This is a genomic window from Polaribacter sp. Hel_I_88, assembly GCF_000687935.1.
In the GTDB taxonomy this organism is placed as follows: domain Bacteria; phylum Bacteroidota; class Bacteroidia; order Flavobacteriales; family Flavobacteriaceae; genus Polaribacter.
Map to the genome: position 1 here is coordinate 1903155 of NZ_JHZZ01000001.1, position 57671 is coordinate 1960825.

55 protein-coding genes (2 of these 55 cut by a window edge) are annotated in these 57671 nt (G+C 29.4%); 21 read left to right on the forward strand and 34 right to left on the reverse strand.

Features of this window, described 5'->3' with window-relative positions; all coding sequences use genetic code 11:
* From P161_RS0108520 to msrB, 10 genes are all read right to left on the reverse strand, one after another.
* Positions 1-95: the start of a hypothetical protein gene (locus tag P161_RS0108520; RefSeq protein ID WP_026776591.1), read on the reverse strand. It extends 520 nt beyond the left edge of the window; the window shows 95 of its 615 coding nt (coding positions 1-95); the start codon lies at positions 93-95; the stop codon falls past the left edge of the window.
* Between the two features lie 119 nt (positions 96-214).
* Complete coding sequence (locus P161_RS0108525; RefSeq protein WP_026776592.1) at positions 215-1435, reverse strand: bifunctional alpha/beta hydrolase/OsmC family protein; 1221 nt, start codon at positions 1433-1435, stop codon at positions 215-217.
* Positions 1436-1447: 12 nt separating this feature from the next.
* Positions 1448-1966, reverse strand: coding sequence for a peptide-methionine (S)-S-oxide reductase (locus P161_RS0108530; RefSeq protein WP_026776593.1), 519 nt, complete (start codon positions 1964-1966; stop codon positions 1448-1450).
* Complete coding sequence (locus tag P161_RS0108535) at positions 1957-2901, reverse strand: aldo/keto reductase (protein ID WP_026776594.1); 945 nt, start codon at positions 2899-2901, stop codon at positions 1957-1959. Before P161_RS0108535 ends, P161_RS0108530 begins: the two co-directional genes overlap by 10 nt.
* 172 nt (positions 2902-3073) lie before the next feature.
* Positions 3074-3355, reverse strand: a complete 282-nt coding sequence (locus P161_RS0108540; protein ID WP_026776595.1) for a DUF427 domain-containing protein — start codon at positions 3353-3355, stop codon at positions 3074-3076.
* An 88-nt stretch (positions 3356-3443) separates the two neighbouring features.
* A complete protein-coding gene (locus tag P161_RS0108545; protein ID WP_026776596.1) occupies positions 3444-5000 on the reverse strand; it encodes a YdiU family protein in 1557 nt (518 codons plus the stop codon).
* 86 nt (positions 5001-5086) lie between these two features.
* A complete protein-coding gene (locus P161_RS0108550) occupies positions 5087-5521 on the reverse strand; it encodes a PIN domain-containing protein (protein ID WP_026776597.1) in 435 nt (144 codons plus the stop codon).
* Position 5522: 1 nt separating this feature from the next.
* Positions 5523-5720 carry a hypothetical protein gene (locus P161_RS0108555; RefSeq protein ID WP_026776598.1) on the reverse strand — a complete coding sequence of 66 codons (198 nt, stop codon included), beginning with the start codon at positions 5718-5720 and terminating at the stop codon, positions 5523-5525.
* A 20-nt stretch (positions 5721-5740) separates the two neighbouring features.
* Positions 5741-6277 carry a peptide-methionine (S)-S-oxide reductase MsrA gene (msrA, locus tag P161_RS0108560; RefSeq protein WP_026776599.1) on the reverse strand — a complete coding sequence of 179 codons (537 nt, stop codon included), beginning with the start codon at positions 6275-6277 and terminating at the stop codon, positions 5741-5743.
* Between the two features lie 40 nt (positions 6278-6317).
* On the reverse strand, positions 6318-6764 hold the full coding sequence (msrB, locus tag P161_RS0108565; protein ID WP_026776600.1) for a peptide-methionine (R)-S-oxide reductase MsrB: 447 nt from the start codon (positions 6762-6764) through the stop codon (positions 6318-6320).
* Positions 6765-6928: 164 nt separating this feature from the next.
* Between msrB and P161_RS0108570 the strand changes: the two genes are divergently transcribed.
* Positions 6929-8131 (forward strand): Pycsar system effector family protein, encoded by a 1203-nt coding sequence (locus tag P161_RS0108570; RefSeq protein ID WP_026776601.1) that lies wholly within the window; start codon positions 6929-6931, stop codon positions 8129-8131.
* Here the strand turns inward: P161_RS0108570 and P161_RS0108575 are convergent.
* The 10 genes from P161_RS0108575 to P161_RS0108620 form a co-directional block, all read right to left on the reverse strand.
* Positions 8128-10515 (reverse strand): hypothetical protein, encoded by a 2388-nt coding sequence (locus P161_RS0108575; RefSeq protein ID WP_026776602.1) that lies wholly within the window; start codon positions 10513-10515, stop codon positions 8128-8130. The genes P161_RS0108570 and P161_RS0108575 overlap by 4 nt on opposite strands.
* A 191-nt stretch (positions 10516-10706) precedes the next feature.
* Positions 10707-11891, reverse strand: coding sequence for a glycoside hydrolase family 26 protein (locus P161_RS18270; protein ID WP_051605701.1), 1185 nt, complete (start codon positions 11889-11891; stop codon positions 10707-10709).
* Positions 11892-11893: 2 nt separating this feature from the next.
* Entirely contained in the window at positions 11894-12799 is a 906-nt protein-coding gene (locus tag P161_RS19080) for an NAD(P)-dependent oxidoreductase (protein WP_026776603.1), read from the reverse strand.
* A complete protein-coding gene (gene rfbG, locus P161_RS0108590; protein WP_036841355.1) occupies positions 12787-13893 on the reverse strand; it encodes a CDP-glucose 4,6-dehydratase in 1107 nt (368 codons plus the stop codon). Before rfbG ends, P161_RS19080 begins: the two co-directional genes overlap by 13 nt.
* Positions 13887-14657, reverse strand: coding sequence for a glucose-1-phosphate cytidylyltransferase (rfbF, locus tag P161_RS0108595; RefSeq protein WP_026776605.1), 771 nt, complete (start codon positions 14655-14657; stop codon positions 13887-13889). Before rfbF ends, rfbG begins: the two co-directional genes overlap by 7 nt.
* A gap of 19 nt (positions 14658-14676) precedes the next feature.
* The gene (locus P161_RS18280; RefSeq protein WP_051605702.1) at positions 14677-16290 is read right to left on the reverse strand and encodes a glycosyltransferase family 2 protein; all 1614 of its coding nucleotides are present in this window, start codon (positions 16288-16290) and stop codon (positions 14677-14679) included.
* Positions 16290-17813, reverse strand: a complete 1524-nt coding sequence (locus tag P161_RS0108605) for a tetratricopeptide repeat protein (RefSeq protein ID WP_155810448.1) — start codon at positions 17811-17813, stop codon at positions 16290-16292. The genes P161_RS18280 and P161_RS0108605 overlap by 1 nt, the downstream gene beginning before the upstream one ends.
* A 206-nt stretch (positions 17814-18019) precedes the next feature.
* Positions 18020-19966 carry a leucine-rich repeat protein gene (locus P161_RS19085; RefSeq protein ID WP_051605703.1) on the reverse strand — a complete coding sequence of 649 codons (1947 nt, stop codon included), beginning with the start codon at positions 19964-19966 and terminating at the stop codon, positions 18020-18022.
* A 198-nt stretch (positions 19967-20164) separates the two neighbouring features.
* Complete coding sequence (locus P161_RS18290; RefSeq protein ID WP_036841357.1) at positions 20165-22474, reverse strand: transglycosylase domain-containing protein; 2310 nt, start codon at positions 22472-22474, stop codon at positions 20165-20167.
* A 343-nt stretch (positions 22475-22817) separates the two neighbouring features.
* Positions 22818-23243 (reverse strand): cation transporter, encoded by a 426-nt coding sequence (locus P161_RS0108620; RefSeq protein ID WP_026776607.1) that lies wholly within the window; start codon positions 23241-23243, stop codon positions 22818-22820.
* 95 nt (positions 23244-23338) lie between these two features.
* Here P161_RS0108620 and P161_RS0108625 point away from each other — a divergent pair, with 95 nt between their 5' ends.
* Positions 23339-24211, forward strand: coding sequence for a DMT family transporter (locus P161_RS0108625; protein ID WP_026776608.1), 873 nt, complete (start codon positions 23339-23341; stop codon positions 24209-24211).
* 482 nt (positions 24212-24693) lie between these two features.
* Here P161_RS0108625 and P161_RS0108630 read toward each other — a convergent pair whose 3' ends face one another.
* Both P161_RS0108630 and P161_RS0108635 read right to left on the reverse strand, forming a co-directional pair.
* Positions 24694-26739: a pitrilysin family protein gene (locus tag P161_RS0108630; protein ID WP_026776609.1), complete on the reverse strand. Its 2046-nt coding sequence runs from the start codon at positions 26737-26739 to the stop codon at positions 24694-24696.
* A gap of 46 nt (positions 26740-26785) precedes the next feature.
* The gene (locus P161_RS0108635) at positions 26786-28099 is read right to left on the reverse strand and encodes a pitrilysin family protein (RefSeq protein WP_026776610.1); all 1314 of its coding nucleotides are present in this window, start codon (positions 28097-28099) and stop codon (positions 26786-26788) included.
* Between the two features lie 266 nt (positions 28100-28365).
* Between P161_RS0108635 and rplU the strand changes: the two genes are divergently transcribed.
* The 9 genes from rplU (at position 28366) to P161_RS0108680 (ending at position 36289) form a co-directional block, all read left to right on the forward strand.
* Positions 28366-29004 carry a 50S ribosomal protein L21 gene (gene rplU, locus P161_RS0108640; protein WP_026776611.1) on the forward strand — a complete coding sequence of 213 codons (639 nt, stop codon included), beginning with the start codon at positions 28366-28368 and terminating at the stop codon, positions 29002-29004.
* Between the two features lie 39 nt (positions 29005-29043).
* Entirely contained in the window at positions 29044-29304 is a 261-nt protein-coding gene (gene rpmA / locus P161_RS0108645; protein ID WP_026776612.1) for a 50S ribosomal protein L27, read from the forward strand.
* Between the two features lie 125 nt (positions 29305-29429).
* Entirely contained in the window at positions 29430-31343 is a 1914-nt protein-coding gene (locus tag P161_RS19090; protein WP_051605704.1) for a sensor histidine kinase, read from the forward strand.
* A gap of 96 nt (positions 31344-31439) precedes the next feature.
* The gene (locus tag P161_RS0108655) at positions 31440-32162 is read left to right on the forward strand and encodes a LytTR family DNA-binding domain-containing protein (RefSeq protein ID WP_026776613.1); all 723 of its coding nucleotides are present in this window, start codon (positions 31440-31442) and stop codon (positions 32160-32162) included.
* A gap of 214 nt (positions 32163-32376) precedes the next feature.
* The gene (locus P161_RS0108660) at positions 32377-33609 is read left to right on the forward strand and encodes a 3-deoxy-D-manno-octulosonic acid transferase (RefSeq protein WP_026776614.1); all 1233 of its coding nucleotides are present in this window, start codon (positions 32377-32379) and stop codon (positions 33607-33609) included.
* An 11-nt stretch (positions 33610-33620) separates the two neighbouring features.
* Positions 33621-34238 carry a YeeE/YedE family protein gene (locus P161_RS0108665; RefSeq protein ID WP_302846537.1) on the forward strand — a complete coding sequence of 206 codons (618 nt, stop codon included), beginning with the start codon at positions 33621-33623 and terminating at the stop codon, positions 34236-34238.
* A 143-nt stretch (positions 34239-34381) separates the two neighbouring features.
* Positions 34382-34795: a YeeE/YedE thiosulfate transporter family protein gene (locus P161_RS0108670; RefSeq protein ID WP_026776616.1), complete on the forward strand. Its 414-nt coding sequence runs from the start codon at positions 34382-34384 to the stop codon at positions 34793-34795.
* The gene (moaA, locus tag P161_RS0108675) at positions 34796-35788 is read left to right on the forward strand and encodes a GTP 3',8-cyclase MoaA (protein WP_026776617.1); all 993 of its coding nucleotides are present in this window, start codon (positions 34796-34798) and stop codon (positions 35786-35788) included.
* Positions 35789-35917: 129 nt separating this feature from the next.
* Positions 35918-36289 carry a VOC family protein gene (locus P161_RS0108680; protein WP_026776618.1) on the forward strand — a complete coding sequence of 124 codons (372 nt, stop codon included), beginning with the start codon at positions 35918-35920 and terminating at the stop codon, positions 36287-36289.
* A gap of 35 nt (positions 36290-36324) precedes the next feature.
* Here the strand turns inward: P161_RS0108680 and P161_RS0108685 are convergent, their stop codons facing one another.
* From P161_RS0108685 to P161_RS0108700, 4 genes are all read right to left on the reverse strand, one after another.
* Positions 36325-36963 (reverse strand): alpha/beta hydrolase, encoded by a 639-nt coding sequence (locus P161_RS0108685; RefSeq protein WP_026776619.1) that lies wholly within the window; start codon positions 36961-36963, stop codon positions 36325-36327.
* Between the two features lie 193 nt (positions 36964-37156).
* Positions 37157-38611 carry an ATP-binding protein gene (locus P161_RS0108690; RefSeq protein WP_026776620.1) on the reverse strand — a complete coding sequence of 485 codons (1455 nt, stop codon included), beginning with the start codon at positions 38609-38611 and terminating at the stop codon, positions 37157-37159.
* Positions 38612-38753: 142 nt separating this feature from the next.
* The gene (recJ, locus tag P161_RS0108695) at positions 38754-40439 is read right to left on the reverse strand and encodes a single-stranded-DNA-specific exonuclease RecJ (protein WP_026776621.1); all 1686 of its coding nucleotides are present in this window, start codon (positions 40437-40439) and stop codon (positions 38754-38756) included.
* A 182-nt stretch (positions 40440-40621) separates the two neighbouring features.
* Positions 40622-41056: an OsmC family protein gene (locus P161_RS0108700; RefSeq protein WP_026776622.1), complete on the reverse strand. Its 435-nt coding sequence runs from the start codon at positions 41054-41056 to the stop codon at positions 40622-40624.
* 82 nt (positions 41057-41138) lie between these two features.
* Here P161_RS0108700 and P161_RS0108705 point away from each other — a divergent pair, with 82 nt between their 5' ends.
* The 3 genes from P161_RS0108705 to P161_RS0108715 are packed head-to-tail and all read left to right on the forward strand — an operon-like array spanning position 41139 to position 45487.
* Entirely contained in the window at positions 41139-43310 is a 2172-nt protein-coding gene (locus P161_RS0108705; protein ID WP_026776623.1) for a T9SS type B sorting domain-containing protein, read from the forward strand.
* Between the two features lie 4 nt (positions 43311-43314).
* Entirely contained in the window at positions 43315-43917 is a 603-nt protein-coding gene (locus P161_RS0108710) for a carboxymuconolactone decarboxylase family protein (protein ID WP_026776624.1), read from the forward strand.
* A gap of 22 nt (positions 43918-43939) precedes the next feature.
* Positions 43940-45487, forward strand: a complete 1548-nt coding sequence (locus P161_RS0108715) for a M20/M25/M40 family metallo-hydrolase (RefSeq protein WP_026776625.1) — start codon at positions 43940-43942, stop codon at positions 45485-45487.
* 74 nt (positions 45488-45561) lie between these two features.
* Here the strand turns inward: P161_RS0108715 and P161_RS0108720 are convergent, their stop codons facing one another.
* From P161_RS0108720 to P161_RS0108735, 4 genes are all read right to left on the reverse strand, one after another.
* Positions 45562-46134, reverse strand: coding sequence for a uracil-DNA glycosylase family protein (locus tag P161_RS0108720; protein ID WP_026776626.1), 573 nt, complete (start codon positions 46132-46134; stop codon positions 45562-45564).
* The gene (locus tag P161_RS0108725) at positions 46134-47492 is read right to left on the reverse strand and encodes an NAD(P)/FAD-dependent oxidoreductase (protein ID WP_026776627.1); all 1359 of its coding nucleotides are present in this window, start codon (positions 47490-47492) and stop codon (positions 46134-46136) included. The genes P161_RS0108720 and P161_RS0108725 overlap by 1 nt, the downstream gene beginning before the upstream one ends.
* Before the next feature lie 89 nt (positions 47493-47581).
* A complete protein-coding gene (locus P161_RS0108730; protein WP_026776628.1) occupies positions 47582-48775 on the reverse strand; it encodes an ATP-binding protein in 1194 nt (397 codons plus the stop codon).
* A 159-nt stretch (positions 48776-48934) separates the two neighbouring features.
* Positions 48935-49270 (reverse strand): HopJ type III effector protein, encoded by a 336-nt coding sequence (locus tag P161_RS0108735; RefSeq protein ID WP_026776629.1) that lies wholly within the window; start codon positions 49268-49270, stop codon positions 48935-48937.
* A gap of 548 nt (positions 49271-49818) precedes the next feature.
* On the opposite strand from P161_RS0108735, the gene P161_RS0108745 reads away from it, so the two are divergent.
* The 3 genes from P161_RS0108745 to P161_RS0108755 are packed head-to-tail and all read left to right on the forward strand — an operon-like array spanning position 49819 to position 51289.
* Positions 49819-50334 carry an RNA polymerase sigma factor gene (locus P161_RS0108745; protein ID WP_026776631.1) on the forward strand — a complete coding sequence of 172 codons (516 nt, stop codon included), beginning with the start codon at positions 49819-49821 and terminating at the stop codon, positions 50332-50334.
* Positions 50315-50743 carry a hypothetical protein gene (locus P161_RS0108750; RefSeq protein WP_026776632.1) on the forward strand — a complete coding sequence of 143 codons (429 nt, stop codon included), beginning with the start codon at positions 50315-50317 and terminating at the stop codon, positions 50741-50743. Before P161_RS0108745 ends, P161_RS0108750 begins: the two co-directional genes overlap by 20 nt.
* 45 nt (positions 50744-50788) lie before the next feature.
* Positions 50789-51289: a hypothetical protein gene (locus tag P161_RS0108755; RefSeq protein ID WP_026776633.1), complete on the forward strand. Its 501-nt coding sequence runs from the start codon at positions 50789-50791 to the stop codon at positions 51287-51289.
* A gap of 295 nt (positions 51290-51584) precedes the next feature.
* On the opposite strand, the gene rsmI is transcribed toward P161_RS0108755, so the two are convergent.
* The 3 genes from rsmI to pnuC are packed head-to-tail and all read right to left on the reverse strand — an operon-like array spanning position 51585 to position 53517.
* The gene (gene rsmI, locus P161_RS0108760; RefSeq protein ID WP_026776634.1) at positions 51585-52256 is read right to left on the reverse strand and encodes a 16S rRNA (cytidine(1402)-2'-O)-methyltransferase; all 672 of its coding nucleotides are present in this window, start codon (positions 52254-52256) and stop codon (positions 51585-51587) included.
* Between the two features lie 11 nt (positions 52257-52267).
* A complete protein-coding gene (locus P161_RS0108765; protein ID WP_026776635.1) occupies positions 52268-52924 on the reverse strand; it encodes an AAA family ATPase in 657 nt (218 codons plus the stop codon).
* Positions 52885-53517, reverse strand: coding sequence for a nicotinamide riboside transporter PnuC (gene pnuC, locus P161_RS0108770; RefSeq protein ID WP_026776636.1), 633 nt, complete (start codon positions 53515-53517; stop codon positions 52885-52887). The genes P161_RS0108765 and pnuC overlap by 40 nt, the downstream gene beginning before the upstream one ends.
* A gap of 177 nt (positions 53518-53694) precedes the next feature.
* On the opposite strand from pnuC, the gene P161_RS0108775 reads away from it, so the two are divergent.
* Complete coding sequence (locus P161_RS0108775) at positions 53695-53949, forward strand: type II toxin-antitoxin system Phd/YefM family antitoxin (protein WP_026776637.1); 255 nt, start codon at positions 53695-53697, stop codon at positions 53947-53949.
* Position 53950: 1 nt separating this feature from the next.
* Complete coding sequence (locus P161_RS0108780; protein WP_026776638.1) at positions 53951-54208, forward strand: Txe/YoeB family addiction module toxin; 258 nt, start codon at positions 53951-53953, stop codon at positions 54206-54208.
* A gap of 39 nt (positions 54209-54247) precedes the next feature.
* Here P161_RS0108780 and P161_RS0108785 read toward each other — a convergent pair whose 3' ends face one another.
* On the reverse strand, positions 54248-54874 hold the full coding sequence (locus tag P161_RS0108785; protein WP_026776639.1) for a 4'-phosphopantetheinyl transferase superfamily protein: 627 nt from the start codon (positions 54872-54874) through the stop codon (positions 54248-54250).
* Positions 54875-54936: 62 nt separating this feature from the next.
* Here P161_RS0108785 and ahcY point away from each other — a divergent pair, with 62 nt between their 5' ends.
* Together ahcY and P161_RS0108795 are read left to right on the forward strand one after the other, a co-directional pair.
* On the forward strand, positions 54937-56244 hold the full coding sequence (gene ahcY / locus P161_RS0108790; protein ID WP_026776640.1) for an adenosylhomocysteinase: 1308 nt from the start codon (positions 54937-54939) through the stop codon (positions 56242-56244).
* Positions 56245-56837: 593 nt separating this feature from the next.
* Positions 56838-57671, forward strand: partial view of a DASS family sodium-coupled anion symporter gene (locus tag P161_RS0108795; RefSeq protein WP_026776641.1) — the 5' portion only. Its footprint extends 597 nt past the window's final position; the window shows 834 of its 1431 coding nt (coding positions 1-834); its start codon is at positions 56838-56840; its stop codon lies off the right edge, out of view.

The following is a 57671-nucleotide window of genomic DNA, read 5'->3' on the forward strand; positions in this document are numbered from 1 at the left end:
ATATATTCTGAAGTTGTTTTAGAATAGTTGGAAGCAAGTAAAATCCCACCTAATAAGAATAGGGGAATTATATATAAAAGTTTAGATTTTTTCATGTAGTTTTAGATTAAAAAAATCAAACAAAATAAAACGTTTGAGATTTAGCTAAAACTACTAAAATTTATCCGAAGAAAATAATTTTAATTTTTTTGAATACATACCTAAGGAATCTTTGCTATTCTATTATTTCAGTATCAATAATAGTTGTGCTCAATAATGTTTTGTGAACAGGACATTTTGAAGCAATTTCTTTTAAACGTTTAATTTGTTTATCATCTAAATTACCAACTAATTTTAGCTTTTTTTGAAGATGATCTAAACGTGTTGGTTTATCAACATCCAAACCTAAATCATCACTATGTTTTTTGGAATAGGTGATGTAAGCAAACACTTCTTGTAAATCCCATTTTTTGCGTTGAGCATACATTTTCAGAGTCATTACTGTACAAGCAGCCAAACCAGCGCTTAAAAAATCATAAGGTGATGGACCAAAATCATCTCCACCAATTGTAGCAGGTTCATCAGCAATAAAAGTATGTTTTTTAGTTTGAATGGACGTTGTAAAATTGTCTTCCAATAAATTTAAATGTGCAACTAATTGTTCACCATCAGTTTGCATCATTTTATTTTCTTCTTGTGGAAAATATTTATCAACCCAAGTGCCAATCATATTCCCAACATAAATGCTATCTGTTTTATTCGATAATAAATGATCAGCATCATCTAAACTGATAAAACTTTTTGGGTGCATGGCATTTGTGTAAATTTCTTGTGCGTTGTCTATACCTACAATTTTATCAAAAGGAGCGTGTATTACCAAAAGAGGTTTACGTAAATCTTTTGTGATTTTTGGTAAATCTGTTTTGCTAAAATTACGCACAAAATCTTGGTTAATTTTAAAAGGTCTACCACCAATATTAACTTCAATTTCGCCTTTTTCAGGAATATCTTCTAACCCATGAGAAAATAAATGTGTCACGTGATTTACTGTTGATGGTGCACCAACTGTAGCAATTGCTTTTACATTTTCTAATTTTGATGCTGCCACAATTACAGCTGCTCCACCCAAAGAATGCCCAACTAATAATTCTGGAGCTTTGTAATGTTTTGCTAAGTAGTTATTTACATCAATTAAATCATCTACGTTTGCAGAAAAATGACTTTCAGTAAATTCGCCTTCGCTTTTTCCTAACCCTGTAAAATCGAAACGTAAAACACCAAAACCATGATTTGATAAAGACCTGCTGATATTTTTAACAGCATTAAAATTGCTATTGCAAGAAAAACAGTGTGCAAAAATGGCAAAATGATTTGGTTTTTGATTTGCAGGCAATTCCAAATATGCCTGTAATTTTAAACCCTTTCTATTTTCAATTTCTAATCTTACAGTATTCATAATTTTGGTTTTTTAGATAGTCGAATTCAAATGAGAAATTTTACTTTTATCAACTTGATTAGCGAATTTTTCTACTAAAAAAGTCAATTTTGGATTGATATATTTTTCGCAAAAAGGTTTCTGCGGATTTTGTTGATAATAATTTTGAAATTCTTCTGTTGAGGGTTTAAAATCTTTAAATTCTAAAATTTGAGTGATGATTTTAGCCTCAAAATTTAGTTGCAATTCTTCAATAATTTCTTTGCTTTTTTCTTGTTGATGATCATCAATATAATAAATTGCAGAACGATATTTGTTTCTTAAAGAATGGTTGCTGGTACTTTTATGTGTAGATAAATGAATTTCAATTAAAGTTTTTAAATCGATTTGGTTCTTATTAAAATATACAATTACAGCTTCTGAAAAAGTGTTGTTTTTTGCTGTGGATGCAACCCAACCTTGTTCCACTTTTGCAACACCAATTAACGATTGAAAAACGGCTTCTGTACACCAATGACAACCACCTCCAAAAGCAATTTTGGTTAATTCCATGCTAAGTTTTTTCTTTCAGACCAGTAATGCTCAGCATCAGTTTTAAAAGAAGTTAGCAAGTTTATATCATTATTAGAAAGTTTAAAATCATTCAATTTTAAATTTTCTTTCAGTTGCTTTGTGTTGCTTGCACCACTTAAAATAGTACTTTTAGGAATAGTTTGTTCACAAAATTTTAAAGCAATTGCATCAATACCAACGTTGTATTTTTTTGATAAATTTTCTAAAGATCTATACATTTCTTGATAGTGAACGTAGTTTTTATTGCTAAAAACGCGTCCATTTGCCAAAGCTTCTTTAATTATAATTCTTTTATTTTGTTGCTGCAATTCATCAACAATTTCTATTAAACTTTGTTCTAAAAAATTATAAGTTACTTGAAAAATATCAAATAATTGGTTGTTATCAACTTTAATATTTAAAGCTTTTTTAATTACTTCAACTTGATTTGTGCCAGTTGTTGTTACACCGATTTGTAAATTATATTCTTTCTTTAAAAAGGCTAATTGATTTAAAACCTCTTGGTTTTCTAAAACGCCAGTTTCTAAAGTTGCAGAATGAATTTGATACACTTTTAAATAGGGCAGGAGTTGTTTTGAGAAATTCCATTGCTCATTTAATTTGGCTAAACTATGTTCTTTAACTTCGTGAACAGTTGCATTTGCATCAAAATTTGCAGTGTACGTATACCCCCATTTTGTGCCAATTTCAATGGAATTGTCATCTTTGGTTTTTAACCAATCATATACCAATTCTTCAGCTAAACCATAACCTGGAGCTGTATCAAAATATCGAATGCCAGCATTGTAAGCATCCTCTAAAACCTGAAAACTTTCTTTTCTAAATTGTTCTAAATCAGAATTATCAACATCATTTTGACGAATATTAATATACTGAGGTCTTCCTAAAGCTGCTGTTCCTAGTCCTAAATTCATATTTTTGTTGATTTTTAGACCTCACAGGTTTTAAAAACCTGTGAGGTATTTTGTAAAATTTAATTAGATTTTTATTAATAACTACAAGTTTTTTAAAGTTTGGCTAAAGCCATTTTTTTTAATACTTAAAACAATGGGTTGAAACCCATTGCTATTGAAAATTCAATTGATTTTACTCTGTAACTTTTACACCTTTCCAAAAAGCTACATAATTTTTTATATTGTTTGCAGCCTCAAAAGGTCTTCCATAAAACCAAGCAGCATCTTTATTTTCCTTGCCATTGGCAACAACTGTATAATAGGAAGCTTCACCTTTCCAAGGGCAAACTGTTCTTGTGGTACTTGGTATAAAATATTCTTTTTTGATGCTGTTTTCAGGAAAATAATGGTTATTTTCTACAATAATGGTGTCTTTACTTTCAGCGATGATTTCGTTGTTCCAAATTGCTTTCATAATATTTATATTAGTTTTTAAAACTTGTAAAATCTTTATTCTATGCTACAAAATACCTACAAGGTTTTTGAAACCTTGCACGAAAAATTTACGAACTACAAGATAACATTGAGCAACCCACTTTGTTTCTAGCCCATTCAGGTCTTTTTGCAAACCATTTTTGGTATTTTGGTTGTTCCGAATACGGTTTTTTTAAGAGTTGATATAATTCGTCAATTAAAGAATAATCACCTTTATCTGCAGCATCAATGGCTAATTGAGACATGTAATTTCGCAACACATATTTAGGATTTACTAAATCCATTTTTTCTTTTCTTTCTTCGGATGAAATGGTTTCTTTTGCCAATCTATTTTGATAAATTTCGAACCAATTAATCCATCTCATTTTTACTTCGTCAGAAATGTTTTCTAAATCGTAAAAAGCATTTTCTATCAAATGAAAACCTGTTTTTACATCAGAAAAATCGCTTAACAATCGAAAGAAAATGGTCATATCTGTTTCTACCAATTGCAAATTATCTTCCAAAGCTTGAATTAAATGCAAATCATTTTCATCATCTGCAAATAAACCCAATTTACTTTTCATCATTGCAAAAGATTGTGCTTCAAAATCTACTTTATATTGATTTAAAATAGCTTCTAAAGGCTCAACTTCTTCAATAATTGGATACAAAGCATTGGCTAGTTGATACAAATTCCATAACCCAATATTTGGCTGATTTCCATATCTGTAGCGTTTATTTTGACGATCTGTAGTGTTTGGAGTCCAACCAAAATCGAAACCTTCTAACCAACCATAAGGTCCAAAATCGATGGTTAAACCTAAGATTGACATATTATCAGTATTCATAACTCCATGCACAAAACCAACTCTTTGCCAATGAATTATCATTTGTAAAGTGCGTTCTGAAACTTCCTTAAAAAAGTTGATATAATTTTCTTTGGATGGTTCACCTAAGTGAGAAAAATGATGTTTGATGGTATAATCCACTAAAACTTTTAGATTTTTTACATCTTTCCTTGCTGAAAATATTTCGTAATTCCCAAAACGCAAAAAGCTTGGCGAAATTCTAGAAACAATTGCACCTTTTTCGTAAGCAGGATTTCCATCGTATAAAACATCTCGCAAAACTTGATCTCCAGATAAACTTAAAGACAAAGATCTTGTGGTTGGAACCCCTAAATGAAACATGGCTTCTGCACATAAATATTCTCTAATAGAGGAGCGTAAAACAGCCAAACCATCTGCATTTCTGGAATATGGAGTTTCGCCTGCACCTTTTAATTGCACTTTCCAGTTTTTATGTTGATGCTCAACTTCAAATAAATTAATGGCTCTTCCATCTCCTAATTGTCCAGCCCAATTCCCAAATTGATGACCTCCATAACACATTGCATAAGGCTTTGTATTTGGATAAATTTCATTTCCTGTAACTACTTTTTTAAAGTGTTCTGAGTTGGCTTCTTCTTTAGTAATTCCAAGTTCTTGAAGCATTTCATTAGAAACGTGCAGTACTTTTGGATTTGCCGTTTTTTTAGGTTCTACAAAACTAAAAACTGCTTCAGGAACTTGTCTTCTTGAGTTTTCAAGAATTTTATCCGAAGGTAAATTTTCTATAAATGTATTTTTTAAGTTTAGTTTCATTTTCTTTTTTTAGCAAAGGATTTAAATCCTTTGTTATTAGCTAAAGGTTAATATTCTTCATAAAAAATTCTATGAATAATTCTTGTTTATTTGTACAAGTACTTCTTTAGTTGAGTTGTAGTAATACAAATATCAAGTCCTTTTTTAAGTAAACCTTTTATGAGTTCTTTGTCTGAAGTCCAAAGTTTGTGTTTTGTATGAAAGTGAAGGGACACAAAAAGAAAATCGTCGATATCTATATCATTTACAATCGTTATTGCTTTTTGAACATCCTCTTTTGGAATGTCTTTTCGATGTATGATTTGTAATTTCTCTTTAAAGAATAAAATTTCTGCTTTTATATCTTTTTTACTTCTTTTAGAATACTTTACAATTTTATCAAGATGATTTTCAATTTCTTCAAATAAAAAATCAGGAGCAAACATTTGAATATTACTTTTTGATTTTAAAACTTTTGCAACTGTTCCATTAGGGCTTATTAAAGCACTAAATAAAATATTACTATCAGTTATTACAATCATTTTATAAGTATTCTTTTAAATACTTTTTTGTAATATTTCGTTTAGCTGAATTTGATAATTCTTCAATTATCTCTTCTTTTGATTTTTCTTCTTCAATAATTTCTACACCTTTTTTACCTTTAAGAAAAGTATCTATCATTGCTAAAAAAGTTTTTCCAGCTTTTGTTGTTTCGTTTATGTTTATCCTTATTGTTTTCATTTTAACAAAGTTAACAAAATTTAATTTAGTTTATCAGCGTGTAATTTTCTTAATGTCGCCAGCTTTGGTTCAATTACATAGGTACAATATCCTTGTCTTGTATTCTCTCTATAATAATTTTGATGTTCATTTTCTGCAATATAAAAAGTTGGTAAAGCACTTAGTTCAGTCACAATTTTATTTCCATAATATTGTTGAACTTGCTTTAAAACTTCTGCTGCAATTTTTTGTTGCTGTTCATCATGATAATAAATAACAGATCTGTATTGAGTTCCTCTATCTGCACCTTGTTGATTTAATGTTGTAGGATCGTGAGTCGTCATAAAAATGATTAATAAATCTTGATATGACACTATATTTGCATCAAAAGTAATTTGAATAACTTCTGCATGACCAGTTAAACCCGAGCAAATTTCTCTGTAAGTTGGTTTGCCTGGAACATTACCACCTGCATAACCAGAAACTACTTTTTCTACGCCTTTTACTTTTTGAAAAACTGCTTCTGTACACCAAAAACAGCCACCACCAATTGTGGCAATTTGTATGTTTTTACTCATGTTATTTTTTATTGCAAGGGGTTTAAACCCCTTGTCATGTTTATTTTTTATCTAAAACCATCGATTCAGAATTTATGCAATAACGCAAACCACTTGGAGCTGGGCCATCAGGAAAAATGTGTCCTAAATGAGCATCGCAAGTATTGCAAAGAACTTCAACTCTAATCATACCTAAAGTTGTGTCTTTGACATACTTTATGGCATTTTCTTTAATGGGTTGTGTAAAACTTGGCCAGCCAGAACTCGATTCGAACTTTATGGTAGAATCGAAAAGAGGCGTATTACAACAAACACAGTTGTATTGGCCTTCATCATAAATACTGCATAATTCACCTGAATGTGGTCTTTCAGTTCCTTTTAATCTCGTAATTCTAAATTGTTCTTCAGTTAATTGAGCTTTCCATTCTTTATCTGTTTTTTGAACTGTTTTATCAGGAGTTGGGTTTCCTTTACTTGCGAAACTAATGACATCTTTCCACGTTAACATATTTTTTTTATTTTTTATAAATTAATAAGATTTTCTTTTAAATTCAGTCGAAAAAACAGCTATCATCTTACAGATAACTATCAACTAAATATTCATACATTTGAGCATTAAATTTACAATTAAATAGATAGTTTTAATTGTTTATTTTTGTTAAAAATTAGATGATGAAAGCATTATTACTAGAAGTTGAAAAATTTGTAAATAATTTATTGAGTAAGAAATTACATTCAAATTATTTGTATCATAATTTAGGACATACACAGAGAGTTGTAGAAAAAACTAAGGAAATTTCAGAAAATTTAGGACTTACTTTAATTGATGCTGAAAATTTAGAAATTGCAGCTTGGTTTCATGATACTGGTTTTACAGAAAGTGACGAAAATCATGAGGAGAAAAGTGTTAAAATTGCTGTTGAATTTTTAAAATCGCACAAATTTGCTGAGGATAGAATTCAAATTGTTGCTGATTTAATTTTGGTCACAAAAATGAATGCGGTTCCTAAAACTAATTTGGAAGAAATTTTGAAAGATGCAGATGCAGCTCATTTAGCTTCCAAAGATTTTTTCAAATTTAATTCCTTATTAAGAAAAGAGTGGGAGTTAGTTTTAGGAAAAAAATATACTAACAAAGAATGGATTGCTTTAAATTTATCTTTTTTTACTCAAAAACATCGCTATTACACAGATTTTACGCTAAAAAATTGGAGTAAGGATAAGGAGAAGAATCTATCTAAAATTTTAAAAAACCAAAAAAAATTAAAGAAAGATAATAAGAAATTTAAGCAAAAAGAAGAAGCTTTAAATCTTAAGAAAAATAAAAGTATTGTTCCTGAAAGGGGAGTAGAAACAATGTTTAGAGTTGCATTAAGAAACCATATTACTTTAAGTGATATTGCAGATACAAAAGCCAATATTTTACTTTCTGTAAATGCAATTATTGTTTCTTTGGCATTATCTAGTTTGCTTCCTAAATTAGACAACCCTTCTAATTCACATTTATTTGTACCAACTATTATTTTTATAATTTTTACAGTAATTTCTATAGTTTTATCAATTTTAGCAACAAGACCAAATGTTACTGAAGGTAAATTTACAAAAGAAGACGTAGCCAATAGAAAAGTTAATTTGTTGTTCTTTGGTAATTTTCATCAAATGAAATTAGAAGATTTTGAATGGGGGATTTCTGAAATGATGCAAGACAGAGAATATCTTTATGGCTCATTAACCAAAGATTTATACTTTTTAGGCTTGGTTTTAAATAGAAAATATAAAATATTAAGAATTACCTACACTGTTTTTATGACAGGTATTATTGTAAGTGTTTTAGCTTTTGCTTTTTCTTTTTATTTTCAGGAAATGGTGGTTTAATTAGTTATTTCTTTCATTAAATCCTTAAAAGTAATTACCTTTTTCTCATCAAAATCTTCTTGGTAGATAACTTCTACACGAAGCGCTTTTAAGCCAGAAGCTCCCTGTAAAACCTCTAGTTCTAAAAACTCTAATTTACCCAACTGATTTTTAGATTGTAAAAAATTAATATACTTTATATACTCTAATGCATCTTTATCTTGTGAGTATACAATGGCTATTTTGCCTGGCACTGTTAAACGTTCTTCAGTATTTTTTATAAAGGCTTTATCAATTCGTTTTTTTATTATTTCGTAACGAATATTATAAGCACCATCCACATCAAACTGCTTTTCATCCATTCTAAATTTAATGGCCATAGAATTACTATGCACTAAAATTAAGGAAGCTACTCTCAACTCATTTTTCATTTTTTTACGAAGAGAGTAGGCAATATTTTCCATTTCGCAAGTAGTTTGCAATTGCCATAAACGTAAATTAAATAAGTAAATTTCGTTAAAAACTCTTGTTTTGGTAATGGATGCACCAATGTACATATTGTATTCTACACCATCTGTTTTATATCTTTCAAAATAATGAGGAAACATATCTTGAACTTGTTTTTGTTTTTTATCGATATAAGAAGCCAGTTTATCATTTAATAATGTAACGCTATTTTCATATTCTTTTCTTTTTTCATAAACAACGCCTAAATCTTTGTCCAAACGATTCATGTACACATTAACTTTGATAGCTAATTGCGCATTCATCTTTTTAATATGGCCAAACACAGGATAAATTTCACGATTTAAAAAGTCTAAAATATTTACTTCATCACCTGCATTTAAACCATCTTGAACATCTTTTAAAAATGTTGCAACTCTAAACATTAATTCTTTATAAATAGGAAGATCTTCTGTTTTGCAAGCATCTTTTAAGACATCAATAGCTAAAGATAATTGTGTAATTAAGTCTTCTTGAATAGCTTCATTTCTTGCATCAGAAGAACCTTTAATATCACTTTGACCAAACAAAGGGTACACATCTTTAAAAACAATTTCATCTAATTTTGCATTCTCATTTGTTTGAGATTCTAAATGATATTTTTCTGCAGCTTCATAAAAACGCCATTTTACAGAATTATGAATAGAGGTATAGTTTTCTTGAATGGTTGCTTCTAATACATTTTGGCGTTCTTCTGAAGTTCTTTTAACAGCCGCCTCAAAAACAGGAATTATATCTTTTAATTTATTAATATTTACAGAGTTTAAATCGTAAGCTCTTGGAGATGCAATTTCTAATAGCGCTAAATCTCCATTATTAGTTGCTTTAATTGGTATAATTATAATGCTCTGTATACCAGAGTCGTATAAATTTTGATAAAAAGGATTTTTATTCGTTTTTATTCCATAATTATGAACATCAGAAATAATAAAAGTGTCATGATCTTTAAATACCTTTTGCATCATATTGCTACAGAAATAGGTGTTATCACAATTAATTTCTTCTGCATTTTTAAGGATTAAACTTGTAGATTTCTTTACAATTGTTTCACAAATTTTAGAACTTGCTTTATCAAATATAGAATACCCTAAAAGTAAATCTTTAAGGCTATAAAAATCTCTTAAATTATTTTGAAGTTTAAATGTTAGGTTATCTCCACCTGCTAATAAATTAGCTTTTATAGAAGAAATCATTTCTTCAGCAGTAACATCAAATAAATTTATAATTCCAAAACCTTTAAAAATATAGCTGTTAGGTGGGAATTTTTCTTTCCAAACTTCTATATTCTCAAAGTTATTTAATAGCTCTCTAAAATCTTCTTCTGTTAATTTTGGTGCACTTTCGGTTCTAAAAACTTCAGAAAAATCTGCATTAAAAGTGGTTCTGTAGTATTTCATTGTGCCTAACTTTTTATCAGGAATATCAAAATAAAAAGGTCTTTTTGTATCTACTTTATAGCCATAAACAAATTCTAAAATAAAAGTACATGCCATTATATACATGCTGTTTTCTTCAAAGTTTCTTACGGTTAATTGGTAATCTTTCCCTGCGTTTTCTAGGATTTTCTCAAAACGAGTTGTAAATTTAAAAGAGGTAAATGAAAAAGGCACTGTAGCTGCTTTTATTTCGTTTGATAAAAGTGCTTCTGGAAATAATGGGTCTAGTAAAATGTTTATTTGATCGTAATATTTTTCTAACATTTTTAAATCTGAGAAACCATCTTTAAGTTCAGGATATTTTTCTAGTCCTTTTATAAAAGCTAAAGAAGATTTATGAAAAGGGTGTGCATGATAATCTCCATGAGCATATTTCTCAAAAAAGCTAAAAACTTTTTTGAAAGAAATGTTTAGCTGCATAGGTAATTCAACTTCCGAAAAAAAATTAGTTTCTAAAATTTTCATTTTTTGATATTTGTAAGATAGAAATTTATTAGACGCATTCTTTGCTTTAAAGTTACAAAAAACAATTTTAACCTATGTTTTTTGTAACTGTACTATGTAATTAATAAAAATAACGATGGTAATTTAAATTACCATCGTTATTTTTTATTTTGATGAAAAGTTTTTATGTAAATTATTTACTTAGATAAAACTTATTTCATGTCTGGTTGTTTTATGCTTGGATCCCATTTTTTTAATTCATCCTTAATTGCTGTTGTTACTTCTTGATCATCTTTAATATACCAACTTACAGCTTTGTAAGTAGTAGAAGGATCACTAGAATAATGAAAAAATACGATAGAAGTTACGTAAGGATATTTGGTGTAAAAATTTTCAAAAGTATCTCCAAACCATTTTGCTCTGCTTCCTCCAGGTTTTAAAGAACCAAATTCGGCAATCATAATAGGTTTATAAAAAGAAGCTAATTGCTCGTAATAATTTCCAAAAATTTGCTCAAAGGTCCACCAATCACTCCAGCTTGTACTTGTACCATAATTTAAAGCACCTGTTGCAACAACATCTACATAATCGGTTCCTGGGTAATATTCTTTAAATTTTCCATACGTTAAATGTGGACTCCAAACCCAAATAACATTTGTAGCTCCAACTTCATCAAATACTTCTCTAACATGTTTAAAGAAAGCAACATATTCTGATGGATCGTTGTTTTGAGGTCCCCAAGGATAACGATATGGATCGTTCATTTCATGACCAACTCTTAAATAAATAGGATAGTCTAATTTAGCAGTTTCTTTTGCCCATTCTTTTATATATGCATCATAATGGCCTTCTGCAACAGCTGTTAACCCATGATTATCTCTTTGTTCTGGCGCTTTAATTTTTGGAAAATTTTCTTGAGAAAATTTACCAAACCAAGGTTCCCAAGTAATCATTGGTATAGAACCTATTCTATGAATTGCATTTACTTCATTTTCAGGAAATTTATATTCTTGGCCTTCTCCCCAAGCTTTATAAATGTGGATAATAGGAAAAGTAAGGGCTAAAGAATCTTCTAAGTTTATAATATTTTCATAAGATTCACCTTTACTATCATCAGAAGCACCAAAAAGAATATATTTAGTTTTTAGTAAAGCAAATTTATTTTTTCGTTGATCTTTAAACCAACTTAATTTTTTCTCTCTGTTTTGTTCTCTTTTTTCTAGAATGTTATCACGTTCAAAATCTTGAACCATGTCACTCATGTTTTCTAAAAGGCCTCCTAAAGGTCCTTTAGAGTTTTTGCTGATGGCTGCTAAACCATAAATAACAAAATAACCAATAACTAAAGCAATTATTACGTTAAAAAGTCTTTTAAAAGTTTTTTTGGATGATCCCATAATTATGATTTGTTTATAACGATTTCTATGCCTTTTTCTATACTAATAGCAGGTATAAAACCAATATTGTTTTTAATTTTTGAATTGTCTCCTATCATTTCCCAAACCTCATTATCTCTATAAGGAATTGCTCCTAACATAATTTTAGCTTTGGTTTTCATAGTATTATTTACAGCGGCTGCTAAAGTACTTAATTTTGTGCCTTTACCACTACAAACATTCATAGTTTCTCCATAAGAATTTGTGTTTTGTGCCGATAAAATTAATGCACTAACAACATCACTAACATATAAAAAATCTCTGACTTGTTCTCCTTTTGTCATTAAAAAATCTTTTCCATCCTTTAGTGAATTAATCATCTGAGGAATAAAAAATTCTTCAGGCATATGTTCTCCATAAAAATTAAAGACTCTTAAGGTTGTAAACTTTTTCTGGTGATTAGTGCAGTATGTTTGAATTAACATTTCTGCATTAATTTTTGTTAAAGAGTAAGGTGATACTGGCTTAGGAATTTGGTTTTCATGAAATGGAGATTCATTATTTCCATAGATTTCACTCGAAGATGTAAATATAAAATGTGCATCTATACCTTCTAAAGATTTTAAAATATTTAAAGTTCCTTGCACATTTACAGCAGCCATATTTTCATAGATATCAAAATCTCTATTTCTGCTGATATTGGCTGCTAAATGATAAACAATATCTGGTTTTATTTTTTGGATGATATTCTTAGTTTCATCAAAATTAGTAATATCAACGATAAATTGAGAATCTGATGCTTCACAATTTCTAGAAATTATAAAAACATCAGCTTCTTGTTCTTTTAAGGCTTTTACTAAAAAACTTCCTAAATAACCATTTCCGCCAACAACAATTATTTTTTTATCTTTTAAATTTATAGCGCCCATAGAATATTTGCTGCCTTTGCATCTGTTATATATTCCTCTAAATCAGTATGAGATAAAATTTTATTGTTTTCGTAATATTCTTTATACCAAGAAATAGTTTTATCAATAGTTTTATCAATTCCCCAAACAGCTTTCCATTTTAATTTTTTGTTGGCTTTTGAGCAATCTAACATCAATAAATTTGCTTCATGATGTTCGTCAGTATTTTTACTGATTTCGATTTGTATATTTTTCCAATATTCGTGAGATAATTTTACAATATCTCCTACTTGTAAGTTGCTATTATTGTCGGGTCCAAAATTCCATCCTTCAGCTGCAGAAACATCTTTTTTCAACAATTTCCAACCCAATGTTAAATAACCACTTAAGGGTTCTAAAACATGTTGCCAAGGTCTTGTAGCCAAAGGATTTCTAACTAAAACAGCTTCGTTATTAGCAGTTGCTTTTATAATATCTGGTATTAATCTGTCTACAGCCCAATCACCACCACCAATTACATTTCCTGCACGTCCACTAGCTAGTAAAACTTCGTGTTTATGACCAAAATCTTTAGGATTAAAATAAGAGTTTCTGTAAGAAGATGTTAGTAATTCTGAACATCCTTTAGAAGCACTATAAGGATCATAACCACCCATAGGTTCGTTTTCTCTATAACCCCATTCCCATTCCTTATTTTCGTAACATTTATCTGTAGTTACGTTAATAATGGCTTTTACAGAAGGTGTTTTTCTACAGGCTTCAAAAATGTTTAAAGTACCCATAACATTTGTAGAAAATGTTTCTACAGGATCATCATACGATTTTCTTACTAAAGCTTGTGCAGCTAAATGAAATACAATATCTGGTTGTACTTCTTGAAAATATTTCTCTAAAACATTCGCATCTCTGATATCTGCTATTTTTTGCTCTATGCCAAGATTTAATAAACTTAAATGATTTATTTCATCTTCGTTTTTTAATGAAAACCCATAAACTTTTGCGCCCATTTTTTCTAGCCAAAGAGCTAACCAAGGACCTTTAAAACCTGTATGGCCTGTTAAAAGAACTTTTTTATCTTTATAAACTCCTTCAAATAGGGATTCGAAATTTACCATGTTTTCCAAGGTGCTTTATTATCAGCCCATTTAGACTCTAATTCGTTTTTATCTCTCAACGTATCCATAGGTTTCCAAAAACCTGTGTGTTTATAGGCAGCTAATAGCTTGTCGTTTGCAATATTTTCTAAAGGACTTCTTTCAAATATTGTGGTATCATTTTCAAGATAATCAAAAACAATAGGATCACAAACAAAGAAACCACCATTAATCCAAGCTCCATCTCCTTTTGGTTTTTCCATAAAGCTGTTAATCACATTGCTTTCAACATTAATATCAACAGCACCAAATCTACCTTCTGGCTGCACGCAAGTCATAGTTACTTTTTGAGAATGACTTTTATGAAATTTTACAAGCTCTCCAATATTTACGTTACTTACACCATCTCCATAGGTTAGCATAAATGGTTCGTCTAAATATTTGGCAGCTCTTTTAATTCTTCCACCAGTCATGGTATGTAAACCAGTATCTAAAACTGTTACTTTCCAATCTTCTGTTTTAGAATCTAAAGTTGTCATTGTATTATTTGTCATATCAAACTCAACATCAGATTGATGTAAGTAATAATTTGCAAAATATTCTTTGATAACATAAGATTTATAACCTCCTAAAATTACAAAATCATTAAAACCATAACTAGAATAATGTTTCATGATGTGCCAAATAATTGGTTTGTCACCAATTTTTACCATAGGTTTTGGAATTGAGGCTGTTTCCTCACTTAATCTAGTACCAAACCCACCTGCTAAAATTACTACTTTCATGTTTTTTGATATTTGTTAGTTAGTTGTTTTTTATTTTGATTTTTTTATCTGCTGATACAATTACTTTACTCCAAGCATTTTCTGCTTTTATATATAAAGATTTAAAAGCAGCTCCAATACCTCCTAAAAATTGCACAAAAGCAATCATAGCAAAACCTATCATTGCCCATGTTTTTTGGGCTGTAAGAATTAATTCGCTTTCGGGAATGTAATATCTTCTTTCTATATATATGCCAACCAACATCAATAAAAATATAATACAATATAATATTAATGGTTTTACAAAAGGATTCAAAAATCCTTTTACGGCTATTTTGGCAGTGGGAATATAAGGAATTTTTTTATTAATTAGTGTTAAGTAAAACGCGTATGTAAAAACAGGCCAGCAAGAATATTTTAAAACCATACCTCTCCAATGGATTCCTCTTTCTGTTTTTTGATCACACAAAAACCTTTGAGCATAACCATAAATTAGAATAGAAATTAATAAAATAGGAGTTCCAAGTACAATAAATTCTGTAAAATCCATACTTGCAGGACTTATTTTTGTTGTAAAAAATAATAAGGGAACAAAAATAAAGAAAGCTGTTATAGGACCAAATAAATAATAACTACCAATTGATAAATAAGATAATTTTTGCCAAAAAGTAAGGTGTTTTAAAGTTGACGGAATTTCATCAAACAATAATTCAAAAACACCTCTTGCCCATTTAAGTTGTTGTTTACAAAATGATGTAAAATCTTCTGGCACCAAACCACGACTTACAATTACAGGGTTGTAAACAGATTGCCAACCTTTTGCATGAATTCTTAAAGATGTTTGTAAATCTTCAGCTAAACCTTGAGCATGGCCTCCAATACTTTCTAGGGCTTTTCTTCTAAAAGTACAATTTGCACCAATGGCAACTGCACTTCCATACCCATTTAAACCCATTTGAGTTGGTCCATAAAAGGTGTATGTTTGTTCTGCTGCGCCTTTTGCTGTAAATGAGCGATACATGTTATAGTATCCTTGGCTTACTTGTACAAACCCAACTTTTTCATCTTGAAAAAATCCTAAAGTTTGATCTAAAAAATTAGGCAAAACAATATGATCTGGGTCTAATATTAGAATAAATTCTTCTTTTGTTCTTTTTAGTGTTTCGTTTATTTTACCTGCTTTTGCTCCAGGTAAATTTGCTAAATTTAACCAAACAACATCATGTTCTTCTGCTAATTCTTTAAAAGCGATGTCTTCTGTACTATCTAATAAATAAGTTGTGTGTGGATAATTTAAGTTTTTTAGTGCCTTAAATGTGTTTTCGAACATCGATAAAGGTTCTCCAGGAGCAGACGTTGTAAAAACAGCGACACTTAAATTTTTTTCTGGAACTGGTACTTCTTTAGGTTTTTGAATTCGTAAATAATTTATCCAAATTAATGCAACTCTTATAATTCCATATAAGAAAAAGAGACTTAATATTACAAAAAGAAAAAGATTGGAAATGTGTTCGCCCCTAAACCACCATTCAATTAAATTAAACATACTTAAAAGCCCAGCAAATGTTAGGCCTAAAAATATAGCCTTATCAAAGCCAGTAACTCTTTTAGCTTCTTTAAATTTAAATAAATCGTTTCGTAGTTTTGAATTCATTAAAATCTATAATTCAATCCTAAATTAATATTATTTCTGTCATAAAAAAATGTTTCTTGAAAAGTATACATAACATTCATTCCAAATTTGTTAGAAATAGCGTAGTTAATAGAACCTTCAATTTCTGTATAAGAAAAAGTTTCATCATAAAAACCACCTATTTCAAAATTATTTGGGGTTACTTCACTAGAAAATGGATTTCTTACAGAAGCTTGTAATCCATAATTTAATTTTGCCTTAAGCGTTAAATTTTTTGTTGGCTTAAAATTTGTTATAAAAAGTGCCGAATGTATTTCTTGTTCTTTTGGCGTAAAATAAGGGTCGTAAACTCCTACACCATTATTATCATAAACAAATAAAACATTTTTAGAATCTGAAAAATTATATCCATAACCAGCTTGAAAACTAAACTTGTAAAGTTTAATGGGTTGTGATACAATGTAGGCACCAAATAATTTTATATTGTTATCATCTTCATAAAACTGTTGATTATAAGCTGCATGAATAGCTACATATTTATGGTTATAATCAAACTCTCCAAAAACATTTTGGTTTGTTAAATTGAATGTAGTACTTGCAATTGTGCTTAACAAACTGTTTTTAGAATATCCAAAATTTAAAGATGCTTCTTGGCTTAATTGCTGTATAAATCGAAAGCCACCTACCCAATCAGTTTCGCCAGAAAAGTTTTTATAAACACCACCAGTTAGGTTTATTTTTAGGCCTACATCATAAAAATGAAACTTATTGTTTACTTTCACAATCAAGGCTTGTTCTGTTTGTGGAGAAAAATTATAGTTAGAAACTTCTAACTTAGGATTTAAAAATTTAGAGATATATTTCTCTAAAGATACATGTTGTGCAAAGTATTCTAAAGGCTGTGAATCTGTTTGATATTCAAAATTAGCATTTAAATAAAATGCAGTTAGTTCTCTTATTTGACTTGATAAGTTGTCTGTAAGAGTTGTTTCTGGATAAATTTCTTTGATTTTAGCTACTTTTTCTTTCGCCATTTTTACATCACCATTCCAAAAACTAATATTTGCTAGCATTAATAAAAACTCTACGTCTTTTGAGTCTTCTGTTATGTATTTTGATAAAATAGCTTCAACTTCGTTTAGTTTTCCGATTTCATATAAAAATCTGGCATAATCTTTTTCTAAATTTTCATTATTAGGTGATAAAGAAATTGCTTTTTTAAATTTAGCTTCAGCATTTATTTTATCATTATTTAAAGATAAAACATGTGCATACAACCAATTTATATTTAAACTTTCGGAAAAACGATTGTAATTTTTAGATAAAATTAAGAGTGCTTTATCAAATTCTTTTGATGCAACAAATGCTTTAGTTGCTTTAAATAATTCATCTTCAGTAATTTCTGTAGAGGTATCGTAGTTTGTTGTAGTCGTTTTAATCGGTTGATTTTGAGAAAGAGCAACGATGTAAAAAAACATAAAAAGGCATAAACTGCTATTTTTAAGTGATTTAAAAACAGCACCTAGCTTTAATAAGTTCATCATTATTGATATTTTTATATTTTGAAGGGGGAATGAACTATATATTAGATACAAATATATATATTTTTTCAAAATAACTCTTTAATTTCTTAAAGAGTTTTGTTTTATTTAAAATTGATGAAAATATGATGTTTCATGCTACTTTACAGCAAAAAAAAACAGTCTAATTTTAGTTAGACTGTTTTGTTTCAATAAAAAATGGTTGAATTTTAAAGTGCAGTTATTGAACTAAAACCTTTCCATATATCAGCATTTTTGTAAGTGTCTACAGAACCAGAAGGTACTTTTAAATTGATGCCACTTGTTGCAACAAATTCAAAAACATTTGCATTTATAGTAATTGGAGTTGGCACGTTAATATTCATGTTTTTTAAACCATTGCAGTTATAAAAAGCTTGTTCACCAATACTTGTAATGGTATTTGGAATATTTACAGTTGCTAAGCTAGTACACTGAAAAAATGCTTGTTTTGATATACTTGTAATCGTGTTTGGTACATCAAAAGTAGTTAAGCTAAAGCAATTACCAAACGCAGTTTCTCCTATTGTGGTTAAAGTACTTGGAAAGTTAACTGTTGTTAAACTACTGCAGTTATAGAATGCAATATTAGGTAAAGAAGTTACACCTTCAGGAATCGTTAATTCACTAAGACTATTACAGCCAGCAAAAGCTCCATTTTTTATACTTGTTACACTACTTGGAATATTAATTTCAGTTAAACTACTACAATTAAAAAATGTAGTTGCTTCTATGGTTGTTAAATTAGTTGGTAAATCAAAGTTTTGCAATTGAGGACAATTACCAAATGCACTATTTCCAATACTTGTAATGCTGTTAGGTAAAACAATTTCTTCTAAAGTGCTACATGCATAAAAAATACTACTTCCAATGCTTGTTACGCCATTTGGAATGTTAACTTCTTTAAGTGATGAGCATTCATAAAAAAGATTATTTGGTAAACTTGTAATATTGTCTGGTATTACAGCTTTTGTTAAGTTAATACAAGCACCAAAAGCAGATTCTCCAATAGTAGATACAGTTGCTGGTATATTAATTTCTTTTAATACACTACATTCATAAAATGCTGATGAACCTATTGTAGTAATGTTGTTAGGTATCGTAAAGTTTTCTAAACTGTTACAGGCATAAAATGTTTCGTTAGGTATTGTTGTAAACGTATCAGGAAAAGTAATGTTTGTTAAACTAGCACATAAACCAAAAACAGAGGTACCCATATTTGCATTTACAACACTACTAGGAATTGTAACGTTATTTAAACTACTACAATCATAAAAAACACTATTTCCGATACTTGTAATGTTGCTTGGAATTGTAATGTTTGCTAAACTTCTATTACTCGCAAAAAGACCATCTGATAAATGAGTAGTTCCTGCTGGAATATTAATTGTAGATAAACTGATACATCTCCCAAAAGCATCATGTCCAATTTCTGTAACAGAATCTGCAATGCTTACACTTGTAATTGCTTGAGAGTCGTAAAAAGCTAAATTTCCAATAGTTTTTATATTGTTTGGTATTGTAACACTTGTAATGTTGTAGGTATATGCAAAACCTTCGTCTACAATACTTGTAACGTTATAAGTTATGTCAAATTGATCAATAGTTGCTGGTATTTCTAAAACACCTGAAGGACCATCATTTGTATTTTTTTCAACAGATACTTCGTTACTATTTGCGTTTGTTATTGTGTATTTTAATGTCCCATCATTAAAAACAGTACCTACAGCTGGTCCTGAAGGTGGAATAACATTAACACTTACACTAGCAGAGGATGTATCTCCATTACTATCTGTAATTGTATAATCAAAAGTATCTGCGCCATTAAAATTAGTCTCAGGATTGTAATCTATAGTGTCATCTGTTGGGTCATTTGGTGTTCCTGCATTATTTACAGCAATTGTAGCTCCATTTATTGTTGTTGAAGATGGTATAGAAATTGGGCCTGAATTAGGGCCATCATTACCAAAACTATCATTTGCTAAAACATTAATGTTAACTGCTGTATTTTCGTTTGTTGAAGAAGAATCATCAACAGCAGTTGGGGTGTCGTTCATTGGTTCCTCATCTGTTTTTGGACTTGTACATCCTGAAAAAACTAAAGAGAAAACTATAAATGCATAAAGTATTTTTTTCATTTCTTTTGTTTGAAGTTTCAATCACAAATATATTTAATTATTGCTCAAAAAGAGCTTTTATTTCAATATTCGAAGACTAAATATATTTTTCTGTATTAGGATGTGATGTTTTGCAGTTTCTTTTTTTGAAAAATAGTGATTCATCCAAAGGAATATAAGTCGATAAAAATTAGATAAAAAAACTTTAAGAATAGTTTTTTATGGGTTCTCTTGTATTGAGTCTATCAAGATTTTAGAACTTTCAAAAATAGAATCTTTTATTTTTCGTTGATTTATAAAAGTGCTATCAGTTTTTATATATTCCATAGCCTCAGCTGCATTAATTTCTAAAAACGGAGGACAATCAAAATAGGGTTTTTCATACTCAAAATTGGTAAGCATTGTTTTATTCCAAAGACTTAAATCCTTGAATATTGCTGCTACCATTGGCAATGCTGTATTTGCTCCAGAGCCCATATTTGTACTTTTAAATTGTACTCTTTTATCAAAAGTACCAACCCAAGAACCTACCACAATTTCTGGAGAACAGGCAATAAACCAACCATCTCCATTATTTTGAGTTGTGCCTGTTTTACCAATTAAATTAAAAGGAATTGCATAATTTTGAATACGAGAAGCTGTACCATCAGTTAAAGCTGTTCCCATCATTTGTTGTAGTTTTTTTATATTTTTTTCACTTGCAACTCGATTTGTATAAGTTGGTTTTGCTTGGTATAAAACAACTCCATTTTCATCTTCAATACGCTCAATAGCATAAGGTTTTATGCGTTTGCCTCCATTTGAAATACTTGCATAAGCTGTAACCATATCAAAAAGTGAAATGCTTCCAGTTCCTAAAACAATTGATGGTACTTTAGGCAATGTTGCTGTAACACCCATTTTTTCTGCTAATTTTTGTACAGGTTCTATTCCCACTTCCATTTGAAGTCGAACCGAAACTGTGTTTATGGAGTTCGCTAATGCACCATGCATACTATAACTTCCACCATAATTCCCGCTCGAATTTTTTGGTTGCCAGTTTTCGTAATTTTTATAGGTTATTAAACTATTATTATAAAAATCACACGGATTTTTCCCTTTTTCAAGTGCGGCCAAATAGGTTATAGGTTTAAAAGTAGAACCTACTTGTTTTTTTTCTAAAATATTATCTTTTTGACTCATTCCATAGTCGATACCTGCAACATAGCCTAAAATTCTTCCAGTTTGGCTATTAATTGTAAGTAAGCCTGTGTGTAACCTGTTAATAGCTGTAGCAATAGAATCTTTTAAAGATTGTAGTTTTTGTTCATTTCCTAAATTGAGTGTATAGTGTTTTCGTGGTTTTTTTTCTGATGAAAGCTGTTCAATTTCAACATCACTTTTGCCTTGAGATTTCCATTTTTTTACATCATTTGTTTGATTGAGTAATTTTCTAAGCAACTCTTCTTTACCTCCTTCTGTACTTAAAGCTTCCCAATGTAAATCCATCAATTTTTGAAGATTTACCATTTGTCTTAACATCGCTTTTTCACTCGATTTCTGTACAGAACTATTTAATGTGGAATATATTTTTAAACCATCCGTTTCTAAATTGTAAATATGCCCATCTTCTGCAGGGTTTTCTTTTGCCCAAGCATTAAATTCGGAATTTATATATTCTTTAAAATAAGAATTTAAAGATGATAGTTTTTTAGGTTCTTGATAATTTAACTTTAAGGGTTTTTGTGCTTTTTGTTGCTCATTAATAGATAGATAGTTGTATTTAACCATTTGTTGTAGCACTACATTTCTTCTGGTTGTTGCACGTTCAGGATGCTTCCTAGGATTGTAAAATGTTGGCGCTTTTAGTAAACCCACGAGTGTTGCACATTCACCAATCGATAATTTTGCTGGAGGTTTATTAAAAAAACGAAAAGCAGCCTTTTCTATTCCATAAATATTTTCTCCGAAAGTTACTGTGTTTAAATACAGTAGTAAAATTTCATCTTTTGTGTAAATTTTCTCTAATTTTCTTGCGATAAAAATTTCTTTTATTTTGTTGATAGGAGTAGAGAGTAAAAAATGGCTCTTTCTACCAAAGGTATTTTTGGCTACTTGTTGTGTAAGTGTGCTTCCACCACCAGCATTTTGTCTTAATATTACCGATTTTATAAAAACACGTCCATAACTCTTATAATCAATGCCATTATGTTCGTAAAACCTACTATCTTCTGTTGCAATTAAAGCATCTTTTAATGCTTTTGGTATTTCTGTACTGTCTATGTTAGACCTGTTCTGAAGATAATAAAATCCAATTTGTTCTTTATTGCTTGCGTAAAGTGTAGATGTAAGTGGTGTTTTTAATTGTAATAAGAAATCTTTTGTAGGTAATTTGCCAAAAACACCTACGTAAGTAAAAAGTACTAATAAAATTGCAAAAGAACAAACGGAAGCAATTAAATAAAATAAACTTTTGAAAGGATGCTTTTTTATAAAGGAAATAATTCTTTTTAGTTTGGTTTTTAATACTTCGAAAACATTAACTTTCATAAAAAGGATTCTAAATTTTAAATAATTTCTTTGCTGATTTTAAAGGAAGCTTTTACTAATTGTTTTATGATTTGTAAAGTATATTTTTAGTTAGTACTAAACTATTAAAAAAAAGAGCACAAAAATCATAGTTGTAAAACTAAATATTAAACTTTTTTAATCACTCAATCATTTTAATTAAAGTAAAGTTTTTTTTTCTTTTTAAATCTAACCTTAAAAATAAAGTATTCATCAATCTTTTATTGATGTATTTACACTTGACTATATTTTGATGATAGTTTCCAAAAACATAAAAGCAGGCTCGAGAGCCTGCTTTTATGTTTTTGGAAATATTTAAAAAGCTTTAAGCTTTCTTATCCTTGCAACAAGCCATTGTGCAATCTACTTTGCAAGCCATTTTTTCTGCTTTCATTTCGCACTTTTCTTTACATTCGTCAGAGCAAACATGTGCTTTATTAGAACTTTCTGAAGCTTTATATAATTCGCCACCAGCAATTCCAGTTATAAAAGCCATTAATTCTTTTTTTGATGTTTTATTAGCATCAAATTCTATGTTTGCAATACTATCTGTAAATACAACTTTGGCATCTAAAACACCTTCTTTTTTGGATAATTTAGATTGAATTGTTTTTGCACAACCAATTTCGCAAGTCATTCCAGAAATAGCTAAAGACACATTTTCCTTTTTTACTTCCTTTACTTCTTCTTTACAACCCGTTAAAATGAAACATGCAATTGCAACCGAGTATATTATTTTTTGAAATTTCATTAGAATATTTTTATAGAATTATTATGCAAATTTATTAATAAAATAACTCGTATTTAAATAATTAGTAGACTTTTGCATAAAATTTAACCTGTATTATGAATCTTCAACAGAAAAAATGGTTGTATTTAATAATGCTTTCTTTAGTTTGGGGAAGTTCTTTCATTTTAATGAAAAAAGCATTGATAGGTTTAACACCTATACAAGTGGGTGCTTTACGAATGTTAATCGCTGCTGTTTTTTTATTGTTGATAGGTTTTAAGAGCTTAAAACAAATTCAAAAAAGGCATTATAAATTTATATTTTTAACCTCTTTTTTAAGTACTTTTTTTCCTGTTTTTCTATTTGCTTATGCAATTAACGGAATTGATAGTTCTATTGCTTCTATTTTGAATTCTTTAACTCCCTTTAATACGCTAATTTTTGGGGCTTTAATTTTTGGTTATACATTTAAAAGACAACAACTTTTTGGAATTTTTATAGGCTTAATTGGAACGGTTTTATTGATTTTAAATGGCGCAAACTTAAATCCAGATCAAAATTATTGGTTTGCTATTTTAGTAGTTTTTGCTTCTTTTGGGTATGCTTTAAACGTAAATATTGTAAAGAAATATTTGCATGACATTAGTGCTTTAAGTATTGTAACTGGTAATTTTTTAGTGTTGATACTGCCAGCGTTTCTTGTGCTTTTATCAACTGACTTTTTTAGCACTTTCGAGTCAACAGAAACCACATTAACAGCTTTGGGTTATATTACAATTTTAGCTGTTTTAGGCACAGGAATCGCTAAGATATTTTATAATAAAATGGTGCATTTAGCATCGCCTGTTTTTGCATCTTCTGTAACCTATTTAATACCAATTGTGGCCGTTTTTTGGGGATATTTAGATGGAGAAGAATTAAGTTTTGTTCAGCTATTTGCAGGTTTAATTATTTTATTAGGTGTTTATTTAGTGAATAAAAAGAAGTAGGTTTTTATCTTGAAATATTTTAGATTGAAAGGAAACAAGAAACAAGGCATTAAAAAAAAGATTATAGAGGAGAGAGAGAAAAGATTTAATTATTTTTAAAACTCTCTTATTTATATCCTTTTAACTTTTTCATCTGTGAGAAACGTATCAAATTTTTGCCACGAATTCACGAATTAAAACACAATAAATCTTATCTAATATATCTACACGAATTTTAAAATCCTCTGGATTTTCATACCAATAAAATAAAACATATTTGGCAATAATTGAAATTCGTGAATTTGTGGTCTTTATTTTTATTATAAATTTAATGCGAAGTAATTAATGCAAAATTGTATAATTAATAATTCAAAATTAAAAAGAATTGTTGAGGGCTTTTATGCATGAAAATTCGTGAAATCCGTGTCTGAAAACATCAACATAAAAAAAAGAGCCAAAACCTAAGTCTTGACTCTTTTATCAATTTGTAATTTTAAAAGATCTTATTTAAAATCGGCATCAGTAACACCTTCATTTATTTTAATTTCTTTTACTTCGAAATTTAAATCCATAGGGCCAGATTTCATAGTAACAGCATGAGGAAACATAATACCATTCACAGCTTTATAATCGCTAAAAGTTGTTGGTACTTGCACATCTCCATTAGGAGTTTTTACAGTTTTAACTTCTTTCGATTTTAAACCTGTTTTTACATCGTAGAAGATTTGAGTATCACCAGAAATAATTACATAATAATTCTCACCATCAATTGGTTCAATTCTATCTAATTTTCCGTTTTTATAAGCCATATCAGCAAAAGGAGCCATCGTTGATTTTGCTTCTTCAATTTCTTCTGGTTTCATATCCATTTTTTGACCTCTTGCTTCTTGATAGCCTGTTGTTCCATCAAAAACCATTTTTTGCATCGCATTTCCCATTACAGAAATAACCATAGAAGTTTTATTTGGTGCAGCAGATTTGCTTGTCATTACTAATGGCGTTCCTTGAATAGTTGCATTAGAAACCATCATAACAGACTCTACAGCCATCACTTTGTCTTTACCACCAATTGCTTCAACATATTTGTCTACAACATTAGCAGCAGTCATTCCTGCAGGAATTGGCAATGTCATTGCTGGTTTTTCTGTAGGGTTTCCTTCTTTATCAAAATAGTTAATTATATAATCTGTTTTTTCAAGATTTTTAAGAACATCAATTCCTTTTCCTGTAATTACAATTCTTGCTTGGTCTCCTTTAAAATATTTTATTGCAGCATTCTGAACATCATCTAAAGTAACTGCTTTTATATTTTTAATATAGTTTTCGTAAAAATCGTTAGGTAAATTGTAACGCTCAATATTTAGTGCAAAGTTTGCTACAGTGGTTGGTTTTTGTACATCCATTACAAAACCACCAATATACTCTTCTTTAGAGTTTGCTAATTCTTCTGCAGATACTTTTTTATATCTAATTTTATTGATTTCTTTCTGCAACTCAACTACAGAGCTATCTGTAACCATGTTTCTAACACTAGCAGTTGCTCTAAAAGTACCAGCATATTTACTTTGTCTTAAGCTAGCATAAGAACCATATGTATAGCCTTTATCTTCTCTTAAGTTCATAAATAAACGAGCAGTTCCACCACCACCAAGAATATTACTAGCCATTAAAGCTGCATAATAATCATCATCGCCTAAAGTTAAATCTACATTATTAATAATTGCAATTTCAGATTGTACTGCATTATCCATATTAATAAAATCGATTTCTGTGGTAGCAACATTTTTTGTTGGCGGAATTGTGTATGCAGGTATCACGCCTTTTTGCCAATCAGCAAATAAAGATGTCACTAATTTTTTTGCTTCTTTTGGGTTGATATCTCCTTCAATAACTAAATAAGCATTGTTAGGTCTGTAATAAGTATTGTAATTATTTACAACATCTTTTAATTGAATATTGCCAACACTTTCTTTTGATGTAAATTCTCCATAAGGATGATTTCTGCCATAAGTCAACACATTTTCTACTCTTCTTGCAGCAGAAGTTACATTTTTTTCATTAGACTTTAAACCATCTAAAGTTATGTTCACTTCTTTGTCAAATTCTTCTTGAGTAAATTTAGAGTTTTTAACACCATCTGCCATTAATCCTAAGATTTCAGGAAAATATTTTGTTAAAGAGGATGCAAAAGCTCCTGAGCTAAAAAAGCTAACATTGGCTCCGTAAAAATCTACTTTTTCGTTAAATTCATCTTTGGTAATGTTTTCAGTTCCTCTACCCAATAAACTTCCCATCATTCCAGAAACTCCTGCAATTTCGCCTTCAAAATAAGGTTTATTGTCGATTGTTAAGTTTGCAGAAATTCTTGGTAGCTTATGGTTTTCTACCATAATTACTTTTAAACCATTATCTAAAGTAAACTTTACTGGTTTCCCTAATTTTACAACAGGATCTGGTCCTGGTTCTGGCATTGTACTTCTATCTATTTGTGCATTAATAGCCAATGTGCTTAAAAACAGTGCTACTAATCCTAATATTTTTGTTTTCATAATTTATATCTTAATTTATAAAAATCGATAAACGACTTTTTAGCTATTATTTTGCTTCTGGTAAATATTCTAAAGTTAATCTTTGATTAGGATTCAAATATTTTTTAGCAACCTCTCTTATTTCTTCTCTAGTAATAGATCTAAAAATATCAATTTCTGTGTTGATTAAATTTGTATCTCCATATAAAACATTATAAGTTGCTAAAGAACTTGCAATACCTTCTACACTTGAGTTAGAATTCACAAAATTGTTTTCGAACTGATTTTGTAATTTCTGAAAATCTTTTTCTGAAATTAAATCGGTTTGAATTTTTACAATTTCTTCGTCGATTTCTGCAATGATATCTTCTAATTTCGTTTCACCTTGAGGTAAACCAAATAAAATATATGTTCCATAATCTTCTTGACTAACATTAATTGCACCAGCTTCTAATGCCATTTTTTTCTCATCAACTAACTTTTTATATAAAACAGAACTTTTTCCTCTACTTAAATAAGACGAAATCATATCTAAAACCCTAGAATCTCTAGTTTTCATAGATGGCGTTCTATACGCAGCCATAATTGCAGGTATTTGAATGTTTGGATCATATCCTTTAGCAGTCATTGCTTCAGTAATTGGATCTTCTTGAGGAAAATCTTTTTCAACTTCTGCTCCACTAGGAATTGGTCCAAAATAATCTTGAATCATTTTTTTTGCAGCAGGTACGTCAATATCTCCAGCAACTACTAAAGTAGCATTGTTTGGTACATAGAATTTTTTGTTAAAAGCCAAAAACTCGTCTAAGGTAGCAGCATCCAAATCTTCCATTTTACCAATAGTAGTCCCTTTATAAGGATGCTTTTTAAACATGTTTTCTTTTACATATTCTAAAAAGCGAGAATAAGGTTGATTGTCTACACGCAATCTTTTTTCTTCTTTTACTACTTCGTTTTGCGTATCAACACCATCTTGACCAATAATTGGGTGTAATAAACGCTCAGATTCCATCCAAAGTCCTAATTCTAATTTGTTTGATGGGAAAATTTCATAATAATACGTTCTATCATCAGTAGTATTGGCATTATTTCTACCTCCATTAGATGATACAATTTTAAACCATTCACCTTTGTCGATGTTTTCTGTTCCTTCAAATAACAAGTGTTCAAAAAAGTGAGCCATACCTGTTCTTCCTGGTTGTTCGTCTTTGGCACCTACATGATACATTACAGAAGTTACAACAACTGGAGCAGAAGTGTCTTTATGCAAAATAACGTGCATTCCATTACTTAAATCATACTCTTCAAACTCTACTTTTTGTGCATTTGTAGCAAATACAAATAACATTGCAGAAGCAAGAGATAAAATACTTTTCTTCATTGATTTTTATTTAGTTAATAATTTACATTAGTAATTTGACGCTATGTGTGCTTGATTGTTACAAAATAACCTCAAAAACCTCGTCAGCATCAAAAATAATAAAGCACATTTAAAAAAGAGAGAAATACAGTGATTATTTTGAAATTTATAATAAAAATATTTAATAATTAGTATTATTGCTAGATTATAAAAAATATGTATATTTGCATCCGCATTTTCAGTAAGTTAAATGCATTAATATCAACAAATACGCAAAACTAATTAGTATGTACGCAATCGTAGAGATAGCAGGGCAGCAGTTTAAAGTAGCAAAAGACCAAAAAGTTTACGTTCATCGTTTACAAGGAGAAGAAGGATCAAAAGTAACTTTTGATAACGTTCTTTTACTTGATGACGCAGGAAATGTAACTTTAGGCGCCCCAGCTATAGAAGGAGCATCAGTAACCGCTCAAATTTTAAGTCATTTAAAAGGTGATAAAGTAATCGTCTTTAAAAAGAAAAGAAGAAAAGGTTACCAAAAGAAAAACGGACACAGACAGTATTTAAGCGAGATTCAAATTGAAACTATTGCTGCTTCTGGTTCTGTGAAAGCTGCAAAAAAAGAAGCTCCAAAAGCATCTAAAAAAGCCGCTCCAAAAAAATCATCTAAAGGAGATGATTTAAAGAAAATTGAAGGTGCAGGACCTAAAGCTGCTGAAGCTTTAGTAAACGCAGGTTTAGATACTTTTGCAAAAGTAGCTAAAACAGATGCTGCTAAATTAAGCGAAATCTTAACAGAAGCTAGCTCAAGGTTATCTCATATTGTTACAGACACTTGGCCAAAACAAGCTGCTTTAGCTGCTGATGGTAAATGGGATGAATTAAAAGAATTACAAGATAGATTAGAAGGTGGTATTGAAAAATAACCAACTATAATTTACTTTAACTTATAAAAACTCAAGAAAATGGCACATAAAAAAGGTGTAGGTAGTTCGAAGAATGGTAGAGAATCAGAATCGAAAAGACTTGGTGTAAAAATATTTGGAGGACAAGCTGCAATTGCAGGAAATATAATTGTTCGTCAAAGAGGTACAACACACAATCCAGGAGAAAACGTTTACATGGGTAAAGATCATACTTTACATGCAAAAGTTGATGGAGTTGTTGAATTCCGTAAGAAAAGAGATAATAGATCTTACGTTTCTGTAACTCCTTTTGAAGCTTAGAAACTAAGTTTTAAATTAAAAATTATAACTAAAAGCCTAAACATTAATTTGTTTAGGTTTTTTTTTGCTTTTTTTTGTCATTTATAAGGATGTTTCGCTAACTTTATAATCCAAAATAAAATTAGATGAAATACCCTCAGCTTTTAATCTTAATGCTTTTGCCATTCTTTTTGTTCTCACAATCTGAAAAAAAGCTTCAAAAAATAGAAAAGTTTATTGTTTTAAATAAACTGGATTCTGCAAAATATCATCTAAAAACTCTTAATCAAAACCCTTACAGCAAACTTCTAGATAAGATAATAACAAATAATAATGTTTCTTATAATAACTACTTTGAGTTTACAAATAAAATTCTTAGTAATAAGTTGGTAAGTTTTGAAGAGGTATCAAACTATATAATTACAAATATTAAAGACCCTAAAAATAAAAAAGCTATAAATGTTGTTTTTTTTAATATAAAGTGGATCAATATTTGTAATTTAAGAAATGAAGGAAATCTAGATTTAGCATCAAAAGAACAAAAGAAACTAGAAAATTATATTGATCAATTTAATGACAAAGATGCAAACTACTTGTGGGCAAAAACAAAACTAAAAATACACCCTATTGTAATGTTGTTGATTGAAAACAAAATTAAAGAAGGAAAACAACTTGCTTTAGAAGGTGTAAAAATTGCAAAAGATTTAAAAGATATTGAGTTAGAAATTATTTTTTCTTATCATTTAACAGATTTTTTAGTTGCCGAAAATAAATTACAAGAATATATTGAGGTTAGTGAAAAGTGTTTGGTATTAGAAAAAGAGTTGCCAGAAAAAAGTATGTTTTATTATAGTACCATTAGTCATTTAATTGACGCTTATATTTACCAAGGTGGCCATACTGAAAGAGTACTATTTTTAATGGATAAGCTATACAACTCTAGCTCTAGAGAAAGTACTTACTATCTTTACTCTCATCTTTCTGGGCGTTTATCTAAAGAGGATCCTTTGCAAAAAGAAATACAAAATAAATTTAAAGTTAATAATGTATTAGAGTTGGTGAAAAAACTAGATTCGTTTTCTAAAAGTCTTAATTCAAATGAATATTTAAGAGTCATCCAAAATATTTCTTCAACATTACAAACCCATAATTATTATATAGAAGCATTAGAATATAAGGATAAAGTTATACAACTTACTCGTAAAATATATTCTGAAGAATTGTCTGAAAATATAGCGAATTACAATACAGAACAAGCTATTAAAGATAAAGAAGAAGAGATAACTTTAGAAAAAGATAAAACTAAATTATATACTGTAATAAGTGTGTTAAGTTTGGTGCTACTAATTATTATGTTATTAATTTTAATAAAAATTAGAAGACAATCTAAAGAACTTTCAGAGAAAAACTTAATTATTAATGACGCCTTAGATGAAAAAGAATTATTGATTAAAGAAGTGCATCATCGTGTAAAAAATAACTTTCAAGTAATAGAAAGCTTGTTAGAATTTCAATCGGAAGGAATCGAAGATGAAAAAGCGATTAAATTATTTAATGATGGAAAAAATAGAGTAAAATCGATGGCTTTAATTCATCAAAAACTCTATAGAAACCAAGGAGATTTTATCGATTTTAATGACTACATAATTTCGCTATTAAATGAAATTTCATTTGTTCATCAACCAGAAAAAGAAGTAATAAAAGTAATTAACGTAAAAAATATTTTTTTTGATGTTGATACTGCAATTCCATTAGGTTTAATTGTTAATGAAATAGTAACAAATACCTATAAATATGCATTTAAAGATAAAAACGATGAAGTAAATAAAATTTCAATTGAAATCGAAAAACAAAAAGATGCCACCTATAAACTAATAATTGAAGATAATGGAATTGGTATTCCTGAAGATTTTAATATAGAAACCTCTAAAAGTATAGGTTTAAAATTAGTAAAAAGATTAATTAAACAACTTCATGGTACTTTTCAACTTATTAGAAAACCTGGTACTAGGTTTGTACTCACCTTTAAAGATTCAAGTATTCGAAATCAAATTGAATAATGGTTAAATTATAAAAACAGCAATCAAAAATAAAAGTAAGGTTATTTTAAGAGCAATATTTTTTTAAAATGTTATTTAATATATAAAAAAAACAAAATGGCAAAAACAAAAATATTAGTAGTAGAAGATGAAATTCTTATTGCAGATAACATTTGTAAAACACTAAAAGAATTGGGTTATGATACTTTAGAGCCTGCCATTAACTATACAGAGGCAATGCTTACAATACAAAAAGACGAACCTGATTTTGCTTTTTTGGATATCAATTTATCAGGAAAAAAAACAGGAATTGATATTGCAAAGCAAATTAGAAGTTTATACAATTTCCCTTTTGTGTTTTTAACGGCAAATTCAGATTTAGCTACTTTGAACCTAGCAAAAGAGGTCTTGCCAAATGGTTATTTAGTGAAACCATTTTCTAAAGAAGAATTATTTACATCTATAGAAATTGCTTTGCATAATTTTTCAAAAGAAAAAGCTAAAATAAATGAAGAAGAAGCCATAAATAAAAACACACTTTTTATAAAAGATAAAGGGGGTTACAATAAAATTATATTCGATGATATTTTATATTTAAAAAGCGCACATGTTTATACTGAGATTTTTCAAAAAAATGACCAAAAACTTGTTGTAAGAGCTAGTTTAAATGATATAATTAGTAAGTTAAATGAAGATTTTGTAAGAATTCATCGAAGTTATATTATCAACATAAAATATCTTGATCAAATAAGAACAAACACTGCAAAAATTAAAAACGTACTATTACCAATTGGAAAAAAATACAACCAAAATTTAGTAAATGTTATAGATTTACTATAAAAAAATAATATTCAGAACATTATAAATGCATTTTAGAACATTTTTGTGAGTTGCAATGTTGTTTTTAGTTACATTTATAGTAATTATAGCAATGACATAATCTTGAATGTTGGGGGACGCTAAATTTTAATATTGTTATAATAAAGAAAGTTACTCGCAAAAGAGTAACTTTTTTTTGTGAATACTACTCTTTCATTTTTGTACTTTTACGGGTATGAATTTTTTGTATACTATCATTGTATTTGTAGCAACATTTTTTTTGAAAATTGCAGCAATCTTCAGTAAAAAAATAAAACTTTTTGTTGACGGAAGAAAACAAACTTTTCGTAAAATATCTTCACTAAAAAACGCGAATACTATTTGGTTTCATGCTGCTTCTTTAGGCGAATTTGAACAAGCCATTCCTATTATAGAAGAATTAAAAAAAAGTCATAAAAGTTACAAAATCTTAGTTACTTTTTTTTCTCCTTCTGGTTATGAAGTAAGAAGAAATTACAAACTGGCAGATGTTGTTTGTTATTTACCTCTAGATTCAAAAGCAAACGCCCAAAAATTTATAGCTACTGTAAATCCTACAGTCGCAATTTTTATTAAATATGAATTTTGGCCAAATTTTTTAAAGGAACTAAAAAAGAAAGAAATTCCTACAATTTTAGTGTCTGGAATTGTAAGAGAACAACAAGTTTTCTTTAAATGGTATGGAGGTTTTATGAGAAAATCCTTAGAGGCTTTTCATCACTTTTTTGTTCAGAATAATACTTCTAAGGACTTATTAGAATCAATTAATTTTACAAATGTTACAATTGCTGGAGATACTCGTTTTGATCGAGTTTCAAAAATTTTAGAACAAGATAATTCTCTGGGTTTTATAACGGAATTTAAAAATAATCAATACACAATTGTTGCAGGAAGTACTTGGCAAGAAGATGAAGATTTATTAGTAAATTACATAAACAACAATGCTTCAGAAAACGAGAAATTTATAATTGCGCCTCATAATATTAAAAGTGATGCTATTTTAGATTTACAAAAATCAATCCACAAAAAAAGTGTTTTATTTTCTGATAAAGCTGATAAAAAATTAAAAGAATATCAGGTTTTTATTATTGATACAATTGGTATTTTAACCAAAATTTATGCAGCTGCAGATTTGGTTTATGTTGGTGGAGGCTTAAAAACAGGTTTGCATAATATTTTAGAACCAGCTACTTTTGGAGTTCCAGTAATTATTGGTGATAAATTCGACAAATTTCAAGAAGCTAAAGATTTGGTAAAAATAGGAGGTTGTATTTCTATTAAAAATCAAGCAGAATTCAATAAAAATTTTATAGCTTTAAAAAACGATGCAAATTGTAGAAGTTTAATAGGAAACATCAACAAAAAATATATTGAAGACAATCTTGGTGCAACGAATTTAATAATGGAGTATCTAAAAGATAAAATTTAAAAATTTTTATTTTGAACGATTTTGATTTTTCATCAAAATTGTATCGAGAACAAATTAAAATAAAACAAATTATGGAATTTTTATTACAACCCTGGCCTTGGTTTATTGGTGGCCCCTTAATAGCAATATCACTTTTATTATATTTTTATTTCGGTCAAAATTTTGGTGCTTCCACAAATTTTGAAACACTTTGCACCATGGCTGGAGCAGGTAAAGTTTCAGATTATTTTAAAAAAGATTGGAAACAAAGAGATTTTGCTTTGATGTTTGTAATTGGTTTAGTTATTGGTGGTTTTATTGCAGCTTATTATTTAATTCCAAATCAAACAATCGATTTAAATCCAAAAACCGTTCAAGAACTTACAGATTTAGGTTTCAGCAATGTTGGCAATCAATATTTTCCCGATGAAATATTTGGAGAAAATGCCTACTCATCACTCAAAGGGTTTTTAATTTTAATAGTGTCAGGAATTTTAATCGGTTTTGGAACACGTTATGCAGGAGGCTGTACTTCTGGACATGCAATTACAGGTTTAAGTAGTTTGCAATTGCCATCTTTATTAGCTGTTATAGGTTTTTTTATTGGTGGAATTATCGCAACTTGGTTTATAATTCCGATGCTTTTTTAAACAAATAATTATAATTTTTCCTGCAAGGTTTTAAAAACCCTGTAGGTATTAAAACTGAAAATGGATTTAGTTTTGATATAACTTAATATAAAATAAAAATATCACATTGAGCTTGTCGAAGTGAAATCAAAAAATATAGTCAAATGAAAAACATTAAATTTTTAATTCTCGGAATTTTTTTCGCAATTGTTTTGAGTAAAGTTCAAGCAATTTCTTGGTACCGTTTTTACGAAATGTTTAAGTTTCAATCGTTCCATATGTATGGAGTTATTGGAGGTGCAGTTGTAATTTCTGCTATCTTTATGCAGTTGTTTAAATATGGAAAAATAAAAGACATTCATGGAAATAAAATCGTTCCAAAACCAAAGAAGGAAGGTGTTATCAGTACTATTTTTGGAGGAACATTGTTTGGTTTAGGCTGGGGAATTTCTGGAGCTTGTGCAGCACCTGTTTTTGTAATTCTTGGGTTTGAATTAATTCCAGCAATCATCTTAATAATTGGAGCACTTTTAGGAGCTTTTTTGTATGGATTAATTAGTAAAAAATTGCCTAATTAAATGAGCAAACTAACAGACAGCTTTGGAAGACAAATAAGTTACGTGCGATTGGCAGTTACAGATCGTTGTAATTTGCGTTGCCAATATTGCATGCCTGCTCATGGAATTGATATTGTGCCCAGACAAGAATTATTGACTTTTAAAGAAATGTATCGTTTAATTCGTGTGCTAACAGAATTGGGCGTAAACAAAGTGCGTTTAACAGGTGGAGAACCTTTTGTACGTAAGGATTTTGTAGGTTTTTTAGAAATGTTGTCTCATAACGATTTGTTAGATGCTATTAATATCACTACAAATGGCGCTTTAATTTCGCATCATATTGATAAAATTGAGCAGCTTAAAAAAGTGAAGAATATCAATTTAAGTATTGATAGTTTACATAGAGAAAAATTTGCGAAAATTACAAGAAGAGATGTATATCCAGAAGTTTATAAAACGTTTGAATTACTTGAAAAAAGTAGTTTAAATTTAAAACTAAATGTGGTTGTACAATCTGGTTTTAATACGGATGAAATCGTCGATTTTGTAAGATTAACGAAAGATAAAAATGTTGCTGTACGTTTCATTGAAGAAATGCCTTTTAATGGAAAAGGACAACGTAAAATGCAAGAAAGCTGGACGTTTAGAAAAATTTTAGAAGAGGTAAAAACCGAGTTTGATGTTCAAGAAATTCAATCAGAAAAATCATCAACTTCAAGGAATTATTCAATTGAAAACCATATAGGAACTTTTGGTATTATTCCTGCATTTACAAGAACTATTTGTAACGATTGTAACAGAATAAGAATCACATCTACAGGAACTTTTAAAAATTGTTTGTTTGATGATGGTGTTTTTAATCTGCGTGATTTTATAAGAAAAGGCGCTTCTAATGAAGACTTAAAAGACCTTTTTTTAAGTTTGATTAAAGAAAAACCAAAAAACGGATTTATTGCAGAAGCAAATCGTAAAAGTGGAAGTGCCTCTGAAAGTATGAGCACTATTGGTGGGTAAGGCCCCTTTTAATTCCCCAAAGGGGAAAACACGATTGCTTTTTACAATTGCTCTTTTGAGAATTTAGTTTCTGAAAAATAATCTAATGTTTTTTTACTAACTTTAAGGCACCAATCAAAAACAATAATTATGAAATTAGGTGCATTTTCTATGAGTTTAGCAGTAAAAGATATTCATAAATCGAAAGCGTTTTATGAAAACTTAGGGTTTAAAGTCTTTGCAGGAGAAATCGAAAAAAATTATTTAATTCTTAAAAATGGAAATTCTCTAATTGGTCTTTTTCAAGGAATGTTTGAAAATAATATTTTAACGTTTAATCCTGGCTGGGATGAAAATGCCAAGCAATTAGAGGAGTTTGATGATGTAAGAACCATCCAAAAACATTTAAAAAAAGAAGGTGTTCAATTAGAATCGGAAGTTGATGAAACCACCTCAGGAAAAGGAAGTTTTGTAGTTATGGATCCTGATGGAAATGCTATATTGATTGATCAGCATGTATAGTTTTTTATTATAAACTGGAAAGCTAATTACAAAAGTTAATCTAAATTTTTAATTTCTTTATTAATAATTTTACTGACTTCATCAGCATTATCAATAATCATTAAATGGCCTCCACCTTTTATTAAGTGGATGTTTTTGTCTTCTTTTAGTGGAATTAATTTGTCTTTTGTGCCGACTATTTTTAATACATTTTCAACTTTTTGTTCGTTTTTCCAAGTAGATAATTCTTGAACTGCCCATTTTGTGAACTTTAAATCAGTGTCATTTAAAATTTCATTCAATAATTTTTTTTGTTTTGTACCAAATAATCTGTTGGCAATCCATCTTGGAGGATTCAATAGCTTTGCTGGAATTATTTTAACAACCTTTGTTTCTCCAAGCATTCTGTAAATTAAAGGGATTTCGTTTCTAGTTTCTGCTGACGAAATTAAAATGGTTAATTCAGGATTTAGAAACTTATTGATTTCTACAGCGATCAAACCACCAAAACTAACACCTAAAACACAAAATTTTTCTGAAGTATCAATTACAGATGAAAAACGTTTAGCATACTCAGTTATAGATTCGTTTTTTAAAGGATCAATCCAATCTATGGGTGTAAATTCATGCTCCAATTTTAAAAATTGAAAAACTCTTTTATCTGCACCAAGTCCGCTAATTCCGTAAATAATCAATTTGTTTTTATTTTTTTTCCTTGATTATATAATTAAGTCAAATAAGGTTAGTTAACTAATCTTATTTTAATTTCGATATAGGATATTGTATAAAGATTTAAATATAAGTACTTTGTATTTCATTTATCATAGTAAATAATAAACTAGTTCAAATATTTTAAAATTTATTGGTTAGATTTTTATTCTTTAATTGCTAATGGGTAATGGCCATTGTTTTGTTTATCTTTCGATCAATAGCATTTCTACCAACTGTATAGCAGTAAATGCTACTTGGTGTAAAATCATAAGTTAAACCATCATCTTCTTTAATTTCTTCAATATCTAAAGTTGTAACTAAAGTTCTGTCTAGTTTATTTTTTAGGCAAAAAGATTTAAGATTTGAAAGTTTTTGTAGACTTTTAACAAATCTATTACTCCATTTAATTTCAACAGCCCAAAGAGGTTTTTGTTTTTCGTTTGATAAACTAACAATATCAACCTCACCGTTTTTCCATCTAGCATAATATGGAGTAAAACCTGTATTATGACCCCACTGTGAAAAAATTGCTGTTTCAACCATATTCCGAATAAAATCGTCATCTTTTTTAAGTGGGGAAAATAAAGCACTCCTTAATGATGGATTTGTTAGATAAATTTTAAAAGATGTTGCTCTTTTGAATTTTTTAGAATTTTGATCTATTTTATTAATTACTCTAATTAAAAAAGCAGCTTCTAAATATTCAATGTATCTTTTAAGAGTGTTTTTTGCTACGCCAGAACTTATTGCGAGTTGTTCGTATGTAAATTCATTACCTGAATTATATGCAATTGTTGTAAACAAAGAGTTTAATTCTTGCACATCTTTTATTCCGTATAAACTAGGTAAATCTCTCAAAAGAACTTTGTCAATAATATCGTTTCTAATATATCTACCAGGATCAGATTGAATTTCATTTGATAAAGAAACTTCAGGATAGCCTCCAAAATTAATATAATCTATAAAGTGATTATTTAGTTCATTAATTTTATTGGTGTGATAATAATTCCCAGAAATTCCTTTCCATTTTTTAATTTTTAAAGAAATTAAATGAGATAAATCTTTTAAGTCAATATATTCATGAAACGTTAATGGGGGTAGCATAAAATCTGTAAATCTTCCTGCTCCTGATTCTATACTTTTTAACTTTAAAGCAGCTGCAGCAGAGCCAGAAACAATAAATTTAATTTTATGATAAGAATCGACTAGTGTTTTTAAATGTACCTCCCAGTTTTTTAAATATTGAATTTCATCAAAAATGATAAATAATTCTTCTGAATCATCTTGTTTCGTGAACCTCAAAAAATGAATTAGCATCTCTTCTAAAGAGAGCCCATTATAAATAGGATTTTCAATGGATAAATAGCAAATTTTTTTTGAAGGTACTTTATGATCTATCAAATCTTGAACTAAATGAAAAAGCATTACAGTTTTCCCAACTCTTCTTGGTCCCATTAAAACAACTGCTCTTTTTATTTTTTTCTCATAAATTAGTGGAGAAAATAAATTAAAATAAAGTCTTCTTTTCATTGATGAATAATAATCATCAATCTTATTTTTTTTCCACCAAGGGTTTTCAAATTCTATTTTATCAATAATTTGTTCTTTAGAAAATGCGCTTAATAAACTCATTTAAGATTAGTTTTTTGGTTCTAATTACAAATATAGCAAAATAAGATCAGTCAGCTGATCTTATTTTAAAACATAACTATAATTAAATGTAATAAAAAGATTATCAGTGTTTTGTATTTTGTAAAATGTGTCAAATAAGAAATTACTTTAAATCTTTTAGCAATAACTGAATCGATTTAAAACCATTCCATTCGTTTTCATCCAAAGAATAGACGATATCAAAATCATTTTCTACAAATTCCATTTTATCACCCAAATTAAAACCAATTGCATTATAGGTTTTTTTATTATCACCTTGAAAAACATTTAATTTTAAATGCGTTTGTTCCTTACCAACTTTTTTTCCATAACCATTATCTCTGACACAAGTAGATGTAAAAGTAGGTTTCATATTCATAGGGCCAAAAGGTGCCATTTGTTGAATAATTCTAAAGAATTTAGGCGTAATTTCAGAAAGTTCAATTTCTGCATCAATAGAAATTTCTGGCGTTAATAATTTTTTATCAATGGTTTTTTCTACCACTTCTTCGAACTTATTTTTAAAATTCTCGTAGTTTTTTGGATCTAAAGTTAAACCAGCAGCGTATTTATGGCCACCAAATTGTTCTATAAATTCCTCACATTCTAATAATGCATTATATACATCAAAACCTTTTACAGAACGTGCAGAAGCTGCTAATTTATCGCCACTTTTGGTAAAAACTAACGTAGGCCTGTAGTATTTTTCTATCAATCTAGAAGCTACAATTCCAATAACACCTTTGTGCCAATCTTCTTGAAAAACTACGGATGTAAATCGTTCTTCTTCCTTATTATCAATAATTTGAATTAAAGCCTCATCTGTAATTTTTTTATCTAAATCTTTTCTATCAGCATTAAAAATTTCGATAGCTGCAGCAAATTCTATAGCTGCATCTAAATCCATTTCTGTTAATAATTCCACAGCATAGTTACCATGTTTCATTCTGCCAGCAGCGTTAATTCTTGGAGCAATGATAAAAACAACATCTGTAATGGTGAGTTCTTTCTTTTTAATTTGATGAATAATTGCTTGAATTCCGTTTCTGGGTTTTTGGTTGATAACTTGCAAGCCAAAATAAGCTAAAACTCTGTTTTCGCCATTCATAGGTACAATATCTGCAGCAATTGCAGTGGCTACCAAATCTAAATAAGGCACAAAATCTTCTATAGTTTGATTTCTGGAAACGCCCAAAGCCTGAATCAATTTAAAACCAACTCCACAACCACAAAGTTCATCAAAAGGATAGGTGCAATCGTCTCTTTTTGCGTTTAAAACAGCAACTGCTTTCGGAATTTCTTTACCAGGTTTATGATGATCGCAAATAATAAAATCGATATTTTTTTCTTTGGCATACGCAACTTTATCAATGGCTTTTATACCACAATCTAAAGCGATTATTAACGAAAAATTATTGTCTTCTGCAAAATCGATTCCCATATAAGAAATGCCATAACCTTCTGCATATCTATCAGGAATATAGGTTGCAATGTTGGGATGAATCGTTTTTAAATAAGAAGCAACTAAAGAAACAGCAGTGGTTCCATCAACATCATAATCACCAAAAACTAAGATGTTTTCGTTGTTTAAAATGGCAGTTTCAATTCTATCAACTGCCAAATCCATATCTTTCATTAAAAAAGGATCGTGAATATCGGCTAAACTGGGTCTAAAATACTTTTTTGCTTCTTCAAAAGTTTCAACATTTCTTTGCAATAAAATTTTAGCAATAGTGGCATCAACTTGTAAATCGAACGCCAATTTTGCTACTTTTTCTTTAGTTGGTTCTGGTTTTAAAGTCCATCTCATAAAATTTATTGGTCTCAAATTTTAGTTAAAACTATATAGTTTAGTGTATTTCGTTTTAGCTTCTAAAAATTTCAGCCACGAATTCACGAATTTCACTCACATAAATTTGTTGTGCTTTCGCATTTCACGAAGCAGACTTTTAGTCTGCAAATCAAACCTATATACTTGAAGTCCAAAGTGTTTTATTTACTTTCTAAATCATGCAAATGAATTTCAATTTCCACTTCTGCAAACTGACGAAACATTTCCATAACTCCACAATATTTGGTTACAGATAAATTTACTGCTTTTTGAATTTTTTCTGGCTGTAATTCAGTATCCGAAAAATGATAATCAACTTTTACTTTATTGTAAAACTTTGGATGCTCATCTGTTAACTCTGCTGTAACTTCAATATTAAAATCGGCAACTTCTGCACGCATTTTTTCTAACAAAGAAACTACATCTAAACCAGAGCAACCAGCTAAAGAAGAAAGCATTAGGGCTTTAGGAGCAAAACCAACAACATCGCCATTATCTTGAGATTTATCAAACATTGTAAATTTATATCCACTTGGGTTGTCGGTTTCAAATTGCGATTTTTGTGTCCATTTTGTACTAACTACATTTTTAACCATAATTTTTATTTTTTTTAAAATTGAAGTATTAAATTGTGCTTTCTTACAAAAATAAGCAAACCTAAAGTAGTGGATGGTAAAAATGATAAATTCTATAAATTTTAAATATATAATACTTTTTTTTCTACTGTTGATAAAAAGCCCTTTTCTGTTTTCTCAAACGGATGCTGCACCTATAATAACAGCGGAAGGAAGGCAAGCATTTTGTATTGGGAGTCCCATAAATATTGTTACAGACTTTACAATTACAGATGCAGATGATACAGGAATTGCAGCTTTCTTTATTCAAATTTCATCAGGATATCAAATTAATTTTGACAGATTAGAATTAACAGGAAATTATCCAAATATTTCAACCACTTTTGATGCAACTGAAGGAAAACTTTCTTTTTCTGCAACAAATGGAACTTCAGAAATTTTATTATCAGAATTAGAAAATGCAGTAAAAGATGTTGTTTTTAGAACAACTGCAACAGATGTAGTTTCAGAAAAATCTTTTTCTTTTACTATAGACGATGCAAACTATTTACCCTCCACAGACCATTTTTATGAATTTGTTGCAGACGAAGGAATTACCTGGACAAACGCTAAAATAGCTGCCGAAAATAGAACTTATTTTGGAAGAGAAGGATATTTAGCTACGTTAACAAGTCAAGAGGAGGCAGATTTTGCAGGGAAACAAGCTGCTGGAGCAGGTTGGATTGGTGGAAGTGATGCAGATTCGCCCAATGTTTGGAAATGGGTTACAGGTCCAGAGGCTGGCACAATATTTTGGAATGGTGGTGTAAATGGAAGTTCTCCAAATTTTGCATTTTGGAATACTAATGAGCCTAATAATTTTGAAAATAGAGGAGAAGATTATGCACATATTACAGCTTCAGGTTCTGGTATTCCAGGTTCTTGGAACGATTTAACGAACACTGGTGATGCTTCTGGAGATTTTCAACCAAAAGGTTATATTGTAGAATATGGAGCTCCTGGAGATCCACCTTTAAGTATTGTAGCTAGCACTAGTATTTATATTCCAGAAATCCAATCAACTACAAATGCAACCATTTGCGAATCTGGTATAGCAACAATTTCAGCTACTTCAAATGAAGGTCAAATTCTTTGGTTTGCCACACAAACAGGAGGTTCACAAATAGCAACAGGCAACGATTTTACAACACCAGTTTTAACAACAAGCACTACTTATTATGCTACAGTTTCTGTAGGTGGATGTACTACTTTAAACAGAACTCCAGTTACAGTTACTGTAAATCCAAGACCAACTATTGTAAATACTACAGGAGATTTAATTTGTGCTGGAAATGCAAATTTGAGTGCAACAACTTCTTCTGGAGCAGCAATTTGGTACGAATCTTTAACGAGTACAGTTCCTATTTTTATTGGGAATGATTTTAGAACACCAGCTTTAAATTCCACAACAAGTTATTTTGTGGCAGCCAATAATTCTGATTGTGAATCTAATGCTAGAATAGAAGTTATTGCAGTTGTAGACGCTACAATTCCAGATTTTGAGGTACTCCAAGAAACGTTTATTTTATGTGAAGATATTGGTTCTGTAACTTTAGAAACCATAAATGCGCAAGGCAATTATAGCTATATTTGGAAAAATGAAGGATCTATTATCTCTGGAAATTTAGAAACAATTTCGGTTACTTCTTCTGGAAGTTATTCAGTAATGGCAATTTCTGAAGCTGGTTGCGAATCTTCAGAGCAACTAATTACTGTTGTGGATTCTGAAAAAGCAACAATAACTAAAGACGATGTGCTTATAACTGATGATTCTGATAACAATTTCATACAAGTTACCAACCCAAATTTAGGAAATGGCGATTATGAATTCGCCATTGATGATCAGTTTGGAGATTACAAAGAGGAAGGTGTTTTTCAGAATTTATCAACTGGAATACATACCTTATTTGTTAGAGATAAAGGTGGTTGTGGAACTGAATCTTTTGTCTTTTCAATTTTAGGATATCCAAAATTCTTTACACCCAATGAAGATGGACAGAATGATTTTTGGAAAATTTCAGGATTTGATAGGATGTTTTATCCAACATCAGAAATATTTATTTTTAACAGATTTGGAACGTTAATTTTTAAGTTTGATGAAAATAGTTTAGGTTGGAATGGCGATTACGAAGGAAAAAAATTACCTTCTAACACTTATTGGTTTAGAGCCATTTTAACAGATATAAATGGCTTCTCAATCGAAAAAACAGGGAATTTTAGTTTAATAAGAAAATAAAAATATGGCATTAGTAACACCATTATCAGCAGAACATGATTTAGAAACCAAAGAATTAGCAACCTTTTTTAATGAAACTTTGGGATTTTGCCCAAATTCCGTTTTAACAATGCAAAGAAGACCTGCAATTTCTAAGGCGTTTATCAACTTAAATAAAGCTGTTATGGCTAATGAAGGGCGAGTTACATCTGCTTTAAAAAGAATGATAGCTTGGGTTTCTAGCAATGCTACAGGTTGTAGATATTGCCAAGCACATGCTATAAGAGCTGCAGAACGTTATGGAGCAGAGCAAGAACAATTAGATAATATTTGGGAATATAAAACACATTCCGCTTTTTCTGAGGCAGAAAGAGCAGCATTAGATTTTTCGTTGGCTGCTTCTATGGTTCCAAATGCAGTAAATGCAGAAATTAAAGCAGCATTATATACATATTGGGATGAAGGTGAAATTGTAGAAATGTTAGGTGTAATTTCACTTTTTGGCTATTTAAATAGATGGAATGATTCTATGGGTACAACTTTAGAAGAAGATGCTATAGATTCTGGAAATCAGTTTTTAGGTAAACATGGTTTTGAAGTAGGAAAACACGATGGATCAAAATATTAATCAATTAACTAAACTAAACATTATGAAGAAAATTTTTACAATTTCGTTGGTACTTTTTTTATCAGCATTTTCGCTTGTTGCTCAAGATAAAGAAGCAATTATAGAAGGTATTGTTACAGAAGCAAATGAAAACTCACAACTTAAAAAGTTAGGTCATGAACTTATGGATGTTATTGGGCCAAGATTGGTTGGAACTCCACAAATGAAACAAGCTAATGATTGGGCAGTTGCCAAATATAAATCTTGGGACATTGCTGCAAGAAATGAACAATGGGGAGAATGGCGTGGTTGGGAACGTGGCATTACACATATAGATATGGTGTATCCAAGAGTTCAATCTTTAAAGGGAACACAATTAGCTTGGAATCCAGGAACTTCAGATAAGGGTGTTACTGCAGAATTGGTCATATTACCAACTGTAGAAAATCAAGAAGAATTTAACAAATGGTTGCCAACTGTAAAAGGCAAATTGGTAATGACGTCTATGAAACAACCAACAGGAAGACCAAATTACAATTGGGAAGAATTTGCGACAGAAGAATCATTTGAAAAAATGAAAAATGAAAGAGATGAGCAAACCAAAGCTTGGAGAGATAACTTAAGTAATATCGGTTATGGTAGAGATTTAACTTCAGAGTTAGAAAAAGCAGGTGCTGTTGGTATTGTAGCTTCAAGATGGTCTAGTGGTTTTGGTGTAAATAAAATATTTAGTGCAAGTACTAAAAAAATACCTACAGTAGATTTAGAATTAGAAGATTATGGAATGTTATATAGAATGGTTGAATATGGAGACAAACCACAAATTAAAATAGTAGCAAAAGCTAAAGAATTAGGGAATGTACCAACTTTTAATACAATAGCAGAAATAAAAGGAACTGAAAAACCAGATGAATACGTAATTCTTTCTGCACATTTCGATTCTTGGGATGGAGGTACAGGAGCAACTGATAATGGTACAGGAACTTTAGTAATGATGGAAGCTTTACGTATTTTAAAGAAAATATATCCAAACCCAAAAAGAACAATTTTGGTAGGTCATTGGGGAAGTGAAGAGCAAGGTTTAAACGGTTCTAGAGCTTTTGTAGAAGATCATCCAGAAATTGTAGACAATATGCAAGCTTTATTTAACCAAGATAATGGAACAGGAAGAGTGGTAAGTATTTCAGGTCAAGGATTTTTACATGCTTACGATTATTTAGGAAGATGGTTAAGTGCAGTGCCTAGAGATATTACCAAGCACATAGAAACTACTTTTCCTGGAACTCCAGGAGGTGGAGGTTCTGATTATGCAGCTTTTGTTGCAGCTGGTGCTCCAGGGTTTAGCTTAAGTTCTTTAAGCTGGTCTTATTGGAATTATACATGGCACACAAACAGAGATACGTATGATAAAATTGTTTTTGATGATGTGCAAAACAATGTAATTCTTACAGCAATTTTAGCATATATGGCTAGTGAGGATCCAGAAAGAACATCAAGAGAAAGAATAGTATTGCCAATAAACCAAAGAACAGGAGAACAAAGAACTTGGCCAAAACCACGTTCGCCACAAAGAAAAGGTGGTTTAGATTAAATCTAAAAAAAGTCTCAACAAAAAAAGTCTCATCAATTTGATGAGATTTTTTTTTACAGGTAGTTAAACTACTTTTAATTGTTGATGATTTTAGCAATACTGTTTTGTAATTCAGGAATCACCTCATTTATAAACCAAGGATTTTTCTGAATCCAAAATCTGTTTCTTGGAGATGGATGAGGTAATGCAAAATACTCAGGTAAAAAATCTTTATAATTTTGTACAGTTTCAGTTAATGTTTTTGGTTTGTTTTCTAAATAATATTGCTGAGAATAGTTACCAATTAATATTTTAAGTTTTACATTTTTAAATTGATGCATAACTTTTTCGTGCCATAAAGGAGCACATTCTTTTCTCGGTAATTTATCACCATTTTTTCCTTTTCCAGGATAACAAAATCCTGTTGGTAAAATTGCAAAGTTGTCTGCATTGTAAAAAGTGGTTTCATCAACATTTAACCATTTGCGCAAAACTTTTCCACTAGGATCATCCCAAGCTTTCGATTTTAAATGTGCAATTCTTCCTGGAGCTTGACTTATTAAGAGAATTTTCGAATTTTTATTTGCTGAAATTATAGGATTTGCACCTAAATCTAGTTGAGGTTCACAAAGGGTACAATTTCTAATTTCTTTTAATAATTGTTGCATTACTGTTGTTTAAACATGCTTTTTAAATCATTTGTAAAAGAAGGATAGGTAAAAATTAATTTTTTAAATTGGTCAGTTGTCATTTTATTGTTAATGGCAGTTGCAAAAATATTAATGTTTTCATTGGCTTGTGAGCTTAATAAATGTGCTCCAACAATTTCGTTAGTTCTGGTATTGGCGATAATTTTATACGCATATAATTTTTCATTCGTTTTTTTTGCATTGTACCAATTAGAGGCATCACCTTTGTAAACAGTAATGTTCTTGTAACGTTTTTTTGCTTCTTCTTCAGTATAGCCAACAGTTGCTAAATTAGGGTATGTAAAAACTACAGAAGGCACCAATGGATTTGCAAATTCTTTTGAATTTTCTTTTACAATATTATTTCCAACAATATAACCTTGCAACCCAGAAAGTGGCGTTAATGGTAAGGATTTGCTAGAAACATCTCCACAAGCAAAAACATTTTTATTAGTTTCATTTACTAAAAAATCGTTTACAATAATTCCAGATTCATCATTTTTAATATTAGCATTTTCTAAAGCTAACAATTCAGTTGCAGGTACTCTGCCAGAAGTATTAAAAGCAATATTAGATTTTACAGTTTTCTTTTTTCCTTTTTGTTGATACGTAATTTTAAGGTTTTTCTTCTTTTTTTCTATGGATGAAACTTCGGCATTAAAAATAAAATCAACACCATTTTCTGACATGGATGATACTAATTGATCGACTAAAAACGGATCGAATTGAGATAAGGCTTGCGATCCTCTATCAATCATCGTTACTTTACAACCTAAAGTTGATAATAAATAACAAAATTCCATACCAACATATCCTGACCCAATAAATGTTGCTGATTTCGGAACTTTTTTTAATTTAAAAATATCGTCACTAACTTTTAAATGTTCTGCACCTTTAAATTTTAATTTTCTTGGAGTTAAACCAGAGGCAATCACAAATTTATCTGCTGTAACTCTTTTTCCTTCAACTTCAATCTCGTTTTTGCTCATGAATTTTGGAGATTGATGATACAAATCAATATGTAAACTTGTAAGATTTTCTTCTGTGTTTTTAGGAACTTTTTTAGTAAACTGTTTCTGAAATTTTTGAACATGTTTCCAACTTATTTTGGGAACTTTTTCAATTCCTAAACCTTTTAGTTGTGATGTTTTTTGCATCAAATCCGCAAATTGTAAGAGTACTTTTTTGGGATCACAACCTCTTATGGCACATGTTCCACCAAAAGCTCTTTTGTCTGCAATTGCAACAGAAAGTCCGTTTTTGGCACAAATTTTTGCAGCAGTTTGTCCAGCAATACCACTTCCAATAACAAATACATTATAATGTTTGGTTTCCATAAGGTTTAAGAATTTTTATCAAAAGTAAACCAGAAAAGTAATTTTTATTAATTGGTTTGATAAAATTGTGGACTGATTTACATTTAAAATCAATACATAAATCCAAATAAATACAAAGGAATTATATTCAACCCACCAACTTCCATATCATCTCTAGCCACAAAACTATTTTCGATTCCAAGAATTTGTTTTGTCGATTTATTTTTACCACCAACTTCAAATGTATATTTTTTGTTGATTAAAAAATCACCTTTCTCTGCCAAATGAATTTCGTGAATGTGTTTCATTTGGTTTGCAAAGAATGTTTCTCTTAATGTACCGATTTCTGCTTGTTTTGGTGCTAAAGCATAAATTAAATTGGTGTTGTTTAAATACAGTTTTTCAGGCTTTGTGAGTGCTCCAACACCTTTTGTGGGTTTGTATAATTCTAATACTAAATCTGCTCTGTTTAGCAACTTTATAGCGTTAATCAAAAAAGTTCTGTTAATTCCTAAACGTTCGCTTAACTTTTTAATATTTGGTGTAAAAGGAACACTTTGTGCAATAGCAACTAATAACTTTTTAATTTTTCTAGTTTCTTCATACGCAATATTTTCAACTGCATTAAAATCAGCTTCTATAATTAAATTAATCGTCTGAATTAATTTTAACTCATAACTTTCTAAATTTTCTAAAAAATAAGGATAGTTCCCAAATTTTAAATATTCTTTAAAATACTTAATTGGCGTATCAATTTTTGTGTTAATTTCTCTTGCTATTTTTTTATGATTCGTTAAAATTTCTTCTAAAGAAAAAATTGGCAATTCTTTATCAATTCTAAAATGTAAAAATTCTCTGAATGATAATTCTTTTAAATAATAAGGGACAACTCTTCTGCTTAAATCGGATTCTCCTTTGTAAATTTCTAACATAGAAGAAGAGGTAAATACCGTTTTTAATTTCGGAAATTGATCGTAAATTAATTTTATTTCTCTGGACCAATTTGGGTATTTATGCACTTCATCTAAAAATAAATGAGTGCCACCTTGCAAAACGAATTCTTTTGCTAAATCCACTAAATTATTTTCTAAAAAATACAAATTATCTAAAGAAGCATATAAAGGTTGTGCATCTTCTGGTAAATAGAATTTAATTTTTTGCAATAAAAGTGTTGTTTTACCTGAACCTCTAGCACCTTTTATGGCAATTAGTCTGTTTGACCAATCTATTTTATTGATTAAGTAACGTTCTTTTTCAAAAAGATTCGCTAAAAATAATTCTTGAAGTTCAAATAAAGCAAGCATAATTGTTATTTTTAATAACAAATATACATAAAAAGTGTTATTTAAAATAACAAAATTAGTAATAAATTGTTATTTATAAAAACAATATAAATAAAATATGTTTATGGTTAAAAACAATTTAAATAAAAACTGTTTGTCGTAAAAAAACAATTTACTTTATTATTTCAATGCTAAAGCGTCATTTTCAAAAGCTAAACCATCAAAACCAAATTCTATAAAATTTCTAATATTTTGGTGAGATGTTCCATTTGTATCTTCTAAAACAGTTGCATAATGTTCGCCAAAACAGGCCAAGGTTTCTTCTTTTGTGATTTGTTGATGAATAGCAAATGCAAACAATTTGCAAGACCCAGAATTTTCGCCAGCTTTATTTTTAATGTTTCCGTTTGTAAAGGCTGTTGGTGTAAAACTGTAATGATTTTCAATAACTTGCATGGTTTCTGCAAATAATATTAAATTCGGAGTTGTTTTTAGTTTTGAGAAAAATAGTTTCATTGTATTAAGATTAGGATGTTTTTACAGACCTCACAGGTTTTCAAAACCTGTGAGGTCTAAAATAGTAAGTTTTTTTAACTAATTGAAGTGCCATTTCTTGGTTTTTTTTCTTCATATCTTAAATTGGTAAAATAAACATAATATGTTTGGAATAATTTAGATTACTATCATTTTAGCTGATTTAAATTGAAACAAGATACATTAGCAAAATAGAATTACAAATTATGAATATTTATTTAATTTTCACCTTTATACTTGGTCTATGTAGGGTCTTACGTGTTGGGATTCTAATAAGGCTTTGGCAGTATAAAAGATTGTATCCAAATGCAACGATTGAAGAAGTTAAGAAATTTGAAAAGGAAATTAAGAATAATTATTATTTATTTCCTAAAAACAGAAACGATGAAAAATGACATAATATTAGGAAACCTTCCTTGTCAAATAATTTTACTCGACTTTTTTTCTGGTACAGGTAGTTTTTTACTTAATCTTAAATAAAACCGATTTCTTTGTTATAATTCCATACGTTTTTACGTTATATAAATAGAATGAACAAAAACGATTTTAAAGTTACTATTTTTTCGTTATCAGAACGTTTGTTTCCTTTAGTTGTTCGTTTGTTGGGCGATAAAACGAAGGCAGAAGATGCTATTCAAGAAATAATGATAAAACTCTGGGAGAAAAGAAAAAAGCTCGAAAATCATCCAAACATAAAAGGTTTTGTTTTTTTAACGGCTCGTAATTACTGTTTAGATATTTTGAGAAAAAAACGAATTTTAGTAAATGATGGCGAAATTTATTTAAATCTAGTATCTGATACAAATGAACATTCTCCTTTAGAAAGCCAAGAATTAAACGAAATTATTAACGAGATTTTAAAAAAATTACCAAAACAACAGCGAGAAATTTTTATCATGAGAGATTTAGATGGTTATGAATTTACTGAAATAGCAACCCTTATGAATCTCAAAATAACAAATGTGAGAGTAGTATTATCAAGAGCGAGAAAAACGATTAGTATAGCATTAGAAAAAACGTATAGTTATGAAAGAGGAAACTATTAAAAATCTTTTCGAAAAATATAAAAAGGGAGAAACTTCTTTAAAAGAAGAGGAACAATTGTTTTATAATGTTGGAGAAAATCAACCAGAAATAAAGATTTTAGCTGATTTTGTAAATGAGAATAAAATAGAAACACCTTCTAATTTTAATGATACATTATGGAAATCTTTTGAAAAGAAAACAACTAAAAATAACAACCTCAAAATTGGAATTTTCTCTGCTGCTGCATCTATACTTCTTTTAGTTAGCTTGTACTTTGGCAATTTAAATAAAGATGAGTTAAGTTATGCTGAAAAAGAAGCGTTGTTAAAGGAAGCAAAAAGTATGTTTACAGATGCTGAAGTAAAACAAACAATCCACAATATTATTATTGAAACCGATTTAATAATCGTGTATACAAAAAAAGAATAAATAACAATTTAACAAAGTTTATCAATTATTAAAAACTAACAAACAATGAAAAAAATATCAGTTGCTTTAATTATAATGATTTTTACTATTTCATCAATTCAAGCTCAAAAAGAAAAAGATAAAAAAGATCGAAAAGAAGAACTTATTGTAAAGTTAAGAGAAGGCGCAAAACCAATTATATATGTTGATGGAAAGATCTTTGATTTCCCAATGGAATTAATTGATCAAAGTAAAATTGAATCCGTATTTGTTGTTAAAGGTGCAGATGCAAAAACAAAATATAAGGCTCCTGATGGAGTTATTTTAATTACAACAAAAAGTTTTGAATTAATTAAAATTTCTGAGGAGTCAATAACAAAGAATTACAAAATAGAAAGTAAAAACGATCCAATTGTAATTGTTGACGGAAAGGTCGTAGATAAAAATATTTTAGAGGAACTGAAAACTGAAACAATTGATAAAATGCAAGTTATAAAAGGAGAAGAAGCATTAAAGAAATACAATGCTCCAAATGGTGTTATTATAATTACTACTAAAAAGAGATAATTTTATAATAGGTAAGTTTCCTTTAAAGGGTAAAAATCAACTACATAAAGTTCATTCATAAACTTTATGTAGTTGATTTTCCATTTTGCTAAACTTTAAAATCTTCGACAAGCTCAGATGGACAAATGTTATTTTTATTGGATTTTGTAATCAGAATTATAATTATTTATCTCTAAAAACAATTTAATCTGACAATGTCTGGCTGAGCTTGTCGAAGTCTAATTAAGTTTTCTGGTTTTATATAGCCATGAAAGCCATAGAACTTGATAATTATACCATTCTCAAGTTAAAAAACCTATTTCTTCCCTTCAACAATCACAACAATTTCACCTTTTGGAGGTTTAATTGTGTAATGTTCTAAAACTTCAGTAGCAGTTCCTCTTATGGTTTCTTCGAACATTTTTGTGAGTTCTCTAGATACTGAAACTTGCCTGTCAGCACCAAAATACTCTATAAAATGGGCTAAAGTTTTCACTAATTTATGAGGCGATTCGTAAAAAATCATCGTTCTTTTTTCTTCGGATAAAAGCAAAAAACGTGTTTGTCTTCCTTTTTTTACGGGTAAAAAACCTTCAAAAATAAACTTATCATTTGGCAAACCAGAATTTACCAAAGCTGGCACAAAAGCAGTGGCTCCAGGCAAACAATCTACTTCAATATTATTTTCTACACAAGCTCTGGTTAGTAAAAAACCAGGATCAGAAATGGCAGGAGTTCCAGCATCAGAAATTAAAGCACACGTTTCGCCATTTTTTAATCGGTTTATGATTCCTGTAATCGATTTATGCTCATTGTGCATATGATGACTGTGCATTTGTGTAGCAATCTCAAAATGCTTTAAGAGTTTTCCACTTGTTCTTGTGTCTTCTGCTAAAATAAAATCGACTTCTTTTAAAACACGAATTGCTCTAAAAGTCATGTCTTCTAAATTGCCAATTGGAGTTGGTACTATATATAATTTACTCATATTGTGTTGTATTAATAGTCTAAAGAAGACCCAAAATCATTATTTTGATGCAAAAAATGCATATCTAAATCTTGTAGAGAATCAGAAAACGAATGCAAGTTTTCATTTTCGCTAATAATTTTATCAATGGTTTCAGTAGCTTTTTTAAAGCGTGTTTCTTTATCACCTTTTAATAAAATATAGTTGCAATTGTGTTTTTTTAAAGCGTTTTCAAAAGCGTTAAACATTTCTAAACGCAATTCTGGTCTGTCTCTTAAATCGTCTTCCTCCCAAGGCGTATCTATATACGTTAGCAAATATAAATCGTATTTATTTTTTTTGGCAGCTTTGTTTAAATTTTCATCCACAAAACCTCCATAAAATTCTTCTGAATATACTTTGGTTTCAAGCAAATCTGTATCGCAAATTAAAACTTTATCGGCTTTTTTTGCTAACTTATTTTCCAGTTTCATTTGTCCAATTGCAATCGGAATTAAATCTTCAGCTTCACACGTTTTACGTTCGTTATTCCATTTTTTTTGTAAATAATCGCGTGCAAATTCTGGTGCCCAAACAGTATTGTAATAACGAGCTAATTGTTTAGAAAGTGTTGTTTTTCCTGTAGATTCTGGTCCAAATAAAACAACTTTTACGAGGTTGATAGGTTTTTGTCTAAGCTTTTTTTCCATGCTAAATAGCCAAATATGGCAATAAATGTAAATCCTAAATATTGTAGGCTTGTAAATGTAAATCCTTTATAAAAATATAAAGGTATAGAAATGATGTCTCCTACAATCCAAAAAAGCCAGTTTTCTACTTTTCGTTTTGCCATTAACCACATCCCTACAAAGAAAATTGCTGTAGTAAAAGTATCAACATAAGCAACCCAAGAAGTCCATTTATCAAAATAAATATACACAAAATACACAAAGAGAATAGTTGCTAAGAAGATTAAAATAGCAATTTTATGTTCTTTTTTTGTGGTTTTAGAAATTGGAGTTACTCGAATTTCATCTACTTTACGAGTCCAAATATACCAGCCATAAATACTCATGATAAAATAGTAGGCATTTATCATCATATCGCCTAAAAGTTCCCATTTTAAAAGGAGATACACAAAGATACTTGTGCTGATCATTCCTGTTGGGAAAACCCAAATTTTATTTTGTTTAGAAAACCAAACTGATAAAAAACCAAATAGTACAGCAATAATTTCTAAAGTTATATCTATTACAGAGTATTCTTTATATTGACCAAAAAAGAAATCGAAAATTTCTGTCATTTAATTTGTGAATGTTGGAACTTCAAAAGTAAGGAGATATTTTGTTTTTATCATTTTAGAATTTCATTAAACACAGTTTTCTTAAAATATTTAAAATGATAATTATTATAATACTCTTAAAAAGTTGTAAAAAAATATATTTTGTACGTATATTTGTACATATTAAAATACAAAATTATGCAAATTACAACTGTTTCAGATTTTAGAAAAGATATGAAAACCTATTTAAATAATGTTGTCAAAAACTTTGAAACTTTGCTTATAAATCGAGGTAAAGACTCAGGTATTGTAGTAATGTCTTTGCAGGAATACAATTCCTTAATGGCAACAAATCACGAATTGTCCTCTAGAAAAAATGAATTACGATTAGATTCAGCGATTGATAAACTTAAAAATAATGCAACTTTCGAAAAAGATTTAATTCAAGATTAATATGAAATATATTTTCGTTGATGAATCTTGGGAAGACTATTTATATTGGCAAAAAACCGATAAAAAGAAAGTCAAAAAAATAAATGAACTATTAAAAGATATTGCTAGAAACCCTTTTGACGGAATTGGAAAACCTGAACCTTTAAAACATAAATATGCTGGTTTTTGGTCGAGAAGAATTGATAGTGAACATCGTTTAATTTATCAATATAGAGAAAATGAAATCTTAATAGCAAAATGTAGATTTCATTATGATTGAAAACTCAATCTTGAATCCGAAATTTTAAACCTTGAATAATCAAAAAGCAAACACACAAGTAAATCCTTCAAATTCCAAAAATTCAACACTATAAGCAGTAGTTTCTCCATCAAAACGAATTTCTCCAGTAGTTTTTGCATCAGCAAATTTAAAATCGGCAACATAAATATGATGTAGAAAAAGTAGTTTTTTCTTCCCATAAATTTTATATAAACTCTCTTTTGCTCCCCAAACAATGGTTAATTTGCTAATTAAAGCATCATGATTTGCAATGGTTTTGTATTCCTTAAAAGGTGTAAATTTATGTGCGATTTTTAAGATTTTATCACGCTGTTTTTCAATATCAATACCAACTTCGGTTTCTGTAGAATATATAATGGCAGTAAAATTAAAAGAATGTGTGATAGAAATAAATCGGTTATTATTGAGATGAGGTTTTCCAAATTCATCATAAATCAAATCAGCATCTGTTAAATTGATTTCTTTCAATAAATGTCTTATGCTCAAAAAACCTTTTTGATGTACATCAGATTTCATAGAATTAAAACGAGCTTCATTACTTTCAGTAAGTGAAATCCCAGTTTTTAATTCGGCTATAGTTTCCTCAATTTTCCAAATAAAAACTTTGGTTTTTGAGCTGATAGTTAATGTTTTGTAAAGACCCATAATTTTTAATTTCTATGTTGTAACTTTGCAGTCGCAAAAAATAGATTATAAATATACAAAATATGAGCACAAAAACAGCGTACGTACCTTACAAAGTAAAAGATATTTCTCTAGCAGATTGGGGAAGAAAAGAAATGGATTTGGCAGAAGCAGAAATGCCAGGATTAATGTCTTTAAGAGAAGAATATGGAGATTCGCAACCTTTAAAAGGCGCAAGAATTGCAGGATGTTTACACATGACAATTCAAACTGCTATTTTAATTGAAACGTTACAAGCTTTAGGTGCAGAGGTTACTTGGAGTTCTTGTAATATTTTTTCTACACAAGACCAAGCTGCTGCTGCAGTTGCTGCTGCAGGAACACCAGTGTATGCTTGGAAAGGAATGAATGAAGAGGAGTTTGATTGGTGTATTGAGCAAACCTTATTTTTTGGTGAAGATAGAAAACCATTAAATATGATTTTAGATGATGGAGGAGATTTAACCAACATGGTTTTAGATCGTTATCCAGAATTGGCTGCAGGAATTAATGGTTTATCAGAAGAAACTACAACTGGAGTTCACAGATTATACGAAAGAGTAAAAAACGGAACATTGCCAATGCCAGCAATTAATATTAACGATTCTGTTACAAAATCTAAATTCGATAATAAATATGGTTGTAAAGAATCTGCAGTAGATGCAATTCGTAGAGCAACAGATATTATGTTAGCAGGAAAACGTGTAACTGTTTGTGGTTATGGAGATGTTGGTAAAGGAACAGCAGCTTCTTTTAAAGGAGCAGGTTCAATCGTTACTGTTACAGAAATCGATCCTATTTGTGCATTACAAGCTGCCATGGACGGTTTTGAAGTTAAGAAATTAGAAACTGTTGTGGCAACTTCAGATATTATTATTACCACTACAGGAAACAAAGGAATAGTTAGAGGAGAGCATTTTGAAGCAATGAAAGACAAAGTTATTGTTGCAAACATTGGTCATTTTGACAATGAAATTGATGTTCCTTATTTAAACAAAAACAGTGAAAAAGTAGAAATCAAGCCACAAGTAGATAAATATAACATCAACGGAAAAGATATTATTTTATTGGCAGAAGGTCGTTTGGTAAATTTAGGATGTGCAACTGGTCACCCAAGTTTTGTAATGAGTAACTCATTTACAAACCAAACTTTGGCGCAAATGGAATTGTGGAACAACGCAGATGCTTATGAAAATAAAGTATACATGTTACCAAAACATTTAGATGAAAAAGTAGCATTTTTACATTTGGCAAAAATAGGCGTAGAATTAACAGAATTGAGCAAAGACCAAGCAGATTATATTGGTGTAACTCAAGCAGGTCCTTTTAAGCCAGAGCATTATAGATATTAGTATTTAGAGTTTTAGTCGTTAGCAATTAGTGGCTAAAAATTAGATTTGTCATTTCGAAATGAGCCTTTTTAGGCGATTGAGAAATCTCATAAAATGTTAAAACCTTTCCATTAACTTGGAAAGGTTTTTTGTTTTTCTAAATAATTCTAAAGAATACAATTTCCACACAGTTTGTCATTAAGGAAGAATCTTTTTTTATTTGGGCGTTTTAACAGGCTTTCCACTATATCTTTTTTGAGAAAAACAAAAAAGGATGTCGTTTCAATCCTTAACGCGAATTTTCAGCATTTTTAAAAGAGAATTGTCACATCGAGTGAATTTGATTTTTCATCAAATTTGTATCGAGATGTTTTTTGGAGTTTTTAAATCTAATTTCGAAAAAATTTACTTCATTCTTCCTGCAAGGTTTCAAAAACCTTGTAGGTATAATTCCAAAAAGAGGATTAGATTGAAATACCTACAAGGTTAAAAAAAACCTTGCAGGATAATCGTTTTTTAATAATTAGAAATTGATTTTCATTATTATAATTTTAGAGCGGTAATTTTAAGGTTACTTTTTAGTATTTTGCACCAACTTAACCAATTAACCAAAAATGCAACCAACCAAAAGATTAGGTTTACTTCTAGGTCCAATATTATTTTTCTTAATCCAGTTTTTACCATTAACATTAATTTCAGAAAAAGCAGATGCAGTAATTGCAGTTGCCATTTGGATGGTTATTTGGTGGATTACAGAAACCGTAAATATTGCAGTGACAGCTCTGTTACCATTAATTTTATTCCCATTATTAAAAATAATGGATATTGCAGATGTTGGTGCAAACTATGGAAGTCCAATTATCTTTTTATTCTTTGGTGGTTTTGTGTTGGCTTTGGCTTTAGAGAAAGTGAATCTGCATAAAAGAATCGCATTAAATATTGTAAAACTTACAGGCACAACTCCAGAAAAAGTTGTGTTAGGTTTTATGCTGGCAACTGCTTTTATGAGCATGTGGATTAGCAATACAGCATCTACAGTTGTCATGTTGCCCATTGCAATTTCTGTAATTCGATTGCTGATAAAAGATGAAGATGGATTTACAAAAGGCGATAAAAATTTTGCATTAAGCATTATGTTGGGAATCGCTTTTGGCGCAAATGCAGGTGGAATTGCCACCGTTATTGGAACACCACCAAATTCAGTTTTAATAGGATTGTTAGAAAATCAATATAACATACAAATCTCTTTTTTAACGTGGATGAGTTTTGGTTTACCATTTTCAATATTAATGATTATTGCCGTTTATTTAGTGCTGGTAAAATGGATGTTTCCTTGTAAAGAAATTGTGTTTACATCTTCTGCAAACTTAATATCAGAAGAAATTAAAAAGTTGGGAAAAATATCCAAAGAAGAAAAAAGAGTGTTAACCATTTTTGGAATTACCGTT

Excerpts from the sequence above, each read along its gene's own strand:
- P161_RS0108575 (WP_026776602.1), bottom strand. The coding sequence starts at position 10,515 with ATGAAAATTTTAGAAACTAATTTTTTTTCGGAAGTTGAATTACCTATG.
- P161_RS19085 (WP_051605703.1), bottom strand. The coding sequence starts at position 19,966 with ATGAAAAAAATACTTTATGCATTTATAGTTTTCTCTTTAGTTTTTTCA.
- P161_RS0108635 (WP_026776610.1), bottom strand. The coding sequence starts at position 28,099 with ATGAAGAAAAGTATTTTATCTCTTGCTTCTGCAATGTTATTTGTATTT.
- P161_RS18290 (WP_036841357.1), bottom strand. The coding sequence starts at position 22,474 with ATGAAAGTTAATGTTTTCGAAGTATTAAAAACCAAACTAAAAAGAATT.
- P161_RS0108545 (WP_026776596.1), bottom strand. The coding sequence starts at position 5,000 with ATGAAACTAAACTTAAAAAATACATTTATAGAAAATTTACCTTCGGAT.
- pnuC (WP_026776636.1), bottom strand. The coding sequence starts at position 53,517 with ATGACAGAAATTTTCGATTTCTTTTTTGGTCAATATAAAGAATACTCT.
- rfbG (WP_036841355.1), bottom strand. The coding sequence starts at position 13,893 with ATGGTAAATTTCGAATCCCTATTTGAAGGAGTTTATAAAGATAAAAAA.
- P161_RS0108700 (WP_026776622.1), bottom strand. The coding sequence starts at position 41,056 with ATGGTTAAAAATGTAGTTAGTACAAAATGGACACAAAAATCGCAATTT.
- P161_RS0108570 (WP_026776601.1), top strand. The coding sequence starts at position 6,929 with ATGAAAGCATTATTACTAGAAGTTGAAAAATTTGTAAATAATTTATTG.
- P161_RS0108670 (WP_026776616.1), top strand. The coding sequence starts at position 34,382 with ATGAAAAACATTAAATTTTTAATTCTCGGAATTTTTTTCGCAATTGTT.
- rpmA (WP_026776612.1), top strand. The coding sequence starts at position 29,044 with ATGGCACATAAAAAAGGTGTAGGTAGTTCGAAGAATGGTAGAGAATCA.
- P161_RS0108605 (WP_155810448.1), bottom strand. The coding sequence starts at position 17,813 with ATGATGAACTTATTAAAGCTAGGTGCTGTTTTTAAATCACTTAAAAAT.
- P161_RS0108775 (WP_026776637.1), top strand. The coding sequence starts at position 53,695 with ATGCAAATTACAACTGTTTCAGATTTTAGAAAAGATATGAAAACCTAT.
- P161_RS0108715 (WP_026776625.1), top strand. The coding sequence starts at position 43,940 with ATGAAGAAAATTTTTACAATTTCGTTGGTACTTTTTTTATCAGCATTT.
- P161_RS0108725 (WP_026776627.1), bottom strand. The coding sequence starts at position 47,492 with ATGGAAACCAAACATTATAATGTATTTGTTATTGGAAGTGGTATTGCT.
- P161_RS0108535 (WP_026776594.1), bottom strand. The coding sequence starts at position 2,901 with ATGAATTTAGGACTAGGAACAGCAGCTTTAGGAAGACCTCAGTATATT.
- rsmI (WP_026776634.1), bottom strand. The coding sequence starts at position 52,256 with ATGAGTAAATTATATATAGTACCAACTCCAATTGGCAATTTAGAAGAC.
- P161_RS18280 (WP_051605702.1), bottom strand. The coding sequence starts at position 16,290 with ATGAATTCAAAACTACGAAACGATTTATTTAAATTTAAAGAAGCTAAA.
- P161_RS0108690 (WP_026776620.1), bottom strand. The coding sequence starts at position 38,611 with ATGAGTTTATTAAGCGCATTTTCTAAAGAACAAATTATTGATAAAATA.
- P161_RS0108550 (WP_026776597.1), bottom strand. The coding sequence starts at position 5,521 with ATGATTGTAATAACTGATAGTAATATTTTATTTAGTGCTTTAATAAGC.
- P161_RS0108620 (WP_026776607.1), bottom strand. The coding sequence starts at position 23,243 with ATGAAATTTCAAAAAATAATATACTCGGTTGCAATTGCATGTTTCATT.
- P161_RS18270 (WP_051605701.1), bottom strand. The coding sequence starts at position 11,891 with ATGGGATCATCCAAAAAAACTTTTAAAAGACTTTTTAACGTAATAATT.
- P161_RS0108555 (WP_026776598.1), bottom strand. The coding sequence starts at position 5,720 with ATGAAAACAATAAGGATAAACATAAACGAAACAACAAAAGCTGGAAAA.
- P161_RS0108680 (WP_026776618.1), top strand. The coding sequence starts at position 35,918 with ATGAAATTAGGTGCATTTTCTATGAGTTTAGCAGTAAAAGATATTCAT.
- P161_RS0108780 (WP_026776638.1), top strand. The coding sequence starts at position 53,951 with ATGAAATATATTTTCGTTGATGAATCTTGGGAAGACTATTTATATTGG.
- rplU (WP_026776611.1), top strand. The coding sequence starts at position 28,366 with ATGTACGCAATCGTAGAGATAGCAGGGCAGCAGTTTAAAGTAGCAAAA.
- P161_RS19090 (WP_051605704.1), top strand. The coding sequence starts at position 29,430 with ATGAAATACCCTCAGCTTTTAATCTTAATGCTTTTGCCATTCTTTTTG.
- P161_RS0108625 (WP_026776608.1), top strand. The coding sequence starts at position 23,339 with ATGAATCTTCAACAGAAAAAATGGTTGTATTTAATAATGCTTTCTTTA.
- P161_RS19080 (WP_026776603.1), bottom strand. The coding sequence starts at position 12,799 with ATGGGCGCTATAAATTTAAAAGATAAAAAAATAATTGTTGTTGGCGGA.
- ahcY (WP_026776640.1), top strand. The coding sequence starts at position 54,937 with ATGAGCACAAAAACAGCGTACGTACCTTACAAAGTAAAAGATATTTCT.
- P161_RS0108785 (WP_026776639.1), bottom strand. The coding sequence starts at position 54,874 with ATGGGTCTTTACAAAACATTAACTATCAGCTCAAAAACCAAAGTTTTT.
- rfbF (WP_026776605.1), bottom strand. The coding sequence starts at position 14,657 with ATGAAAGTAGTAATTTTAGCAGGTGGGTTTGGTACTAGATTAAGTGAG.
- msrA (WP_026776599.1), bottom strand. The coding sequence starts at position 6,277 with ATGAGTAAAAACATACAAATTGCCACAATTGGTGGTGGCTGTTTTTGG.
- P161_RS0108735 (WP_026776629.1), bottom strand. The coding sequence starts at position 49,270 with ATGAAACTATTTTTCTCAAAACTAAAAACAACTCCGAATTTAATATTA.
- P161_RS0108655 (WP_026776613.1), top strand. The coding sequence starts at position 31,440 with ATGGCAAAAACAAAAATATTAGTAGTAGAAGATGAAATTCTTATTGCA.
- P161_RS0108530 (WP_026776593.1), bottom strand. The coding sequence starts at position 1,966 with ATGGAATTAACCAAAATTGCTTTTGGAGGTGGTTGTCATTGGTGTACA.
- recJ (WP_026776621.1), bottom strand. The coding sequence starts at position 40,439 with ATGAGATGGACTTTAAAACCAGAACCAACTAAAGAAAAAGTAGCAAAA.
- P161_RS0108765 (WP_026776635.1), bottom strand. The coding sequence starts at position 52,924 with ATGGAAAAAAAGCTTAGACAAAAACCTATCAACCTCGTAAAAGTTGTT.
- P161_RS0108525 (WP_026776592.1), bottom strand. The coding sequence starts at position 1,435 with ATGAATACTGTAAGATTAGAAATTGAAAATAGAAAGGGTTTAAAATTA.
- P161_RS0108660 (WP_026776614.1), top strand. The coding sequence starts at position 32,377 with ATGAATTTTTTGTATACTATCATTGTATTTGTAGCAACATTTTTTTTG.
- P161_RS0108745 (WP_026776631.1), top strand. The coding sequence starts at position 49,819 with ATGAACAAAAACGATTTTAAAGTTACTATTTTTTCGTTATCAGAACGT.
- P161_RS0108710 (WP_026776624.1), top strand. The coding sequence starts at position 43,315 with ATGGCATTAGTAACACCATTATCAGCAGAACATGATTTAGAAACCAAA.
- P161_RS0108755 (WP_026776633.1), top strand. The coding sequence starts at position 50,789 with ATGAAAAAAATATCAGTTGCTTTAATTATAATGATTTTTACTATTTCA.
- moaA (WP_026776617.1), top strand. The coding sequence starts at position 34,796 with ATGAGCAAACTAACAGACAGCTTTGGAAGACAAATAAGTTACGTGCGA.
- P161_RS0108705 (WP_026776623.1), top strand. The coding sequence starts at position 41,139 with ATGATAAATTCTATAAATTTTAAATATATAATACTTTTTTTTCTACTG.
- msrB (WP_026776600.1), bottom strand. The coding sequence starts at position 6,764 with ATGTTAACGTGGAAAGATGTCATTAGTTTCGCAAGTAAAGGAAACCCA.
- P161_RS0108720 (WP_026776626.1), bottom strand. The coding sequence starts at position 46,134 with ATGCAACAATTATTAAAAGAAATTAGAAATTGTACCCTTTGTGAACCT.
- P161_RS0108630 (WP_026776609.1), bottom strand. The coding sequence starts at position 26,739 with ATGAAAACAAAAATATTAGGATTAGTAGCACTGTTTTTAAGCACATTG.
- P161_RS0108750 (WP_026776632.1), top strand. The coding sequence starts at position 50,315 with ATGAAAGAGGAAACTATTAAAAATCTTTTCGAAAAATATAAAAAGGGA.
- P161_RS0108540 (WP_026776595.1), bottom strand. The coding sequence starts at position 3,355 with ATGAAAGCAATTTGGAACAACGAAATCATCGCTGAAAGTAAAGACACC.
- P161_RS0108730 (WP_026776628.1), bottom strand. The coding sequence starts at position 48,775 with ATGCTTGCTTTATTTGAACTTCAAGAATTATTTTTAGCGAATCTTTTT.